At 73.6% G+C, this 56592-nt stretch carries 49 protein-coding genes; 29 read left to right on the forward strand and 20 right to left on the reverse strand.

The genetic code is table 11. The annotated features are described in order from the left end of the window. Positions 1-226: 226 nt before the first annotated feature. The 4 genes from ACZ7IF_RS23755 to ACZ7IF_RS23770 all read right to left on the reverse strand — a co-directional run bounded on the left by ACZ7IF_RS23755 (position 227) and on the right by ACZ7IF_RS23770 (position 3622). Positions 227-1123, reverse strand: a complete 897-nt coding sequence (locus ACZ7IF_RS23755; protein ID WP_470974563.1) for a 1-aminocyclopropane-1-carboxylate deaminase/D-cysteine desulfhydrase — start codon at positions 1121-1123, stop codon at positions 227-229. Between the two features lie 75 nt (positions 1124-1198). Then, positions 1199-1789 carry an N-acetylmuramoyl-L-alanine amidase gene (locus ACZ7IF_RS23760; RefSeq protein WP_470974567.1) on the reverse strand — a complete coding sequence of 197 codons (591 nt, stop codon included), beginning with the start codon at positions 1787-1789 and terminating at the stop codon, positions 1199-1201. Between the two features lie 91 nt (positions 1790-1880). Then, entirely contained in the window at positions 1881-3071 is a 1191-nt protein-coding gene (locus ACZ7IF_RS23765) for a globin domain-containing protein (RefSeq protein WP_470974570.1), read from the reverse strand. Positions 3072-3172: 101 nt separating this feature from the next. Further along, a complete protein-coding gene (locus ACZ7IF_RS23770; RefSeq protein WP_470974573.1) occupies positions 3173-3622 on the reverse strand; it encodes an RrF2 family transcriptional regulator in 450 nt (149 codons plus the stop codon). A gap of 225 nt (positions 3623-3847) precedes the next feature. Between ACZ7IF_RS23770 and ACZ7IF_RS23775 the strand changes: the two genes are divergently transcribed. The 4 genes from ACZ7IF_RS23775 (at position 3848) to ACZ7IF_RS23790 (ending at position 7728) form a co-directional block, all read left to right on the forward strand. Next, positions 3848-5257: a family 2B encapsulin nanocompartment shell protein gene (locus tag ACZ7IF_RS23775; RefSeq protein ID WP_470974575.1), complete on the forward strand. Its 1410-nt coding sequence runs from the start codon at positions 3848-3850 to the stop codon at positions 5255-5257. Then, positions 5245-6300: a family 2 encapsulin nanocompartment cargo protein polyprenyl transferase gene (locus tag ACZ7IF_RS23780; RefSeq protein WP_470974687.1), complete on the forward strand. Its 1056-nt coding sequence runs from the start codon at positions 5245-5247 to the stop codon at positions 6298-6300. The genes ACZ7IF_RS23775 and ACZ7IF_RS23780 overlap by 13 nt, the downstream gene beginning before the upstream one ends. Positions 6301-6448: 148 nt before the next feature. Continuing rightward, the gene (locus tag ACZ7IF_RS23785) at positions 6449-7042 is read left to right on the forward strand and encodes a GNAT family N-acetyltransferase (RefSeq protein ID WP_470974578.1); all 594 of its coding nucleotides are present in this window, start codon (positions 6449-6451) and stop codon (positions 7040-7042) included. Positions 7043-7143: 101 nt separating this feature from the next. Beyond that, positions 7144-7728 (forward strand): dihydrofolate reductase family protein, encoded by a 585-nt coding sequence (locus ACZ7IF_RS23790; protein WP_470974580.1) that lies wholly within the window; start codon positions 7144-7146, stop codon positions 7726-7728. 242 nt (positions 7729-7970) lie between these two features. Here ACZ7IF_RS23790 and snpA read toward each other — a convergent pair whose 3' ends face one another. Further along, on the reverse strand, positions 7971-8636 hold the full coding sequence (snpA, locus tag ACZ7IF_RS23795) for a snapalysin (protein WP_470974583.1): 666 nt from the start codon (positions 8634-8636) through the stop codon (positions 7971-7973). A 224-nt stretch (positions 8637-8860) separates the two neighbouring features. Here snpA and ACZ7IF_RS23800 point away from each other — a divergent pair, with 224 nt between their 5' ends. From ACZ7IF_RS23800 to ACZ7IF_RS23810, 3 genes are all read left to right on the forward strand, one after another. Then, positions 8861-9793 carry a LysR family transcriptional regulator gene (locus ACZ7IF_RS23800; RefSeq protein WP_470974586.1) on the forward strand — a complete coding sequence of 311 codons (933 nt, stop codon included), beginning with the start codon at positions 8861-8863 and terminating at the stop codon, positions 9791-9793. A 560-nt stretch (positions 9794-10353) separates the two neighbouring features. Next, the gene (locus ACZ7IF_RS23805; protein ID WP_470974589.1) at positions 10354-11268 is read left to right on the forward strand and encodes a DUF4097 family beta strand repeat-containing protein; all 915 of its coding nucleotides are present in this window, start codon (positions 10354-10356) and stop codon (positions 11266-11268) included. Between the two features lies 1 nt (position 11269). Then, positions 11270-12160 carry a PadR family transcriptional regulator gene (locus tag ACZ7IF_RS23810; protein WP_470974591.1) on the forward strand — a complete coding sequence of 297 codons (891 nt, stop codon included), beginning with the start codon at positions 11270-11272 and terminating at the stop codon, positions 12158-12160. Between the two features lie 46 nt (positions 12161-12206). On the opposite strand, the gene ACZ7IF_RS23815 is transcribed toward ACZ7IF_RS23810, so the two are convergent. The 4 genes from ACZ7IF_RS23815 to ACZ7IF_RS23830 all read right to left on the reverse strand — a co-directional run bounded on the left by ACZ7IF_RS23815 (position 12207) and on the right by ACZ7IF_RS23830 (position 15579). Next, positions 12207-12761 carry a Clp protease N-terminal domain-containing protein gene (locus ACZ7IF_RS23815; protein ID WP_470974594.1) on the reverse strand — a complete coding sequence of 185 codons (555 nt, stop codon included), beginning with the start codon at positions 12759-12761 and terminating at the stop codon, positions 12207-12209. After that, a complete protein-coding gene (locus tag ACZ7IF_RS23820) occupies positions 12761-12970 on the reverse strand; it encodes a helix-turn-helix domain-containing protein (protein ID WP_173315878.1) in 210 nt (69 codons plus the stop codon). The genes ACZ7IF_RS23815 and ACZ7IF_RS23820 overlap by 1 nt, the downstream gene beginning before the upstream one ends. A 51-nt stretch (positions 12971-13021) precedes the next feature. Further along, positions 13022-13984: a zinc-binding dehydrogenase gene (locus ACZ7IF_RS23825; protein WP_470974597.1), complete on the reverse strand. Its 963-nt coding sequence runs from the start codon at positions 13982-13984 to the stop codon at positions 13022-13024. Positions 13985-14376: 392 nt separating this feature from the next. Beyond that, on the reverse strand, positions 14377-15579 hold the full coding sequence (locus tag ACZ7IF_RS23830) for an NAD(P)-dependent malic enzyme (RefSeq protein ID WP_470974600.1): 1203 nt from the start codon (positions 15577-15579) through the stop codon (positions 14377-14379). Positions 15580-16105: 526 nt separating this feature from the next. On the opposite strand from ACZ7IF_RS23830, the gene ACZ7IF_RS23835 reads away from it, so the two are divergent. From ACZ7IF_RS23835 to ACZ7IF_RS23845, 3 genes are read left to right on the forward strand one after another with little or no spacing between them, the layout of a single operon-like run. Then, positions 16106-17056, forward strand: coding sequence for an ABC transporter substrate-binding protein (locus tag ACZ7IF_RS23835; protein WP_470974603.1), 951 nt, complete (start codon positions 16106-16108; stop codon positions 17054-17056). A gap of 30 nt (positions 17057-17086) precedes the next feature. Then, positions 17087-18034, forward strand: coding sequence for an amino acid ABC transporter permease (locus ACZ7IF_RS23840; RefSeq protein WP_470974606.1), 948 nt, complete (start codon positions 17087-17089; stop codon positions 18032-18034). Positions 18035-18045: 11 nt separating this feature from the next. Beyond that, a complete protein-coding gene (locus tag ACZ7IF_RS23845) occupies positions 18046-18798 on the forward strand; it encodes an amino acid ABC transporter ATP-binding protein (protein ID WP_470974690.1) in 753 nt (250 codons plus the stop codon). Positions 18799-18882: 84 nt separating this feature from the next. Here the strand turns inward: ACZ7IF_RS23845 and ACZ7IF_RS23850 are convergent, their stop codons facing one another. Further along, positions 18883-19653 (reverse strand): class I SAM-dependent methyltransferase, encoded by a 771-nt coding sequence (locus tag ACZ7IF_RS23850; RefSeq protein ID WP_470974609.1) that lies wholly within the window; start codon positions 19651-19653, stop codon positions 18883-18885. A gap of 90 nt (positions 19654-19743) precedes the next feature. Here ACZ7IF_RS23850 and ACZ7IF_RS23855 point away from each other — a divergent pair, with 90 nt between their 5' ends. Next, positions 19744-20373 (forward strand): CGNR zinc finger domain-containing protein, encoded by a 630-nt coding sequence (locus tag ACZ7IF_RS23855; protein ID WP_470974612.1) that lies wholly within the window; start codon positions 19744-19746, stop codon positions 20371-20373. Here the strand turns inward: ACZ7IF_RS23855 and sodX are convergent. Continuing rightward, positions 20277-20696 (reverse strand): nickel-type superoxide dismutase maturation protease, encoded by a 420-nt coding sequence (gene sodX, locus ACZ7IF_RS23860; protein WP_470974615.1) that lies wholly within the window; start codon positions 20694-20696, stop codon positions 20277-20279. The genes ACZ7IF_RS23855 and sodX overlap by 97 nt on opposite strands. 174 nt (positions 20697-20870) lie before the next feature. On the opposite strand from sodX, the gene sodN reads away from it, so the two are divergent. Continuing rightward, positions 20871-21266, forward strand: a complete 396-nt coding sequence (sodN, locus tag ACZ7IF_RS23865; RefSeq protein ID WP_007266490.1) for a superoxide dismutase, Ni — start codon at positions 20871-20873, stop codon at positions 21264-21266. Positions 21267-21351: 85 nt separating this feature from the next. On the opposite strand, the gene ACZ7IF_RS23870 is transcribed toward sodN, so the two are convergent. After that, positions 21352-21537: a DUF6104 family protein gene (locus ACZ7IF_RS23870; protein ID WP_007266501.1), complete on the reverse strand. Its 186-nt coding sequence runs from the start codon at positions 21535-21537 to the stop codon at positions 21352-21354. Between the two features lie 142 nt (positions 21538-21679). Here ACZ7IF_RS23870 and ACZ7IF_RS23875 point away from each other — a divergent pair, with 142 nt between their 5' ends. The 7 genes from ACZ7IF_RS23875 (at position 21680) to fxsT (ending at position 34243) form a co-directional block, all read left to right on the forward strand. Next, on the forward strand, positions 21680-23749 hold the full coding sequence (locus tag ACZ7IF_RS23875; protein ID WP_470974618.1) for a VMAP-C domain-containing protein: 2070 nt from the start codon (positions 21680-21682) through the stop codon (positions 23747-23749). An 88-nt stretch (positions 23750-23837) separates the two neighbouring features. Then, positions 23838-24863 (forward strand): AAA family ATPase, encoded by a 1026-nt coding sequence (locus tag ACZ7IF_RS23880; RefSeq protein WP_470974622.1) that lies wholly within the window; start codon positions 23838-23840, stop codon positions 24861-24863. A 6-nt stretch (positions 24864-24869) separates the two neighbouring features. Next, positions 24870-28175 carry an SAV_2336 N-terminal domain-related protein gene (locus tag ACZ7IF_RS23885; RefSeq protein WP_470974625.1) on the forward strand — a complete coding sequence of 1102 codons (3306 nt, stop codon included), beginning with the start codon at positions 24870-24872 and terminating at the stop codon, positions 28173-28175. Positions 28176-28242: 67 nt separating this feature from the next. Beyond that, on the forward strand, positions 28243-28452 hold the full coding sequence (fxsA, locus tag ACZ7IF_RS23890) for an FxSxx-COOH cyclophane-containing RiPP peptide (protein WP_401250206.1): 210 nt from the start codon (positions 28243-28245) through the stop codon (positions 28450-28452). Positions 28453-28549: 97 nt separating this feature from the next. Then, positions 28550-29818, forward strand: coding sequence for an FxsB family cyclophane-forming radical SAM/SPASM peptide maturase (locus ACZ7IF_RS23895; protein WP_470974629.1), 1269 nt, complete (start codon positions 28550-28552; stop codon positions 29816-29818). After that, positions 29815-31149, forward strand: coding sequence for an HEXXH motif domain-containing protein (locus tag ACZ7IF_RS23900; RefSeq protein WP_470974631.1), 1335 nt, complete (start codon positions 29815-29817; stop codon positions 31147-31149). The genes ACZ7IF_RS23895 and ACZ7IF_RS23900 overlap by 4 nt, the downstream gene beginning before the upstream one ends. An 88-nt stretch (positions 31150-31237) precedes the next feature. Beyond that, positions 31238-34243 carry an FxSxx-COOH system tetratricopeptide repeat protein gene (fxsT, locus tag ACZ7IF_RS23905; protein WP_470974634.1) on the forward strand — a complete coding sequence of 1002 codons (3006 nt, stop codon included), beginning with the start codon at positions 31238-31240 and terminating at the stop codon, positions 34241-34243. A 96-nt stretch (positions 34244-34339) separates the two neighbouring features. On the opposite strand, the gene ACZ7IF_RS23910 is transcribed toward fxsT, so the two are convergent. The 5 genes from ACZ7IF_RS23910 to ACZ7IF_RS23930 form a co-directional block, all read right to left on the reverse strand. After that, on the reverse strand, positions 34340-38206 hold the full coding sequence (locus ACZ7IF_RS23910) for a multifunctional oxoglutarate decarboxylase/oxoglutarate dehydrogenase thiamine pyrophosphate-binding subunit/dihydrolipoyllysine-residue succinyltransferase subunit (RefSeq protein WP_470974637.1): 3867 nt from the start codon (positions 38204-38206) through the stop codon (positions 34340-34342). Positions 38207-38464: 258 nt separating this feature from the next. Continuing rightward, on the reverse strand, positions 38465-39556 hold the full coding sequence (locus ACZ7IF_RS23915; protein ID WP_470974640.1) for a HAMP domain-containing sensor histidine kinase: 1092 nt from the start codon (positions 39554-39556) through the stop codon (positions 38465-38467). Continuing rightward, positions 39553-40293, reverse strand: coding sequence for a response regulator transcription factor (locus ACZ7IF_RS23920; RefSeq protein WP_470974642.1), 741 nt, complete (start codon positions 40291-40293; stop codon positions 39553-39555). The genes ACZ7IF_RS23915 and ACZ7IF_RS23920 overlap by 4 nt, the downstream gene beginning before the upstream one ends. 106 nt (positions 40294-40399) lie before the next feature. Beyond that, positions 40400-40966 (reverse strand): hypothetical protein, encoded by a 567-nt coding sequence (locus ACZ7IF_RS23925; RefSeq protein WP_470974646.1) that lies wholly within the window; start codon positions 40964-40966, stop codon positions 40400-40402. 21 nt (positions 40967-40987) lie between these two features. Further along, the gene (locus ACZ7IF_RS23930; RefSeq protein WP_470974648.1) at positions 40988-41212 is read right to left on the reverse strand and encodes a zinc ribbon domain-containing protein; all 225 of its coding nucleotides are present in this window, start codon (positions 41210-41212) and stop codon (positions 40988-40990) included. 128 nt (positions 41213-41340) lie between these two features. On the opposite strand from ACZ7IF_RS23930, the gene ACZ7IF_RS23935 reads away from it, so the two are divergent. The 3 genes from ACZ7IF_RS23935 (at position 41341) to ACZ7IF_RS23945 (ending at position 44534) form a co-directional block, all read left to right on the forward strand. Then, positions 41341-42639, forward strand: coding sequence for a glycosyltransferase family 39 protein (locus tag ACZ7IF_RS23935; RefSeq protein WP_470974650.1), 1299 nt, complete (start codon positions 41341-41343; stop codon positions 42637-42639). A gap of 201 nt (positions 42640-42840) precedes the next feature. Beyond that, the gene (locus ACZ7IF_RS23940) at positions 42841-43677 is read left to right on the forward strand and encodes a sulfurtransferase (RefSeq protein WP_470974653.1); all 837 of its coding nucleotides are present in this window, start codon (positions 42841-42843) and stop codon (positions 43675-43677) included. A gap of 80 nt (positions 43678-43757) precedes the next feature. After that, positions 43758-44534, forward strand: coding sequence for a DUF4097 family beta strand repeat-containing protein (locus tag ACZ7IF_RS23945; protein WP_470974655.1), 777 nt, complete (start codon positions 43758-43760; stop codon positions 44532-44534). Here ACZ7IF_RS23945 and ACZ7IF_RS23950 read toward each other — a convergent pair. Continuing rightward, positions 44531-44923 (reverse strand): RidA family protein, encoded by a 393-nt coding sequence (locus ACZ7IF_RS23950; protein ID WP_470974658.1) that lies wholly within the window; start codon positions 44921-44923, stop codon positions 44531-44533. The two genes, ACZ7IF_RS23945 and ACZ7IF_RS23950, sit on opposite strands and share 4 nt — an antisense overlap. Before the next feature lie 125 nt (positions 44924-45048). On the opposite strand from ACZ7IF_RS23950, the gene lon reads away from it, so the two are divergent. Together lon and ACZ7IF_RS23960 are read left to right on the forward strand one after the other, a co-directional pair. Further along, positions 45049-47445, forward strand: a complete 2397-nt coding sequence (lon, locus tag ACZ7IF_RS23955; protein WP_470974661.1) for an endopeptidase La — start codon at positions 45049-45051, stop codon at positions 47443-47445. Positions 47446-47582: 137 nt separating this feature from the next. After that, positions 47583-48023: a MarR family winged helix-turn-helix transcriptional regulator gene (locus ACZ7IF_RS23960; protein ID WP_050779716.1), complete on the forward strand. Its 441-nt coding sequence runs from the start codon at positions 47583-47585 to the stop codon at positions 48021-48023. A 16-nt stretch (positions 48024-48039) separates the two neighbouring features. On the opposite strand, the gene ACZ7IF_RS23965 is transcribed toward ACZ7IF_RS23960, so the two are convergent. Further along, positions 48040-48813, reverse strand: a complete 774-nt coding sequence (locus ACZ7IF_RS23965) for a hypothetical protein (RefSeq protein ID WP_470974663.1) — start codon at positions 48811-48813, stop codon at positions 48040-48042. Positions 48814-49192: 379 nt separating this feature from the next. Between ACZ7IF_RS23965 and ACZ7IF_RS23970 the strand changes: the two genes are divergently transcribed. Genes ACZ7IF_RS23970 through ACZ7IF_RS23990 form a run of 5 tightly spaced genes read left to right on the forward strand, consistent with a single transcriptional unit; the run spans position 49193 to position 55125 of the window. Beyond that, positions 49193-52318 carry a sensor histidine kinase gene (locus tag ACZ7IF_RS23970; RefSeq protein WP_470974665.1) on the forward strand — a complete coding sequence of 1042 codons (3126 nt, stop codon included), beginning with the start codon at positions 49193-49195 and terminating at the stop codon, positions 52316-52318. Beyond that, positions 52315-52791: a roadblock/LC7 domain-containing protein gene (locus ACZ7IF_RS23975; protein ID WP_362471593.1), complete on the forward strand. Its 477-nt coding sequence runs from the start codon at positions 52315-52317 to the stop codon at positions 52789-52791. Before ACZ7IF_RS23970 ends, ACZ7IF_RS23975 begins: the two co-directional genes overlap by 4 nt. Next, positions 52788-53171 carry a DUF742 domain-containing protein gene (locus ACZ7IF_RS23980; RefSeq protein WP_470974668.1) on the forward strand — a complete coding sequence of 128 codons (384 nt, stop codon included), beginning with the start codon at positions 52788-52790 and terminating at the stop codon, positions 53169-53171. The genes ACZ7IF_RS23975 and ACZ7IF_RS23980 overlap by 4 nt, the downstream gene beginning before the upstream one ends. Further along, the gene (locus tag ACZ7IF_RS23985; protein ID WP_470974671.1) at positions 53152-53799 is read left to right on the forward strand and encodes a GTP-binding protein; all 648 of its coding nucleotides are present in this window, start codon (positions 53152-53154) and stop codon (positions 53797-53799) included. Before ACZ7IF_RS23980 ends, ACZ7IF_RS23985 begins: the two co-directional genes overlap by 20 nt. A gap of 33 nt (positions 53800-53832) precedes the next feature. Further along, the gene (locus ACZ7IF_RS23990; protein WP_470974673.1) at positions 53833-55125 is read left to right on the forward strand and encodes a styrene monooxygenase/indole monooxygenase family protein; all 1293 of its coding nucleotides are present in this window, start codon (positions 53833-53835) and stop codon (positions 55123-55125) included. Here ACZ7IF_RS23990 and ACZ7IF_RS23995 read toward each other — a convergent pair. After that, complete coding sequence (locus ACZ7IF_RS23995; RefSeq protein WP_470974676.1) at positions 55044-56315, reverse strand: C40 family peptidase; 1272 nt, start codon at positions 56313-56315, stop codon at positions 55044-55046. The two genes, ACZ7IF_RS23990 and ACZ7IF_RS23995, sit on opposite strands and share 82 nt — an antisense overlap. Positions 56316-56592: the final 277 nt, after the last annotated feature.

Consider the following 56592-nt stretch of genomic DNA (forward strand, 5'->3'; position numbering starts at 1 on the left):
ACCCGTCCCCGCCCCCGGCCGGTGGGTCCAGTCCCGTTGGCATCCTTCAGCCTCGCCGGCGTTTGAGGCGCGGGTCCGGGCAGCGCCCGGGGAACGCCCCGCGCAGCGGCACCGCACCCCGCCCGGCCAGGGCAGCGGCCCCGCGCGGCAGGCCGGCGGACGGAGTCCGGCGCAGCGGGCTCGAAGCCCGGGAAGCGCCCCGGCGCTGAGCGGTGCGAGGGGCGCGTCAGGAAGGGCGGCCCGTGATGACGGCCGTGACGGTCGTGCCCCGGGGGAAGGCGCCGGCGGCGGTGAGGGCGTGCAGGGCCCAGAGGAGCTTCGCGACGTAGATCCGCTCCACCGGGAGCCCGTGCCGGGACTCGAAGTCGGCGGCGAAGGCGTCGAGCGCGGGCGGGACACGGGCGTAGCCCCCGTGGTCGAAGCCCTCCGCCAGGGTCCAGTTGTCGGCGGGGCCGCCGAAGGCCGTCGTCTGGAGGGAACGTATCTCCGGACCCAGGAAGCCCCCGGCGAGCACCGGTACGCCCAGCGCCCGCTGGCCCGGGGCCAGCCCCGCCGCGAGGCCGGCCAGGGTGCCGCCCGTACCGCAGGCCACCGCCACCACGTCGGACGCCCCGCGCAGCTCGCGGCCCAGTTCCGCGCAGCCCGTGACGGCGAGGGCGTTGCTGCCGCCCTCGGGGACCACGTACGCCCCCGCGGCCCCGGCGGCGGCCAGGAGGCGGTCCCGGGTGTCCGGGTCGGCCTTGCGGCGGTACTCGGAGCGGGCGGTGAAGTGCAGCCGCATGCCGTCGGCGGCGCAGCGGGCGAGGGAGTCGTTGAGGGGGCGCCCGGCCAGCTCGTCGCCCCGTACGATGCCGACCGTCTCCAGGCCGAGCAGCCGGCCGGCGGCCGCGGTGGCCCGGAGGTGGTTGGAGTAGGCGCCGCCGAAGGTGGCGAGCCGGCCGTGGCCCGCATCCAGCGCTGCCCGGAGGTTCGGCGCGAGCTTGCGCCATTTGTTGCCGGGCAGCTCCGGGTGGACCAGGTCGTCCCGCTTGAGGAGGAGCCGCACCCCGTGCGCGGCGAAGCGTTCGTCGGCCGCCTCGACGAGGGGGGACGGCGGGCGGGGGCGCAGTTCGGGGTGGGTCACCCGCCCATTGTCAGGGCAGGCGCGGGGTGGTGTGGGGGACGGCCCGCCCGGGCCGGGGCCGGTCAGCCGGTTCGCTCACTTGAGGCGTTCGGCGACGCGTTCGCGCAGCCAGTCCATGGTGAAGCCCCTGGGGTCGACCTTGCCGGGCTGCCATTCGCGGTGGCCGATGACCGAGCGCGCGCCCCAGCCGTGGACCCGGCAGACGGCGGCCGCCGCGCGGGCGATGGCGTCGAGCTGCGCGGGCGGCCAGGGGTCCTCGCCGTCGCCGAGGTTCTCGCACTCGAAGCCGTAGAAGTACCGGTTGCCGTCGGTGTCGGCGTGGTGGTCCGGTGGCAGCCGCTTCTCGGCGATCACGGCCGCCAGGACGTCGGAGTCGCCGGCGCCGGCGTGGTTGGTGCGGCCGTAGCCGACGAGGTGGACCCGGCCGTCCTTGGTGATGACGCCGTGGCAGAGGGGGCCGGGCAGGGCGGAGTCGCCGTCGCGGCAGAGCTCCACGGTGTACGCGGTGCCGTGCGTGACGGTGTGGTGGACCATCACCCCGTGCACCGGCCCCCAGGGGCCCTTGTGGTTGCGGTTGCGGGTGCGCCAGGCGCCCACCTCCACGACGGTCAGGCCCTCGGCGCACAGCGCCTGGATGAAGCGGTCAGCGGACATGGGTGCGGACACGGCCGCCTCCTTTCACCGTATGTGTTCGTTCGGTTACTTAACGGTGTAGTGGAGGCGGCCCTTCCGGGCTAGGGCGTCTTTCGGCCAGTCGTCAGGCCGAGGCCAGCCACAGGTCCGGGCCGAAGACCTCGTAGTGGATGCCGGAGGCCGGGACGCCCTTGGCGATCAGCTGGGCGCGCACCGACCGCATGAAGGGGAGCGGACCGCACAGGTACGCCCTGGTGCCGGGGGCTACCGGGACCGCGGTGAGGTCGACGAGGCCGGTGGAGTCGCCGGGCTCGGCCCCGGCCTCGTACCAGAAGCGGGCCGTGGCGTCGGCGAGCTTGTGGGTCAGGGCGCGGTGGTCCGCGCGCAGGGCGTGGTCGGCGGGGCTGCGGTCGGCGTGCAGCACGGTGACCTGGCCGGTGTGCCCGGTTTCGGCCAGGTGTTCCAGCATCGACAGCATCGGGGTGCAGCCGATGCCCGCCGAGGCGAGCAGCACGGGCGAGTCGGGGTCCTGGAGGACCAGGTCCCCGTACGGGGCCGAGACGCGCAGGGTGTCGCCGGTGCGGACCCGGGCGTGGAGGTGGTTCGACACCTCGCCGTCGGGGGTGGCGCCGCCGTGGACCCGCTTGACGGTGATCGCGCGGACCGGGGAGCCGGGGGAGGCGGAGAGGCTGTACTGGCGGATCTGGCGGGCGCCGTCGGGGAGTTCGGCCTGGACCGAGACGTACTGGCCGGGCCTGAAGCCGGGGGCGGGGGCGCCGTCGGCGGGGATCAGGTGGAAGGTGGTGCAGTCGGGCGTCTCCTCGATCCGCGCGGCCACCGTCCACACCCGCCAGACGTCCCCGGCGAGCACCTGCTGCTCGGCGTACAGCCGCTCCTCGATGGCGGTCAGGGCGTTCGCCATCAGCCAGTACACCTCGTCCCAGGCCTCGGCGACCCCGGGCGTCACGGCCTCGCCGAGGACCTCGGCGATGGCCTCGAAGAGGTGCCGGTGGACGACCGGGTACTGCTCGCGGGTGACGCCGAGGGAGGCGTGCTTGTGGGCGATGCGGTTCAGCATCACGTCGGGCCGGGTGTCCGGGTGCTCCACGAGGTGGGTGGCGAAGGCGGCGATCGAGCCGGCGAGGGCCTGCTTCTGGAGTCCGGCTTTCTGGTTGCCGCGGTTGAACAGGTCCCGGAGCAGGGCCGGGTGGGCCGCGAAGAGCTTCGAGTAGAACAGCTCCGTGATGTCCGTGATGGCGGCCCCGACGGCGGGCAGGGTGGCGCGTACGGTCGCGGTCGACTTCTCCGACAGCATGGCGGCTCCTCGCTTAATTGGTATCGCAGATTCGTATTAAAGGGCTCGGGGCGGCCCGCCGCCATACGGAGATCCGTTCGAGGGCGGGCCGGGGGGTGGGGTCAATCGGCCACTCGGCCGCCGCCGCTCGAAATGCCCAGCAGCAGGGGGCCCGTGGGAGCCGCCACCAGCTCGTTCACCGTGAGCGGGTCCAGCGCGGCGAAGAACGCCTCCTGGGCCCGGCGCAGCGCGCCGCGCAGGACGCAGGCCCCGCGCAGCGGGCACGGGGTGGCGCCGTCGCAGTCCACGACGTCGCCCGCGCCCTCCAGCTCGCGCACCACCCCGCCCACCGAGGCGGCGCGCCCGGCGGCGGTGAGCGCGAGCCCGCCGCCGCGGCCGCGCCGGGCCTCGACCAGTCCGAGATGCTGCAGCCTGGCGACCACCTTGGCGGTGTGGGTGTACGGGACCTCCATCGTCGCCGCCACCTCGCGGGTGGTGGGGAGGTCCGTGTCCTCGACGGCCAGGCGCATGAGCACGCGCAGCGCCAGGTCCGTGAATCGCGTCAGCCGCATGGCCCCAGCGTAGAAAACTGGCATCACAGATACAAATTAAGAGCGGCCGGGCGTGCGACATGGCCGAAACGGGTGAGGTTCGAGGGAGGAAATGTGAAGCCGTTGAACCTTTGAGCATGCCCCTGCCCCCGGGGACCAGTCCCACCCGTTTGTGTAGTGGCCCGGTCACACGGCGCGCTGGAAGGCTTCCGTCCCGCAGACCATGGAGTGACAGGAAGGACACACATGTCGGTCCAGGCAGGTTCCGAAGCCGAATCCCGGGCACCGCAGAGCAGTCTCGGGACCGCGGCCGCGCGGAACTTGGCAACCACCACCAAGTCCGCGCCGCAGATGCAGGAGATCACCTCGCGGTGGCTGCTGAAGACGCTCCCGTGGGTCCCGGTGCAGGGCGGTACCTACCGGGTCAACCGCCGCCTCAGCCACACCGTCGGCAACGGCGTCGTGGAGTTCGTCAAGACCGGCTCGCGGGTCCAGGTCATCCCGGCCGAGCTCGGCGAGCTGCCGCTGCTGCGCGACTACGAGGACGCGGAGGTCCTCACCGAACTCGCCGGCCGCTGCCGCCAGGTCGACTTCGAGGCCGGACAGGAGCTCACCTCCTTCGGCAGCCCCTCCGACCAGGTCTTCCTGCTCGCCCACGGCCGCGTCGAACAGATCGGCCCCGGCCCCTACGGCGAGGACGCGGTCCTGCGGACCGTCGCCGACGGCGCCTGCTTCGGCGAGGCCTCGCTCACCGACGAGGCGGCCATCTGGGAGTACACCGCCCGCGCCGCCACCCCCGGTACGGCCCTCGTGCTGTCACGCCGGGACTTCCTGCTCCTCGCCGACCGGGCCGACTCGCTGCGGGCGCACGTGGACCGCGTACGCAACCGGCCGGCGCGGCGCACCAACCCGTACGGCGAGGCCGCGATCGAGCTCTCCGCCGGCCACGTCGGCGAGGCCGTCCTCCCCCGCGCCTTCGCCGACTACGAACCGCGCCCGCGCGAGTACGAACTCTCCATTGCACAAACGGTCCTGCGCGTCCACACCCGCGTCGCCGACCTCTACAACCACCCGATGAACCAGACCGAGCAGCAGCTGCGGCTCACGGTCGAGGCGCTGCGCGAGCGCCAGGAGCACGAGATGCTCAACAACCCGGAGTTCGGCCTGCTCCACAACGCCGACTACGACCAGCGCATCCAGCCCCACGACGGCGCGCCCACCCCGGACGACTTCGACGCCCTGCTCGGCATGCGGCGCGACTCCAAACTGTTCCTGGCGCACCCCGAGGCCATCGCCGCCTTCGGCCGCGAGTGCAACAAGCGCGGGCTCTACCCGGAGACGGTCGACGTCGCCGGCACCCGGGTGACGGCCTGGCGGGGCGTGCCGATCTTCCCGTCCACCAAGATCCCGGTCAGCGGCACCCGTACGACCTCCATCCTGTGCATGCGCACCGGCGAGGAGGAGCAGGGCGTCATCGGCCTCCACCAGCCCGGCATCCCCGACGAGATCGAGCCGGGCATGTCCGTGCGCTTCATGGGGATCAACGACCAGGCGGTCATCTCCTACCTGGTCACCGCCTACTTCTCCGCCGCCGTCCTGGTGCCGGACGCGCTCGGCGTCCTGGAGAACGTCGAGATCGGCCGCTGGGACCGGTGACCGCCGACGCCGTCGTAGCGGGCGAGGGGCAGGAAGCGGCGGCCCTGCTGGAAGAGGCGAGGCGAGCGGTCGAGCCGGAACTGCGCCGGGCCGTCGAGGGCCTGCCCGGCGCGATGCGCCGGGTGGCGGCGTACCACTTCGGCTGGGAGCGCGAGGACGGCGGCCCGGCCGCGGGCGGCGCGGGCAAGGCCATCCGGCCCGCGCTCGTGCTCGCCTCGGCGCAGGCCCTGGGGGCTTCCGGGGAGGCCGTCCGGGGCGCCGTACGGGCGGCGGCGGCCGTGGAGCTCGCGCACAACTTCACGCTGCTGCACGACGACATCATCGACCGGGACGTCCGGCGCCGCGGGCGGCCCACCGCCTGGACCGTCTTCGGGACCCCGCACGCGATCCTCGCGGGCGACGCGATGATGGCACTCGCGCTGCGGCTGCTCGCCGAGGACCCGCACCCGGCCTCGGCGCGGGCCTCGGCCCGGCTCGCGGCCTGCGTCGTCGAGCTGTGCGAGGGGCAGCAGGCGGACTGCGCCTTCGAGGAGCGCACGCACGTCTCGCTCGACGAGTGCCTGACCATGGCGACGGCCAAGACCGGGGCGCTCCTGGGCTGCGCCTGCGCGCTGGGCGCGCTGTACGCGGGGGCCGGGGCGGAGGAGGTCGAGGCGATGGACGCCTTCGGACGGGAGGCCGGGCTGGCCTTCCAGCTGATCGACGACCTGATCGGCATCTGGGGCGACCCCGGGCACACCGGCAAGCCCGCCGGGGCCGATCTGCTCGCCCGCAAGAAGTCCCTCCCGGTCGTGGCCGCCCTCACCTCGGGCACCGGGGCCGGGGAGGAGCTGGCGCTCCTGTACGCGGGTCCGCTGAAGGAGGGCGACGTCTCCCGGGCCGCCCGGGCGGTGGAGCGGGCCGGGGGCCGCGACTGGGCGCAGGCCCATGCCGCCGACCGGATGGGCCGGGCGGTGCAGGAGCTGTCCCGGGCGGTGCCCGACCTCACGGCGGCGGGCGGGCTGCTGGCGCTCGCGGAGTTCGTGACGCGGCGCACCAAGTAGCGGCCGGCTCGTCCCGGTGTCGCGGAGCGGTCTGTTCCGGCGCTGCGGGGCGCCGGAACAGGCCTTTTCACGGGCGGGCGGCGGGAAGCGCGCGGGGCAACTCTAGGATCACTCGCGGTAGTTGACATGTGAGTGAAGGGTGTGACCCGTGGTGCTGGAGATACGTCAGGCGGATCAGTCGGACCGGGACGCGGTCGCGCGCCTGCTGGACGAGGCCTTCCGCAGCGACCCCGTGAGCAGCTGGGTCTTCCCGGACCCGGAGCACCGGGCCGCCGTGCACGGCAGGTTCCTCGGGGTCTTCGTGGACGTCGCGCTGGCCGAGGGCCGGATCGACTACGCGGCCGACGGCTCGGCGGCGGCGCTGTGGCTGCGCGTCCCGGCGGGGGAGCCGGAGGGCGAGGACGAGATCCCGGCGAAGATGCGGGCGGTCGCCGACCCGGACAACGAGCGGTGCGAGCTGGTCGGCCGGCTCACCGGGGAGGTGCACCCCACCGCCGAGGAGCACGAGTACCTGCTGATGATCGCGGTCGCGCCGGGCCGGCAGGGGGAGGGGCTGGGCACCGAGCTGATCCGGCCGGTGCTGGAGCGCTGCGACCGGGACGGGGTCCCGGCCTACCTGGAGGCGAGCAGCGAGCGGAGCAAGGGGCTGTACGAGCGGCTCGGCTGGGAGTTCACCGGTGAGGCGGTACGGCTGCCCGAGGGGCCGCTGATGTGGCCGATGTGGCGCAAGCCACGGGGGTGAACGCGTACTCCCGCGAATTGGGGGTTGGCAAAGCACTTCAGGTGAAGTACTTTCATTGACGTGCCCCGGAGCGGAGGCACTCCCGAACGGAAGAGAATCGCTTGCGCAAGCTCACGTACTTCATCGCCACCACCGTCGACGGCTTCATCGGAGCCCCGGACGGCGATGCCGATTTCATCTACAGCTACCTCGACGCGGAGTTCATCGGCCACCTGACCGCCGAATACCCGGAGACGCTCTCCACTCCGGGACGCAAGCAGTTCGGCGTCGAGGACGCCGCGCCCAAGCGCTTCGACGCGGTGATCATGGGTCGCAACACCTACGAGCCCGGCCTCAAGGCGGGCCTGGCCAGCCCCTACGGCCACATGCGCGAGCAGTACGTCGTCTCGCGCAGCCTCACCGTCTCCCCCGACCCGCAGGTGCGGCTGATCAGCGGCGACGTCGTGGCCAAGGTGCGCGAGATGAAGGCGCAGGACGGGCTCGGCATCTGGCTGTGCGGCGGCGCCGACCTCGCGGCCCAGCTGGCGGACGAGATCGACGAGTACATCGTCAAGACCTACCCGGTCGTCGTAGGGACCGGCATGCCGATGTCCCGCGCCGGATTCGGGGTGCGCCCCCTGGAGCTGACCGGCTGCACCGCCCTCGGCGGCGGCCAGGTCGTCACCTCGTACGACGTCAAGCGCTGACCGACCACGGCATAACGCGCGAAACCGGCCTACCGTGGAGGTATGGCCGGTGAACAGCAGCAGCACGAGCGCGGGACGGTCGCCCCGCGGGCCGGACACGAGCAGCAGACGTGTCCGGCCTGCGGGCGTGCCGTGGAGACGGTGCTCCGACGGCGCAAGTCCCTGGGGATCTTCGTTCCCGAGTGGAGTCCGGGTCCCTGCCGGAACCCGGACTGTGCCCGCTACGTCCCCGTGGGTCAGCCCTAGCCCTTGGCGTCCAGACCCGAGGCGACCAGGCCGTTGGCCCACAGCTGGTTGACGCGCGACCGCTCGGCGCTGTTCGGGGTGGCGTTCGTGCACGAGGTGCCCGGGCCGCCGCCCGACATCAGCTCGCTGCACGGACCCGAGTAGTGGTCCGGCAGGCCCAGCACGTGACCGGTCTCGTGCGCCGTCACGCGGGTGGAGTTGTACTGCTGGTTCTGCCGGTAGTCCAGGAAGATGTAGCCGCGGCCGTGGCCGTCCGTGCTCGCGTACGAGCCGCGGGAGTCGTTGCCCTCGTAGTACGAGAAGTTCCCGCCCGAGGACACCTCCTGGAGCTTCACGTTGGCGACCGAGCTGTTCCAGATCCGGGTGGAGCTGGCTATCTGGGTGCGGAAGCTCGGCGCGTTGCGGGTGTTGTAGGTGACGGTGACGGCGAGCGCGCCCGGGTTCGCGGCCCGCTGCTCGGCGACCGAACGCTTCACGGCCTCGAAGAAGGCCCGGTTGGCGGCCTCGTTCTCCTGTGAACGCTCGTACGCGGCGTAGCTCGCCGGGCTGCCGGCGGGCGCGGTGGTCGCGGCCCCGGCGGTGGGTACGACACCGCCCAGGGCGGCGGCGACACCGAGGCCGACGGCGGCGGTGGACAGCATGTTCCTACGGGAGTGGCGCATGTGGGGGGCTCCTACTCAGCAGGTGCGGTGGGGGGTGGATGGGTCGTCCGGTACCGGAGTCTGCGGGAGCCGATGGGGCCGGGGGATGATGTCAGAGGCCGATAGCGCGGAGCTATCGGGCAGGTTTCGGCGAGATTCACCTTGGTCAACTGGCGTGAGAATGGCGGGATTCGGGGGGCTATCGGCGGCTGGTGCGGTCCGCGGGGCCCGCCTACCCTCGGGTCATGGAGCTCGAGGTGAGGCACCTGCGCGCACTGTGCGCCATCGAGGACGCCGGCAGTCTGCACAAGGCAGCCCGGCAACTCGGCGTGAGCCAGCCCTCCCTGACGACGCAACTGCGCCGGATCGAACGGGCCCTGGACGGCGAGCTGTTCCTGCGCGAGCGGACCGGCTGCCGGCCGACCCCCTTCGGGCGCACGGTGCTGGGGCGGGCGCGGCCGCTGCTCGCGGAGATGGCCGCGCTGGTCGCCGAGGCGCGGGCGGCGGCGAACGGGCCGCGGCTGCGCATCGGTTCGACGGCCAGCCGGGCCCTGCCGGGCTGGCTGCGGCGGCTGCACCGGCGCGCACCGGAGAGGGAGACCTCGCTGGTGGTCGACGTCTCGGCGAACGCGCTGCTGCGGATGACGGCCGGCGGGCAGCTGGACGTGGCGTTCGTGCACGAGGTGGAGGGCAGCCCGCTGAGGGTGCCGGCCGGGCTGGAACTGCGGGTGCTGATGGAGCGCGAGCCGCAGTTCGTGTCCATGTCCCGGGACCATCCCGCCGCGCGGTCGCCGGTGGTGGCGTTAGAGGACCTGGCCGGGGACCGCTGGACGGTGGACCCCTCGGTCGACGGTGAATGGGACGGGCTGAGACGGGTCTTCGCGGGGGCGGGGGTCGACCCGCCCGTGCTGCACGCCGACTACCACACGGCGGCCTCGCTGATCGTGTCCGGCGAGGCGGTGGCGCCGTGCCAGCCGACGTCCGGGCCTCGGGACGACATGGCCATCCGGCCGCTGTCGGGGGACCCGCTGGCGGTGCGGCTGCTTCTCGCGACCCGGCCGGGGGAGCACGCGGAGGTCTTCGAGGACCTCCGCGACGCCTACCGCGAAGCCGCCCTCCGCACCCCGCCGTACCGCGCGTGGCTCCGCCGGAGCGGGAGCCCGCTGCTGGTGGCGTAGCCCTTGCCTTTGCCCTGGCCGGGCGGTTGCCGGTGAGGGGTGTTGCCCTGCCGGGCGGGGTGCGGGTGGGGTGTTGCCCGGGGCCGGGGTCGGGTGTGTTGCCCGGGTGTCGGCCGGGGTGGGGTGGCTGCGGGGGCCGGGGTCGGTGCCGGGGTGGCTGCGGGGGCCGGGGTCGGTGCCGGGGTGGGGTGCCGTCCGGGACGGGCTTCGATGTTCGGCGCCTGTTCCGGGTCCGGTTGTGGCGGGGTGCCTCGCGCCGAATTCATCTCGTTTTGGTCCCGGACGACACCCCACCCCGTCCCCGCCCCCGGCCGGTGGGTCCAGTCCCGTTGGCATCCTTCAGCCTCGCCGGCGTTTGAGGCGCGGGTCCGGGCAGCGCCCGGGGAACGGTGGAAGGGCGGGTAGGGGACCAGCTCCGCGCAGCGGCAACACCCACCGGCCCCGGCCGCGGGCGCCGACGGCGCGTCGAGGAGGAGTTGCTTGACTTCGGTCGGCCGCGATATATCGTGTCTATAGAAGACGCGATATGTTGCGTGCGTCAGCCTGAGGAGGAGCAGCACATGCCAGAGCAGATGACGTGGTCCGTCGCCGCACCGCAGAAGCTCACCTTCGAGCAGCCGGTCGACGACCTCCGCGTACGCGTCGTCGGCGGCACCGTCAACGTGGTCGCCGCAGAGGAGGGCCCGGCCCGGCTGGAGGTCGCCGAGGTCGACGGGCCGCCGCTGCACGTGGTCCAGGACGGCGGCACCCTCACGCTGTCCTACGAGGACCTCCCCTGGAACGGCTCCCAGGGCTTCCGGAAGTGGATCGAGGGCAAGCCGTGGAAGGCCTGGGCCGGCTCCTCCCCGGACGGCCGCAAGGCGTGGGAGCGCAGCGTCACCGTGACGCTCACCGTTCCCGCCGGCACCCGGGTGCAGCTGGCCACCGTCAGCGCGGCCGCCTTCGTGTCGGGCATCTCCGGCGGGACCGAGGTCAACGGGGTCTCGGGTGACGCGACGCTGGTCGGGCTCTCCGGGAGGGTGGAGGCGCGGACGGTGTCCGGCGGCGTCGAGGCGCAGTCCGTCACCGGTGAGTTCGGTTTCCACTCCGTCTCCGGCGGTCTGACGGTGGTCGACGGCGCGGCAGGCAGCGTACGGGCCGACTCGGTCAGCGGCGACATGCTCATCGACCTCGTCCCCGATCCGGACGCCGCCAAGCCGGTGGACATCTTCCTCAACTCCGTGTCCGGCCAGGTGGCCATCCGCCTCCCGCACCCCGCCGACGCCAAGGTCGAGGCCAACACCGCCACCGGCAGCGTCTCCAACGGCTTCGCGGACCTGAGGGTCACCGGTCAGTTCGGCGCCAAGCGGATCACCGGCACCCTCGGCACCGGAACCGGCACCCTGCGGGCCACCACCGTCTCCGGGGCGATCGCCCTGCTGAGCCGCCCGCAGGCCGCGGCCGCTCCCCTCCAGCTCGACAAGAAGGTGCTCTGACATGCCGCCCGTCTTCGCCCACGGCCGCCTCCGCCTCTACCTCCTCAAGCTGCTGGACGAGGCGCCCCGCCACGGGTACGAGGTGATCCGCCTGCTGGAGGAGCGCTTCCAGGGGCTGTACGCGCCCTCCGCGGGCACCGTGTACCCGCGGCTGGCCAAGCTGGAGGCCGAGGGGCTGGTCACGTACGCCACCGAGGGCGGGCGCAAGGTGTACTCGATCACCGAGGCGGGCCGTGCCGAGCTGGCCGACCGGGTCGGGGAGCTGGCGGACCTGGAGCTGGAGATCCGCGACTCCGTCTCCGAGCTGGCCGCCGAGATCCGGGACGACGTCCGCGGCGCGGCCGGTGACCTGCGCCGCGAGATGCGGGCGGCGGCCTCCGCGACGGCGACCCACTTCGAGGACGAGTCCTGGAAGGCCGCCAAGGAGGAGTTCCGCAAGGCGAAGCAGGAGTGGAAGGAGCAGGCCCGCCGGGCGAAGGACGAGAGCCGCCGGGCCCGCGAGGAGGCCCAGCAGGCCAGGCGCCAGGCCAAGGAGGCCCAGGAGCGGGCCCGCGAGGAGGTGCAGCGGATCGCCGCGCAGCTCCAGGAGCAGTTCGCCAAGTCCGGCGGGGTCCTGGGCAGCCTGGCCGGGGCCTGGCTGGGCGGCGGCGCCCCCGCCGACACGGGCCCCGCCGAGACGCCGAGCGCGCCCGGGCCCGCGGGCTCGGGATGGGCCGAGGACCTGACGCCCACCGCGGACCCGGCGCGGGACCTGGACCGGCTGCTGGACCGCTTCCGCGACGACGTGCGCGACGCGGCCCGCGACCACGGCGTGACCCCGGCGCAGCTCGCCGAGGCCCGCGCCCACCTGGCGGCGGCCGCCGCCCGCATCGCGGCGGGACTGAACGGCTAGGGGGTGTCCGGCGGATCAGGGCCGGGCCCGGGACGCCCGGCACCCCCTAGGCCGCGGCCTCAACCGTGGCGTACGTGACTCCGTGGTCCGCGAGGACCTCGGAGACCGGGCCGGGGTGCGAGATCAGCGCCAGGAGCAGGTGCGGGGTGCCGATGCGGCGGTCCTTGCGGCCCAGGGCGATGCGGAGGGACTGTTCCAGGGTCTTCTTCGCGCCCTGGGTGAAGCGGATGTGCCGGTTCTCGGGCTCCGGGCGGCCCAGAGCCTCGCGGAGCGAGGTGCCCAGGCCCCGCCTGCGGGGAGCGGGGGCCGCGAGGGCGCCCGCGCCGTGGGTCTCCTCGACCCGGGAGACGATCTCCGAGAGGTCGATGCCGAGGCCCGCGAGGGCCTCCTCGTCCGCCTTGGACATCCCGCCGCGGCGGCGGGCCGCCTCCAGGGCGGCGGCGACGGCGGGGCCGTCCACGCCGAGGCCGTCCAGGGCGCCCAGGTCCAGCAGGGACAGCAGCAGGTGTTCCTCGGTGACGGCGGCGGCGCCGGCCGCGCGGGCCTGGGTGACCGCGCCCGTCACCGTGTCATGGGCGTCCCGGGTGAAGCGTTCGAACATCACAGCCTCCCGTGCTTCTTGTGTACGGCCTGCCGGCTGACGCCCAGCTCGGCCGCGATCTCCTGCCAGGACCAGCCCTGCGCGCGGGCGCTGCGTACCTGCACGGCCTCCAGCTGCTCCAGCAGTCTGCGGAGGGCGGCCACGGCACGCAGGCCCACGCGCGGGTCCCGGTCCCCGGCCCGTGCGGCAAGGTCGGTCGCTTCGGTCATGGCTGTCAATTTAGGTTGACGCGGGAGGAGTGTCAACCCTGATTGACACCATCAGGTCGTGAGGACGATCTTGCCGAAGAGGTCTCCCGATTCGAGCTTCTCGAAGCCCTCGCGGGCACGGTCCAGGGGGAGGACCTGGTCGATGACGGGGCGGATGCCGGTGGCCGCGCAGAAGGACAGCAGGTCCTCCAGCTCGTCCTTGGTGCCCATCGTCGAGCCGACCACCTTCAGCTCCAGGAAGAAGATCCGGTGCAGCTCGCCCGACGGCGGGGTGCCGCCGCTGGTCGCGCCCGAGATCACCAGGGTGCCGCCGGGGCGCAGGCTCTTGACCGAGTGCGACCAGGTGGCGGCGCCCACCGTCTCGATGACCGCGTCCACGCGGTGCGGGAGCCGCGCGCCGGGCTCGTACGCCTCCACCGCGCCCAGCTCCACGGCCCGCTTCCGCTTGGCCTCGTCGCGGCTGGTGGCGAAGACGCGCAGGCCGGCGGCCTTGCCCAGGACGATCGCGGCGGTGGCGACCCCGCCGCCCGCGCCCTGGACGAGCACGGAGTCCCCGGGGCGGACCCCGGCGTTGGTGAAGAGCATCCGGTACGCCGTCAGCCAGGCCGTCGGGAGACAGGCGGCCTCCTCGAACGACAGCTCGGCGGGCTTGCGCAGCACGTTCCAGGCGGGGACGGTCACCTGCTCGGCGAAGGTGCCCTGGTAGCGCTCGGTCAGGATCGAGCGGGGCTCGTCCGGGCCGACTCCGTGGCCGCTCTGGCCGATCACGGAGTGCAGGACGACCTCGTTGCCGTCCTGGTCGGTCCCGGCGGCGTCGCAGCCGAGGATCATGGGCAGTTTGTCCTCGCCGAGGCCGACTCCGCGCAGTGACCACAGGTCGTGGTGGTTGAGCGAGGCGGCCTTGACGTTGACGGTCACCCAGCCGGGGCGGGTCTCGGGTGCCGGGCGTTCGCCCAGCTCAAGGCCGTTCAGCGGCTGGTCTCGGTCGATTCGGGCGGCATAGGCAGCGAACATGGCGCCAGACGCTACCGGTCGGTAGGCCGTCCTGACCAGGGGCGGGTGATCGCGGACCAGCCGGAGTGGAAGTACTGGTTCGATGCTCAACTACCAGCCGTACCAGGCGGTTTGCGCCTTGCATAGGACTAACCGGAACGTCAAGAGGAGTCCTGGAGAGGGGTAGGATTCAAGCCATGCGGCGCGCTCGTCATGAGCCTGTCATTCCCGTCGCATTCTCGCTTTGCGTTCCCGCGTTCTCTCGCGCGCCCGGCAAGGAGGGCGGAACGACCCCTCCCGGTTCGGGGGCGGGGAGGGTGCGTTCCTGCGGAGGGGACGACGCGCACGCGAAGAGGCCCGGCCGGATCGATCCGGCCGGGCCCCACCCGTGGCACTGTGACTCAGCGTGGCGCTCAGGCCAGGCGGGCCACCCCGTCGGCCTTCGCCGCGGCGGCGACCGCGGCCGTGACGGCCTCGGCGACGCGCTCGTCGAAGGGCGAGGGGATCACGTAGTCGGCGGCGAGCTCGTCACCCACGACGCCGGCGATGGCGTCGGCGGCGGCGATCTTCATGCCTTCGGTGATCCGGGTCGCGCGGACCTTCAGGGCACCCGCGAAGATGCCCGGGAACGCCAGCACGTTGTTGATCTGGTTCGGGAAGTCCGAGCGGCCGGTCGCCACGACGGCCGCGTACTTGTGCGCGACGTCGGGGTGGACCTCCGGGTTCGGGTTGGCCATGGCGAAGACGAAGGAGTTCTTCGCCATCGTGGCCACGGCCTCCTCGCCGACCGTGCCGCCGGAGACGCCGATGAAGACGTCCGCGCCCGCGAGGGCCTCCTCCAGCGTGCCGTTCAGGCCGGTCTTGTTGGTCAGGCCCGCGATCTCCGCCTTGACGTCCGTCAGGTCGGTGCGGTCCGAGGAGACCACGCCCTTGCGGTCGGTGACGCAGACGTCGCCGATGCCCGCGTCGACCAGGATCTTGGCGATGGCGATGCCCGCCGCGCCCGCGCCCGCGATCACGGCGCGCAGGTCGCCGAGGGTGCGACCGGTGAGCTTCGCGGCGTTGCGCAGGGCGGCCAGCGTCACGATGGCCGTGCCGTGCTGGTCGTCGTGGAAGATCGGGATGTCCAGCGCCTCCTGGAGGCGGCGCTCGATCTCGAAGCAGCGGGGGGCGGAGATGTCCTCCAGGTTCACCCCGCCGAAGGACGGCGCCAGACGGATGACCGTCTCGACGATCTCGTCCGTGTCCTTGGTCGCGAGCGCGATCGGGACCGCGTCCACGCCGCCGAACTGCTTGAAAAGAATCGCCTTGCCCTCCATCACGGGGAGGGAGGCCTCGGGACCGATGTCACCGAGTCCGAGCACGGCCGTACCGTCGGTGACGACGGCGACCACGTTCGACTTCCAGGTGTACTCGTTCACGAGCTCCGGCTGCTCGGCGATGGCGGTGCACACCTTCGCCACGCCGGGGGTGTACGCCAGGGACAGGTCGTCCTTGTCGTTCACCGGAACGGTGGCCTGGATGGCCATCTTGCCGCCCCGGTGCAGTGCGAACACCGCATCGGGGTTGTTGTCCGTCGCACTGTCGCTGCGAGGGTTGACGATCTCCGCTGCCACTTCGTGTGACCCCTTAAGTCCTTTGAATCGTTGAGGGTGGCCACTCCTGGTTAAGGGGTGGGCGGGCACCGCGTTCGTACTCCGCGTCGACGGTTGGACCGTCTCCGCGGAGGGGAGGTTCGTACGCGCGGGCGCGCCGCACGCGCGCCCTGAGCCCCGGATGAGGGGTGTAAGGATCTGTTCTACCCGAAGAACACTCGGCCAGACGAGTCGATTCCGGACTGATCGTAGGGTCCTTGCCCCGGTTTTGGCTAAAAGTCCAAATCTCTCTGTCCAGCAGGCGAGACGCACAGTAAATAGTGAGGTGAAAGCGCCAGGTCACGGGGGTTTGTGCGGCTCCGATGGGCCTTGCCCGCAGTCCTGTTGGGTAGTCGGGGGCGCCCGTTATCTGATTTTGACCTGACGGGCACCCTGAATGCGTCAGTCCGAATGGCAAGATGCCGTAATCACACAAGGTCGCGACACTCGATGGTGCGTGCCCGGCCTTCTCTCGGATGCTTTTCCACCCCTGTCGGAGGAACCGCTCATGACCGCAAGCACCACCCGTCGTACGACCGCCGCCCGGTCCCGGATCGCCGCGGTCGGCGCGATCGCGGTCGCCGGCGCCCTGATCCTCACCGGATGTGGCGACCAGACCGAGGGCAACGGCTCCTCGGACTCGGGCAAGACCGACAACAGCGCCCCGCTGTTCTCGAAGCTCCCGAAGAAGATCCAGGACGCGGGTGTCATCAAGGTCGGCTCCGACACGGCCTACGCGCCGATGGAGTTCGTCGACGGCGGCAAGATCGTCGGTGTCGACCCCGACATCGCCGAGGCGCTCGGCAAGCAGCTCGGCGTGAAGTTCCAGTTCACCTCCGGCACCTTCGACGGTCTGATGACCTCCCTCGAGACCGGCCGCCAGGACATCGCGATGTCCTCGATCACGGACAACAAGAGGCGCCAGGAAGGCCTCGACGAGAAGGGCCAGAAGATCGGCAAGGGCGTCGACTTCGTCGACTACTTCTCCTCCGGCGTCTCGCTCCTCGTCAAGAAGGGCAACCCGCAGAACATCAAGTCCCTCGACGACCTCTGCGGCAAGACGGTCGCCGTCCAGCGCGGCACCACGTACGAGGACACCTTCAAGGCCCAGGCCGAGAAGTGCGGCGACAAGAAGCTCACCATCGAGGCGTTCGACACCGACGCCGAGGCCCAGACCCGCGTCAAGGCCGGCGGCGCCGTCGCCGACCTGAACGACTTCCCGGTCACCGCCTACACGGCGAAGACCTCGGGCGGCGGCAACGACTTCGAGGTCGGCGGCCAGCAGGCCGACGTCGGCCTCTTCGGCATCGCGGTCTCCAAGGAGAACACGCAGCTGCGCGACGCCCTCAAGGAAGCCCTCGACGCCATCATCAAGGACGGCTCCTACGCCAAGGTCCTGGAGAAGTGGAACGTGAAGGACAGCGCCGTGCAGTCCGCCACGATCAACGCGGGCAAGTAAGACCGAGCGCTCCACTGAAGGGCAGTCATTGTGACTGACAAGATCGACAAGGGTCCGGCCGCAACTCCGGCCGGGCCTGGCGCCTCGGGCACCCCCTACGAGGCGATCAAGGCCATCCCCGTACGGCACTACGGCCGCTGGATCAGCGCCGTGGTCGTCGCCGTCGTCCTGGCGTGGCTCGTCTACGCCTTCTCCCAGGGCAAGATCATCTGGGGCACGGTCGGCGACAAGCTGTTCGACCCCGCGGTCCTCGGCGGCCTCGGCAACACCATCATCATCAGCATCTCGGCCATGGCGCTGGGCCTGGCGCTGGGCATCCTCTTCGCCGTGATGCGGCTGTCGAAGAACCCGGTCACGAGCTTCGTCTCCTGGCTCTACATCTGGTTCTTCCGCGGCACCCCGGTCTACGTGCAGCTGCTGGTCTGGTTCAGCCTCCCGCTGATCTTCCAGTACATCAACCTGGGCCCGATCTACAAGAACGAGACCGTCGACGTCATGACGCCGTTCATGGTCGCCCTGCTGGGCCTCGGCCTGAACGAGGGCGCCTACATGGCGGAGATCGTCCGTGCGGGCATCCAGTCCGTCGACGAGGGCCAGAGCGAGGCCTCGCACGCGCTCGGCATGACCCAGACGCAGACCATGCGCCGCGTCGTGCTGCCGCAGGCGATGCGCGTGATCATCCCGCCGACCGGCAACGAGTTCATCAACATGCTGAAGACCTCCTCCCTGGTCTCGGCGGTGCAGTACACCGAACTCCTGCGGGCCAGCTCCAACATCGGCAGCACCGCCGGCGCGGTCATCGAGATGTACTTCGTGGCCTCCATCTGGTACCTCGCGCTGACCAGCGTCTTCAGCGTCGGCCAGTACTACCTGGAGCGCCGCTACGCCCGCGGCTCGCTGCGCAGCCTGCCGCCCACCCCGTTCGAGCGGCTCAAGGCCAACCTGAACATGTTCCGCCGTACGGAGGTGGCGAAGTGACCGCCCAGCCGATGGTCAAGGCCGAAGGCGTCCACAAGTCGTACGGCGCCGCCCACATCCTGCGCGGGATCGACCTCGAGGTCGCCCCCCGCGAGGTCTTCTGCCTGGTCGGCCCGTCCGGCTCCGGCAAGTCCACCTTCCTGCGCTGCATCAACCACCTGGAGCGCATCAACGCCGGCCGGCTCTCGGTCGACGGCCAGCTGGTGGGCTACAAGCAGAAGGGCGACAAGCTCTACGAGCTGAAGGACAGCGAGGTCGCGGCCCAGCGCCGGGACATCGGCATGGTCTTCCAGCGCTTCAACCTCTTCCCGCACATGACCGCCATAGAGAACGTCATGGAAGCCCCGGTCATGGTCAAGGGCGAGAGCAAGGCCGTGGCCCGCGAGCGCGCGATCAAGCTCCTGGACCGCGTCGGCCTCGGCACCAAGGGCGGGAACTACCCGACCCAGCTCTCCGGCGGCCAGCAGCAGCGCGTGGCGATCGCCCGCGCGCTGGCCATGGAGCCGAAGCTGATGCTCTTCGACGAGCCCACCTCGGCCCTGGACCCGGAGCTGGTCGGCGACGTCCTCGACGTCATGCGTGACCTGGCCGAGTCGGGCATGACCATGATCGTGGTGACCCACGAGATGGGCTTCGCCCGCGAGGTCGGCGACAACCTCGTCTTCATGGACGGCGGCGTCGTGGTCGAGTCCGGCAACCCGCGCGACGTGCTGGGCAACCCGCAGCACGACCGGACGAAGGCGTTCCTGTCCAAGGTGCTCTGAGCGTCGAGGCGCTCTGAGCGCGGTGCGCCGGCGCAGGGGCGGTACGGGTTCCCGTACCGCCCCTGCGGCGTGTGCGCGAAGTTCCTACCGCAGACCTAGGACCAGGGCGTCCGAGGGGGAGCGCCAGACCGGGCGGGCCTCGGCGAAACCGGCCTCGCGCAGGGTGCGGGCGTGCCAGTCCTCGTCGGGGGTGTCGCCGTCGGCGTGCTCCCCGTAGATCTCGAACCGGGCCTTCACGGGCCCGGCGAGCACCGGGTCGGCGGCCGCGAGCGCCCACCACTCCCGCCAGTCCAGGACCCCCGCCGCCCGCGCCCGGTCCATCCCGGCGTGCCGGTGGGCGCGTTCGGCGGCGCCGATCCGCGGGCTGGCGGGGTCGGGCATGCGGTCGGCGTTCATGAAGACCCCGCCGGGGCGCACCAGCGGGGCGATCCGCCCGTACAGGACGGCCAGCTCGGTGCTCGGGAGCCAGTGCAGGGCGGTCGCGGTCAGCACGGCGTCGTACGAGTCGTACGGGAGCGCCGCGCGCCAGCCGGGGTCCTTGAGGTCGGCGGTGACGAAGGTGACCCGGTCGTCCCCGGCGAAGTGGCCCCGGGCGATCGTCAGCAGCGCGGGGTCGAGATCCAGCCCCGTACTCGTCGCCTCCGGGAACCGCCGCAGCAGCCGGTCCGTGATACTTCCCGTACCGCACGCGAGGTCCAGCACCCGGGGCGAGGGGCCCACGAAGGCCTCGACCATGTCCAGCATCACCCGGAACCGCTCCTCGCGGTCGGGCATGTACCACTCCTGCTGGCGGTCCCAGCTCTCCTGCCAGGCCCGCCAGTCCGTACCGAACGAGCCAGTCACGGCGTCCGCCATCCCGAACCCCTCCACACGTAATACCCTCGAAGCCAAGGCAGCCGTTACCCGGCTGCCGTAGACACTAATCCGCAGCCGTAAGGACTACAAGTGGAACTGGCCCATTACTCGGACTTCGCCGTGCGCCTGGTCAACACCGAGGAGCCGGCCCGCAACAAAGACGCCCTCACCTCCGTGGACGACGTCCGCGCCCTCTTCGGCGCCAGCGTGCAGATGGCCCGCCGGGTCACCGACACCGACGTCACCCGCTTCCGCAACGTCCGCGGCCGGCTGCGCGCCGTCTTCGAGGCCGCCGACGGCGGCGACCACGCCCTCGCCGTCGACCTCCTCAACTCCCTCCTCATGGAGTTCCCCGTCAGCCCCCAGGTCACCGGCCACGACACCATCCGCGAGGACGGCCGCCCGGACTGGCACATCCACCTCGCCGAGCACCCCTCCAACGCCTCCGCCGGCTACGCCGCCATGGCCGCCATGGGACTCGCCTTCGCCCTCACCGAGCACGGCCCCGACCGCCTGGGCCTGTGCCAGGCGCCGCCCTGCCGCAACGCCTACCTCGACACCTCCACCAACCGCTCCCGGCGCTACTGCTCCGACCGCTGCGCCACCCGCGCCAACGTCGCCGCCTACCGCGCCCGCAAGCGGCTGGAGGCCGAGGCGTCCGCACGCAGCGGCCGCACCGCCGACAGCGCCCAGGACAGCCGCGCCCTCAGCGAACGCTGACCCGCCGGGCGCGGCCGCAGCCGCAGGAAGGCCACCGCCAGCACCAGCTCCTCGGGGACCGCGCCGTAGTCGGTGCTGTCCCCGGTCTCGTTGAACGGGTTGTCCCCGAGCATCCACCAGCCGCCCGGCCGGCGCTCCGCCGCCCGCTTCACCACCAGCAGGTCCTGCTGGAGCGGATGCCGGAACACCACCACGTCACCCGGCCGGACCAGCGCCCCGTACCGGACCGCCAGCCGGTCCCCGTGCACCAGCGTCGGCACCATCGACGGCCCCGTCACCTCGGTGATCCCGACGCGCACCCGCGCCTGCCTGCTCCGCACCATCTCCGGCCTCCTCATCGCTCCCCGCATGCTGCCGTACGGCCCCGTACGTTCGCTCACCCCCGCTCGGCCGGGGCTGGACTTTTGTCCTAAGCCCATGGGGGCGCCCGCGATTTCCGGATTCTCAGCGAGTAATCTCCACCCTTGAGAAGACGATCACGAGGAGGACCCACTCCAATGCTTTCCCGCTTCTTCGCCCCCAAGGTGAAGGTCTCCGCCCACTGCGACCTGCCCTGCGGCGTGTACGACCCGGCCCAGGCCCGCATCGAGGCCGAGTCCGTCAAGGCCGTCCAGGAGAAGTACCAGGCCAACGAGGACGCGGACTTCCGCGCGCGCGCCATCACCATCAAGGAGCAGCGCGCCGAGCTCGCGAAGCACCACGTCTCGGTGCTGTGGAGCGACTACTTCAAGCCCCCGCACTTCGAGAAGTACCCGCAGCTCCACACCCTGGTCAACGACACCCTGAAGGCCCTCTCGGCCGCCAAGGCGTCGAACGACCCGGCGACCGGCGCCAAGGCCCTCGAGCTCATCGCCGAGATCGACCGCATCTTCTGGGAGACCAAGGCCGCCTGATCCAGGCCCTCCCCAGCGGCACACGACTGAGGGGCCCGACCGCACGCGGTCGGGCCCCTCAGTCGTGCGTACGCGCTGCTCGGACTTACTCGTCGTCCTCGTCCTCGTCGTCCAGCCGGGCCAGCCAGGTCGCCAGGCGTTCCACCGGGACCTCGAAGTCCGGGTTCAGGTCGACGAAGGTGCGGAGCTGCTCGGCGAGCCACTCGAAGGTGACCTCCTCCTCGCCGCGCCGCTTCTCCAGCTCCTCGATGCCGCGATCGGTGAAGTACAAGTCGGGCTCCGTGCCGTGTGGTGGTGATGGGGGTGTTTCCCGCCAGGATAATCCGCTTACCTCCGAGACCCTCCCGTCCGCCGGTCACCCGGCGCTACCTTGGACGCCCTTCACGGGGCGAGCGGGGGACGGGGGACCAGAGATGCCGGACGGGCGCACGGCCGGATCCGCGCGCGCCTTCGAGCTCCTGGAGCCCCTCGTCCGGGCCGCCACCGTACGCGTCCACGCGCCCCCGGACGGGTATGAGAGCCCTGGGACGGGGCCGACGTGGGGGAGCGGGTTCTTCATCGCCCCGGGCTGGGTCCTGACGTGCGCGCACGTGGTCGGCGAAGGGGGTGCTGCCGTGCGGCTGGCCGGGCGTGAGGTCGGCATCACCTTCTTCTCCGGCGGCTCCGGGGGCTTTGGTGGCGACGGCGCCACCGGGACCGTCACCGGGCGCGTGGAATGCGTACTGCCCGAACGGCTCGACGAGCGGCGGCCCGGCCGGCGTGCCCTGTGGGACCTGCCCGACCTGGCGCTCGTCCGCGTCCTCGCCCCCGTCACCCACGCCTGCGTCTGGCTCACCGACCGGGCCAGACCCCGCCTCGACGAAGCCGCCTACTTCGGCTGCACCGAGGAACTCGGCTACCGCGAGATCACCGGCCGCACCACCCGGCTGCGCGGCATCGCCGCGGGCGGAGCCGCGATCCGCCTCGGCGACGACGACGAGATCGAAGCCGGCATGTCCGGCGGGCCCGTGGTCGACCTCGCGCGCGGAGAGGTCGTCGGAGTGGTCAAGGCCCGCCGCAACGGAGCCGGCGGCGGCCTCGCCGTGTCCGTGGCCCAGCTGCGGACCCTGCCCATGGCGGCCACCGGCCAGACCGGCCTCTACCGCAGGGTCATGCAGGCCCACGACCTGTACCACTACGACCGGCACCTGAGCGACCTCGACAGCCGCAGGACCTGGACCGACGTGCACGACGAACTGCCCGCCGGCGACGGCGACCCCTACGGCGGCCGCGGCCGCCTCACCCCCGGCGAGCGCACCACCCTGTGCGGACTGCTCGCGGAACTGCCGCCGCCCGGTTCGTCGGAGGCCGTACGCGAACTCGCCGAGCAGGCGAGGGGCGAGGAGCCCGACACCACCCTGCCCGCCCCGCTCACCTGGCGCGACGGCCTCGGTCTGCTGCACGACCCGCCCGGCGCGGGCGGCGAGGCCGCCGCCATGCTCCGGTACGCGACCGGCGTGAGCGTCGCCGACTACCGCGAGCCGCCCGCCCCGGGCGCGGACGAGGAACTGTGGGACTGGGTACGGGCCACCGCCGAGCGGCTCTGGCGCCCCCTGCGCCGGGAACTGGGCGAGCGGCACGAGCGCGGCCTCGCCGAGCGGGAACGGCGCCGACGCGCCGCCGCCGGCCGGCAGGCGCACGGCCCCGCCCGGCGCCACGCCGGGCTGCCGCCGGGGCCCTCGGTACTGCTGGAGGCCTGGGCGCACGGCTGGGAGGACGTCTACGACTGGCGGGTGTCCGTCCTGGCCGGCCCGTCCCGCCCCGACCGGGTCACCCCCGTCGCCGCCGGCGTACGCGCCACCCTGGCGGCCCTGCCGGAGGCACTGCGAGCCCCGCTCGCCGAAGGGTTCCGGCGGTGCGACACGCACGAGGCGGCCGCGCTCCTCGAGGTCGCCGTCGCCCCCGAGCTGTTCGGGCTCGCGGTCGACGAGTGGACCGTGTCGGGCGGGACACCGGTCGGAGTGCAGCGGCCCGTGGTGTTCCGCTTCGGCGGCGGGGCCGTCTCGGCCGGGCGGTGGGCTCGGGTACAGGCGGGCCCGCTGCTGGACCAGCGGGCCGACTGCCTGCGCGGCCGGCCCCGCAGCCCCTCGCCGGGCTGGCTGGCGGGGCTGCTCGACAACACCGTCCCGGTGCTCTGCCGTGCGGCGGCCGCCGAACCGACCCTGGGCGCGCTGCACTCCGTACGCGAGGCCGGCTACGGGGTGGTGGTGTGCCGCAGGCCCCCGGCCGACCCGGGGGCGTCCTGCGCCCCCTTCCACCGGGGGCTGCGGGAGGAACTGGCCGAGGCGGGCCGGGGCGCGGTGCTGCCGCAGCGCCTCCAGGCCCTGCGGCAACGGGCGTACGGGGCGGACCCCGACGCCTACTGGGCGGCCGGGCTGGCCCTCGTATGGGACGACCCGGCACGGGCGCTGCCCGAGGACGAGCCGCTGCGGGGGGACCTGTGAGGCGGCCCCCCTCGACGGCCCGGCGGGCGGCGACGGCCGGGGGAACCGGAGCGGGGTACGGGTGCGGGACCTGCGGGAGGGAGCGGGCGTGAACGAGGAATGGCTCATCTACCGGGGCGTGGGCGAACCCCACGACGGGATCGAGGCCCTGCCCGAACCGCCGCCCTGGCGGGACTTCGACGGCGGCCCCGCCGTCGAACCGGGCGGGCCCGCCGCGGCCGCCGACGGGAACGTGGCCCGCCGCCTCGGCGCCCACCGGCAGGCCGCCGAGCTGCACCGGCCCGAGCCGGAGGAGCTGGAGGCCGTCAACGCCGCCCTCTACCTGCGCCGGCCCCTCCTGGTGACCGGCTACCCCGGCACCGGCAAGTCCACCCTCGCGCACGCCGTCGCCCACGAGCTGAAGCTCGGCCGGGTGCTGCGCTGGCCCGTCGTGTCGCGGACCGTGCTCCAGGAGGGCCTCTACCGCTACGACGCCCTCGCCCGGCTCCAGGACGTACAGATCGCCGCCGGAGCGGGCGGAGCGGGCGGAGCGGGGCCGGCCGGCGCACCCGGCATCGGCAGGTACATCCGGCTCGGCCCCCTCGGCACCGCGCTGCTGCCCACCGAACGCCCCCGGGTACTGCTCGTCGACGAGCTCGACAAGAGCGACATCGACCTGCCCAACGACCTGCTGAACGTCCTGGAGGAAGGCGAGTTCACCCTCCCCGAACTCGAACGCGTCGCCGACTCCGAACCCGAGGTGCAGGTGCTCACCGACGACGGGGCCAAGGTCACCGTCCGCGACGGCCGCGTCCGCTGCCGCGCCTTCCCCTTCATCATCCTCACCAGCAACGGCGAACGGGACTTCCCCGCCGCACTGCTGCGCCGCTGCATCCAGCTCAAGCTCGGCCAGCCCGGCGAGAAACGCCTCGCCACCATGGTCCGCGCCCACCTGGGCGAGGAGGCCGCCCAGCTCGGCGCCGACCTGATCCGGGAGTTCCTCACCCGCTCCCGCTCCGAACTGGTCGCCGCCGACCAGCTGCTCAACGCCATCTACCTCACCCACTACGCCGCCCCGCCGAGCCGGGACGACCTCGCCGACCTGCTCATCCAGCGCCTCGACCGCCCGAGGTGAGCCGCGGTGCCCCAGGAACCCGCCCACCCCGACGGGGCCGCGGCCGCGGACATCCGCGCCCTCGCCGGGCTGCTGCGCGCCGCCGGGCTCGACCCGTCCGCCGAGGAGCTGGCCGACGCGCTCTGGCTGGCCGCGCGGGCCGGCGGCACGGCGGCCCGGCCCGCCGGAGCCGTCCCGGAGCCCGGCTCCGCCACGCCCGCAGAACCGGCCGGCCCGCCCGGGCCCGGGAGCACCGCCGAGCCGCCCCCGGAGCCGGCGCCGGAGGAACCGGACCCCGAGGACCCGGTCAGCCTCTACCCCGCCGGGGACCCCCAGGCCCCCGACACCGGGGCGGCCGCCGAGATCCCCGTCGCGGGCGGGGTGCCCGTACGCGTGCCCGGGGCGGCGGCGCTGCCCCGGATCCTGGAGATCCAGCGGGCCCTGCGCGCCCTCCAGCGGCACCGGCCCCCCGGCCGCCCCACCCGTACCGTCCTCGACGAGACCGCCACCGCCGAGGCCAGCGCCCGCGCCCTCGGACTGGTCATCCCGGTGTTCCGGCCGGAGAGCCGGCGCGAGGCGACCGTACGGCTCGTCATGGACGCCTCGCCCTCCATGGCGGTCTGGCGGGAGATGTTCGAGGAACTCCGGTCCGTGTGCGAGCGCCTCGGCGCCTTCCGGGACGTCCAGGCCCACCACCTGCACCGGCTCCCGGACGGCACCGCCGCCGTCGGCCGCGGCCCCGCACCCGGCCCGGGACTGCGCACCGGCGACCAGCTGCGCGACCCCACCGGGCGGGCCCTGACCATCGTGGTCTCCGACTGCGCCGGGCCGCTGTGGCGGGAGGGCGAGGCACAGCGGCTGCTGCACCGCTGGGCCGAGTGCGCGCCCTGCGCCGTCGTACAGCCCCTGCCGCAGCGGCTGTGGAGCCGCAGCTGGCTGCCGACCGAGCGCGGGGTGCTGGAACGGGCCGGCGGGGGCGGGGGAGCGGGCGGCGGGCCGGGGCTGCGGTTCCGGCCGGAACGGCCGCCCCGGCCCGGGCGGCCCACCGGAGGGCTCACCGTGCCCGTGCTGCCGCCGAACGCCATCGCCCTCGGGGCGTGGGCCCGGCTCGTCGCCGGACTCGGCACCGGGCCCGTCCCCGCCGAGGTGGGCCGCGTCCTCGCCCGCCACCCCGCCGCCCCCGTACCGCTGCCGCCCACCGCCCGGCCGCCGCGCGAACTCGTGCGCCGGTTCCGCTCCTCCGCCGCGCCCGGCGCCGTCCGGCTCGCCGTCTACCTGGCGGCGGCGCCGCTGACCCTGCCCGTGATGCGGCTGGTCCAGCGCACGATGCTGCCCGACTCGGAACCCTCCGACCTGGCCGAGGTCCTGCTCAGCGGACTGCTGCGGCGCAGCGGGGAACCGGCCGGACAGTGGTACGAGTTCGTACCCGGCGTGCAGGAGGTGCTGCTCGGGCCGCTGGGGCGGGACGAGGCCGCGCTGGTGCTCAAGCACTGCTCCGAGTACGTACTGGCCCACTTCGGCCGCGGCGTGCGCAACTTCCCCGCGCTGGCCGTCGCGCAGCTCACCGGGGAGCCCGCGGCCGAGCCGGACACCGCGCCGGCGCCCGGCCCGGACGCCGGATGGGACGGCGGCCGGGTGCCGCCGGGGCAGCTCCCGCAAGCCTTCGCGCAGGTCTCCGCGAAGGTCGTGCGCCGCTACCTGCCGGGCCCGCCCGAGGAGGCCCCGGCACCCCCCGCCCCGCCGGTCCCGGTCCCCGTCGCCGACCCGCCGCCCGGCCGCGGCTGGGCGGTCCGCGCCGCCCGGGAGCGGCTCGCCGCGGGGACGTCCGACGCCGACGCACGGCCCCTGTACGAGTCCGCCGCGCTGCTGCGCCGGGCCGTGGCCGCCCCGCCCGGCCCGGACGACCCCCCGGAGGAGGCCGAGACCGAACTCGCCGGGGTACTGCTGCGGCTGTGGGCCGTCCAGCGGGACCCCGAACTCCTCGACGAGGCCGAGCGGGCCGTCACCGGGCTGCACACCGCCGCCGGCCGGGCGGCGCTGGGCCGGGTGCTGTACGAGCGGGCGGTGGCGGCCGGCGCGGCGCCGGAGCTGCTGGCCGCCGCCGACCGGGAGTTCGCCGCCGCGGCCGCCGACCCCGCCCTGCACCGGGACTGCGCCGTACTGCGGGCCCGGACCCTGCTCCGGCTGAGCGCGCTGCGCGACGACGCGGGGCCGCTGCACGAGGCACGGGCCGCCCTGGAGCCGATCGCCTCCGGCGCGGGGGCGGCGGACCCCGAACTCCTCCTGACGCTGGGCCGCGTCCTGGTGGCCCTCCTCCCGCGCACCCCGGACCCGGCGGAACGCACCGCCCTGGCGGAGGCGGCGGCGGCCACCCTGACCACGGCCCTGACGACCCTCCTCGCCCCGCCCCCGGCCCCCGACGCCGCCGCCCCGGACGCCCCGGACCCCGCCGCCGGCCCCGCCCCCGACCCCGGACTCGCCGCGCGGGTGCGGGTCGAGCTGGGCGGGGCGCTGCGGTACCTGCCCGCCCGGCTGGAGGAGGCGGCCGCACGGCTGGCGCCGGCCCTGGAGGAGGCGGCCGGGGATTCCGGACTGCGGCTGGCCGCCCTGCTGTGCCTGGCCCGCGTGCACCGGGCCCGGTACGCGCGCGACGCGGACCCGGCGGCCCTGGAGGAGGCGGCCGAGGCGTACGGCCGGGCCCGGCGGCTCATCCCCCGGGACGGCGAGGCCTTCGGGGAGCTGCTGCCCGAGTGGGGCGACGTACTCCTGGAGCGGGCCCGGGCCGCCGACGGGCGGCGCTTCGCGTCCACCGCCGTACGGGTGCTGCGCGAGAGCCGCGCGGCCGTGCCCCAGTCCGACCCCGGGGCGGCGTACCGGCTGCTGCGGCTGGCCGCCGGGCTGCGGCTGCGGCACGCCTACGAAGGGGACCTGGTCGACCTGAGGGAGGCCGAGTACCTGCTGGAGCTGGCCGTGCGGCAGGGCCACGGCCCGCTGGAGCGGGCCCGCGCCTGGCGGGAGCACGGCGACGTGCAGCAGGAGATCCACGCCCACACCCGCACCGCCGACCGCCTCGACCGCGCGGCGGACTCCTACCGGCGGGCCTGGCGCGCCGCCCTGGAGGCCGACCGGGACGAGGGGGCCGACCCGGCGCTGCCGCTCGCCGCCCGGGTCCAGGAACTGCGCGGGGAGGTCCTGGAACGCCTCGCCCGCCCCCGCGCCGCCCTGGACGCCTACCGGGCCGCCCTGGAGCTCTGGCAGCGCCTGGGCGACCCCGACGGCGAACGGGCCCGGGCCGTCCGGGCCCGCGTACGGGCCCTGGAGGCGGGCACCTGAGCCGTTTCCCCCCGCCGGGCGCAGGGAAAGGGCAGTGGACCACACACGACAAGGGGACGGGCAGCCCATGGTGACCGGACGTCAGGAAGCGGCAGCACCACCACCGGCCCGCCCGTGCCCCGGGCCGCGGCCCGGGCTCCCGGACCTCACCGGAATCGACCTGGCAGCGCTGCGCGGGATCGACCACCCCGTGCTCGCCGAGGTCATCGACGGCCTGGTCGACCGGGTCACGCACCCGGCCGAAATCCTCAACGCGTTCGACTCCGGCGTCGCCTGACGGCCGCCGCCCCGCGCCGGAGTTGACCACTTTCCGCCGTTAGCCGGGCCCCCGCGGAGGGCAGGGATGGACCGTCCGCAGGGGAGAGGTACAGGCGATGAGCCAAGCGATCACGAGCGGTCCCGTGCTGCCCGCGCACCGGACCCTCGCAGGTCACGCCCGCCACGCCCGCTGGCCGTACGCCCGGCTCGACGTCCCCGGCCTGCGTGCCGCGGGCCACCGCCCCCAGCCGATCCGGCAGTTCGTCCTCAAGACGCACAGCCGCTGCAACCTCGCCTGCACCTACTGCTACGTGTACGAGATGGCCGACCACAGCTGGCGCACCCGCCCCGCCACCATGGCCCCCGCCACCGCCCTGCGCGCCGCCGAGCGGATCGCCGAGCACGCCGCCGCCCACGAACTGCCCCGCGTGGACCTCGTCCTGCACGGCGGCGAACCCCTCCTCGCCGCGCCCGCCGCGCTCACCGCCCCCGTGGAGGCGGTACGGGCCGCCGTGGCCCGGCACGCGCCCCGCACCCGCGTCACCGCCGCCGTGCAGACCAACGGCACCCTGCTCACCGCCGGCCGGATCGCCGCCCTGGCCGCCGCCGGGATCCGGGTCGGCGTCAGCCTCGACGGCGGCCTGCCCGCCCACAACCGGCGCCGCGTCGACCACACGGGCCGGCCCGGCTTCGCCGCCGCCGCGCGCGGGCTGCGGCTGCTCGCCCGCCACCCCGAGAGCTACGCCGGGGTGCTGTGCGTGGTGGACATCGCCCAGGACCCGGTGGAGACGTACGAGTCCCTGCTCGCCTTCGCCCCGCCCAGCGTCGGCCTGCTGCTGCCCCTGGCCAACTGGAGCACCCCGCCGCCCGGCCGGACCGGGCACGGGACCCCGTACGGCGACTGGCTCCTCGCCGTCTTCGAACGCTGGTGGCACGACGGGGCGCGGCGCACCAGGATCCGGATCTTCGAGGAGGTCATCGCGCTGCTGCTCGGCCTGCCCGCCGCCACCGAGACCCTGGGCCTGGCGCCCGTCACCACCGCCGTCGTCGAGACCGACGGCAGCATCGAACAGGCCGATTCGCTGAAGTCCGCCTACGAGGGGGCCGCCGCGACCGGCATGACCCTGGAGCACCACAGCTTCGACGACCTGCTCGACCACCCCGGCTTCGCCGCCCGCCAGCTCGGCCGGGACGCCCTCGCCGACGGCTGCCGCGCCTGCGAACTCGTCGAAGTGTGCGGCGGCGGGCACTACCCGCACCGCTACCGGGCCGGGGACGGCTTCCGACAGCCGTCCGTGTACTGCGCCGACCTCCAGGCCGTCATCCGGCACATCGCCCGCGCCCTGCACGAGGCCGCCACCACCGCCGGGCGGGCCGCCTCATGACCCACGGCACCGACACCGGCCTCCCCGCCCAGCGGACCGGCGCCGGGGCACCCGCAGCCCCCGCCACGCCCGGGACACCGGGGCAGGACCTCGCCCGGTTCGCCGTCAGCTCCCACACCCTGCGCGCCCTCGCCTCCACCGAACCCTCCGACGAGGGCACCCGCCTCGTGCACGACGTACGCCGCTCCAAGCGGCTGCTCCTGCTGCGCGCCGTACTGGACGCCGCACCTGGCGCCGAGACCGCCGAGCACTGGGCGCTGCTGGAGGAAGCCGAACGCCAGGACCCCGCGGCCGTGCACGACGTACTGCACTACCCCGCCACCGGCGTCTGGGCCGAGGAGACCCTGCGCCGCCTGCACGCCCCGCAGGGACCCCCGCCCGACCTCGGCCACCTCGGGGCGCTCGCCGTCGCCGCCGCGCTGCGCGCCGGAATCGGCTTCAAGGCCACCCTGCGCCCCGTCAACGGCCGCCTCGTCCTGCCCACCCTCGGCCTGATCCGCCCCCACGGCCCCGGCCGGCTCGCCCTGACCGAACGCTCCTGGGACACCGCCGACGTCCTCCCGCTGCACGCCCTGCCCGGCGCCGCCCGCACCTCCCTCGACGACCTCGACCCCTACCGGGTCCCGCCCGCCGGCCCCGCCACCGGCCCGGCCGCCGTCCGCCCGGCCCGCCGCCTCACCCCCAAGGGGCACAAGCGCTGGGACATCCAGTGGTCCGGCGCGCACACCCTGCTGGGCCGCTACGACTCCGCGCGCGCCGAGGAGATCGGCCTGCTGCTGCGCTCCGTGGTCCCGCTGGCCGGCGGCTCCCGCTCCAGCGGCGCCACCCTGCCCGCCGCCGCGGGCTCCGTCCTGGCCCGCGCGCAGGCCCCGCCCGCCCTCGCCGCGACCCTGGTCCACGAGGTGCAGCACGGCAAACTCGCCGCCCTCGCCGACGTCCTCACCCTGCACACCGCCGACCGCACCCCCCGCCACTGGGCCCCCTGGCGCGCCGACCCGCGCCCGCTGGAGGGGCTGCTGCACGGGACCTACGCCCACCTCGCCCTCGCCGGGTACTGGCAGCACGCCGCCCTCTACGGGGCCCGCGGCGCCTGGGCCCAGCACGCCCGGATCCGCGCCCAGGTCGCCGCCGTCCTGCCCGCCCTGCGCGCGCACCCCGCACTGACCGTCACCGGACGGGAGTTCGTCGACGGCATGGCCGCCGCCGAGCGGGCCATGGACGCCACCCCGCCGCCCGGCGACCAGCACGCCGCAGCCCGCCGCACCCTGGAACGCGAACGCCGCGCCTGGTGCGAGGCACACCCCGAACTCGCCCCGTTCGTACGGGTATGACGCCCCGTCCGCTGCGGTACCTTTCAAGCCAGCCCCTCCGCACCGCCCCGCACCCCGTCCACCGCACGGACCCCAGGGAGACGGCCGCATGCCCGGTACCGCCATGCGTCACGACCGCGACGGAGCCGCCCCCGCGCAGCGCTTCGTCATCAGCTTCGCGGGCTTCAACCGCCCCTGGGCGGTGTGGATCGCCCACCGGCTGGAGGAACACGGACACCGCGTCGTCCTCCAGCGCTGGGACCCGCAGAGCAGCCCCGGCGGGCTCACCGAGGCCCTCGACGACCTGGCCCGGGCGGGCGGCAGGATCCTCGTCGTCCTCAGCGAGCGCTACTTCTCGGCCGGCACCCACACCGACGAGGAGTGGAACACCGCCCTGCGCACCGTCACCGCCTCCCACCCCGACCGGTTCGCCGCCGTCTGCCTCACCGACGCCCCACTGCCCAGCGCCGTCGCCGCCCTGGAGAAGACCGACCTGTGGGGCCTGGACGCCTACGAGGCCGAATTCCGCGTGCTGCGCCGGCTGGAGCTGCCCACCGACCGCATCGGCACCGAGAGCGGCCGCCGCGGCCCCCGCTTCCCCAACGACCCGCCCGAGGTCTGGGGCCGCGTCCCGCGCCGCAACCCCCGCTTCACCGGCCGCAACGACGTCATCGGCCGGCTCCGCGCCGCCCTCACCGAGTCACCGCCCGGAGCCTCCACCGTCACCCTGCTCGGCCTCTCCGGCGTCGGCAAGACACAGGTCGCCACCGAGTACGCCTACCGCTTCGCCTCCGAGTACGACGTGGTGTGGTGGGTGCCCGCCGAGGACCGGCCCACCCTGCGCGAACGCCTCGCCGACCTGGCCCCCGCCCTCGGCCTGCCGCGCGGCGCCGGCAGCTACGGCGAGCAGATCCGGGCCGTACTGGAGGCACTGCGGCGCGGGTCCCCGTACCACCGCTGGCTGATGGTCTTCGACGGCTGCGACAACCCCGACGACCTCACCGACCTGCTGCCCTCCGGCGCCGGCGACGTCATCATCACCTCCCGCAACCGCGAATGGGCCGCCCGGCACACCAGCCTCGTCGAGGTCCCCCTCTACGCCCGCCCCGAGTCCGTCACCTTCATCCGCCGCCGGGCCCGCCGGCTCACCGGCGACGAGGCCGACCAGCTCGCCGATGCCCTGGAGGACTACCCGCTCGCCCTCGACCAGACCGCCGGCTGGCTCGCCGACTCCCCGCTCGGCGTCGGCGAGTACCTCACCCTGCTCCAGCACCGCCTCGATTCCCACGAGGCCGTCACCCTCTCCGACGACTACCCGCTGCCCTTCCCGACCGCGCTGGCGATACTCCTCAACAACGTCCGGGAGAACTTCCCCGACGCCCTCGCCCTGCTGCGGCTGTTCGTCTTCTTCGCCCCCGGCCGGGTCCCGCTGCGCCTGCTGCGCGAATTCCCCGCCGACGGCGTCCCCGAACACCTCGCCGGGATCCTCAACGACCAGATCCGCTGGAACGCGGCCCTCAACAAGCTCGTCCAGTTCTCCGTGGTCCGCCTGGAGTACTCCGACCTCTCCGTCGAGGAGGGCGGCGGCCTGGAGACCGTCCAGCTCCACCGCATGGTCCACAACATCGTCCGCGAGAACCTCGCCGAAGACGAGTCCGACCGGCTCTCACGGGCCGTCCGCCAGGTCCTCGCCGCCGCCGACCCCGGCCGACCCACCGACTCCCGGCTGTGGCCCCGCTACGCCGAACTCATCCCGCACCTGGACCACGCCGGGGTCCTCACCAGCAGCAACCCCCGCATCCAGAACTTCCTGCTGCACTGCCTGCGCTACCTGATCCTCGCCGGCGAGTACCGCACCTGCCTGCGGCTGTCCGAACAGACCGACGGCGTCTGGCGGGCCATGCTCGGCGACGACCACGACCAGGTCCGCGAGCTCAGCTACCACTACGGCGGCGCCCTGCGCATGCTCGGCCACTTCCGGCAGGCCGAGACCCTCGCCCGCTCCGTCGCCGACCGGCTCCTCGCCGAACGCGGGGACCGCGACCTGGAAACCCTGCGCGCCACCAGCACCTACGCCGGAGTCCTGCTCAGCACCGCCAAGTTCGACGAGGCCCGCGAACTGCTGGAACACGCCTTCGCCACCTACCGCGAACTCCTCGGCGAGGACGACTCCACCACCCTCGGCGCCCAGAACAACGTGGCCGTCGCCCTGCGCCTCCTCGGCCGCTACCAGGAGGCCTACGACACCGACCTCGACACCCTGCGCCGCCGCGAGCGGGTGCTGCGGGTCCGGCACATCGCCACCCTCTCCTCCGGCATCGGCTGCGCCATGGGCCTGCGCCTGATGGGCCGCTACCGCGAGGCCCTGGCCCGCCAGGAACAGGGCCTCAAACTCCACGTCCAGGTCCTCGGCGCCAACCACCCGCAGACCCTGCGCGCCGAACACAACCTCGGCCAGTGCCTGCGCCGCACCGGCGACATCCCCGGCGCCGGATCCCGGCTGCGCAGCGTCCTGGAACGCTCCACCCGGGTCTTCGGCGCAGAGTTCCCCTGGACCCTGATGGTCGCCTCCGACTACGCCACCTACCTGCGCGAGTACGGGGACATCGAGGAGGCCCGCCGGATCTCCGAGGAGGTCGTACGCGGCTACCAGTCGCAGCTCGGCCTCGCCCACCCCTACAGCATCGGCACCGTCGGCAACCTCGCCCTGGTGCTGCGCGCCCAGGGCGAGCGCACGGAAGCCCTGAACCTCGCGGAACAGGCCCTGGTCGGCATGCGCGGCGCCCTCGGCGACCACCACCCCTGGACCCTGGGCTGCGCCCTCAACGCCACCGGCCACCGCAACATCACCGGCCGCCTGGAAGCGGCGCTGGACCTCAGCCGGGAGACCCTGCGCGGAGCCGAACGGGTCCTGGGCCCCGACCACCCGATGGCCCTCAGCGCCCAGATCGCCCTGGCGGCGGACCTGCGGTCGGTACGCGAGGACGCGGAGGCCTCGAAGCACGAGGACGCCGGCCTCAAGGCCCTCACCCGCACCCTCGGCCCCCAACACGTCCACACCGTCTCGGCCCGCCAGCAAACCCGCCCCTACTGGGACTTCGAACCCCAGCCCTAGCCCTGGCGACAACCCCGGCAGCGGAGGGAAAGCCGGAAGGCCCGGCCCCCCACCTGGGGGCCGGGCCTTCCTTCTCCGTGCGGGTCGCGTCAGCGACTACGCCTCGAAGACCTCGTTCATCAGCAGCTGCTGCTCCGCCTGGTGACGCTTGGCGGAACCCACCGCCGGCGAAGAACCGTGCGGACGCGAGACGCGCCGCAGGCGCTCGCCCGCCGGGATGTCCGCGCCGACCGCCAGGTCGAGGTGGTCGATCAGGTTCAGCGCGATGAACGGCCACGCACCCTGGTTCGCCGGCTCCTCCTGCGCCCAGATGTACTTCGCCGCGTTCGGGAACTTGGCGATCTCCGCCTGCAGCTCCGCACCCGGCAGCGGGTACAGACGCTCGATGCGGATGATCGCGGTGTCCGTGATGCCGCGCTTCTCCCGCTCGGCCTCCAGGTCGTAGTAGACCTTGCCCGCGCAGAAGACGACCTTGCGGACCGCGTTCGGGTCCACCGCGGTGTCGCCGATGACCGGACGGAACGAACCGGTCGTGAACTCCTCCGCCTTCGACGCCGCGGCCTTCAGACGCAGCATCGACTTCGGGGTGAAGACGACCAGCGGCTTGTGGTGCGGGTTGTGGACCTGCCAGCGCAGCAGGTGGAAGTAGTTCGACGGCAGGGTCGGCATCGCGACCGTCATGTTGTCCTGCGCGCACATCTGCAGGAAGCGCTCCGGGCGGGCGGACGAGTGGTCCGGGCCCTGGCCCTCGTAGCCGTGCGGGAGCAGCAGCGTGACGCCGGAGGTCTGGCCCCACTTCTGCTCGGCCGAGGAGATGAACTCGTCGACGACGGTCTGCGCGCCGTTGACGAAGTCACCGAACTGGGCCTCCCACAGCACCAGCGCGTCCGGACGGGCCAGCGAGTAGCCGTACTCGAAGCCCATGGCCGCGTACTCGGAGAGCAGCGAGTCGTAGACGTTGTAGCGGGCCTGGTCGTCCGACAGGTACAGCAGCGGCGTGTAGTCCTCGCCGGTCTCCCGGTCGATGAGGACCGCGTGGCGCTGGCCGAACGTGCCGCGGCGGGAGTCCTGGCCGGACAGCCGGACCGGGGTGCCCTCCATCAGCAGCGAACCGAAGGCCAGGGTCTCGCCCATGCCCCAGTCGATGGTGCCGTCGTCGATCATCGCCGCGCGGCGCTGCAGCTGCGGCAGCAGACGCGGGTGGACGGTGACGCCCTCGGGGATGTTGACCTGGGACTCGGCGATCCGCTTGACGACGTCCTGGGAGATCGCCGTGTTCACGGCGACCGGGAAGTCGGCCTGCGGGGCCGGGGCCGGCGCGGCGACCGCGGGCTGCGCGGCGGCCTCGCGGACCTCCGCGAAGACCTTCTCCAGCTGGCCCTGGAAGTCCTGGAGCGCCTGCTCGGCCTCTTCCAGGGTGATGTCACCGCGACCGATGAGGGACTCGGTGTACAGCTTGCGCACCGAGCGCTTCTTGTCGATCAGGTCGTACATCAGCGGCTGCGTGAACGCCGGGTTGTCGGACTCGTTGTGGCCGCGGCGGCGGTAGCAGATGAGGTCGATGACCACGTCCTTGTTGAACGCCTGGCGGAACTCGAAGGCGAGCCGCGCGACGCGGACCACGGCCTCCGGGTCGTCACCGTTCACGTGGAAGATCGGCGCCTCGATCATGCGGGCCACGTCGGTCGCGTACATCGAGGAACGCGAGGACTCAGGGGCGGCGGTGAAGCCGACCTGGTTGTTGATCACGACGTGGACGGTGCCGCCGGTGCGGTAGCCGCGCAGCTGCGACATGTTCAGCGTCTCGGCGACCACACCCTGGCCGGCGAACGCCGCGTCGCCGTGCAGGGCCAGCGGCAGGACGGTGAAGTCCGTGCCGCCCTTGTTGATGACGTCCTGCTTGGCGCGGGCGACGCCCTCCAGGACCGGGTCCACCGCCTCCAGGTGGGAGGGGTTGGCGACGAGCGAGACCTTGATCTGCTCCCCGTCCAGGCCGGTGAAGGTGCCCTCGGCGCCCAGGTGGTACTTGACGTCGCCGGAGCCGTGCATGGACTTCGGGTCGAGGTTGCCCTCGAACTCGCGGAAGATCTGCGCGTACGACTTGCCGACGATGTTCGCCAGGACGTTCAGGCGGCCGCGGTGGGCCATGCCGATGACGACCTCTTCGAGGCGGGCCTCGGCGGCCGAGTCGATGACGGCGTCGAGCAGCGGGATGACGGACTCGCCGCCCTCCAGGGAGAAGCGCTTCTGGCCGACGTACTTCGTCTGCAGGAAGGTCTCGAAGGCCTCCGCCGCGTTCAGGCGGCGCAGGATGCGCAGCTGCTCCTCGCGCTCCGGCTTGGTGTGCGGGCGCTCGATGCGGTCCTGGATCCAGCGGCGCTGCTTCGGGTCCTGGATGTGCATGAACTCGACGCCGGTGGTGCGGCAGTACGAGTCGCGCAGCACGCCGAGGATGTCGCGGAGCTTCATCATCGACTTGCCGGAGAAGCCGCCGACCGCGAACTCGCGCTCCAGGTCCCACAGGGTGAGGCCGTGCTCGGTGATGTCGAGGTCGGGGTGCTTGCGCTGCTTGTACTCCAGCGGGTCGGTGTCGGCCATGACGTGGCCGCGGACCCGGTAGGAGTGGATCAGCTCGAAGACGCGGGCGGCCTTCGTGACGTCGTCGTCGTGCGAGGCGTCGATGTCGCGGTTCCAGCGGACCGGCTCGTACGGGATGCGCAGCGACTCGAAGACGTCGTCGTAGAACTTGTCCTCGCCGAGGAGGAGGTTCGCGACGATGCGCAGGAACTCGCCGGAGGCCGCGCCCTGGATGACCCGGTGGTCGTAGGTCGAGGTCAGGGTCATGACCTTGGAGATGCCCAGCTTGTTCAGGGTGTCCTGCGAGGTGCCCTGGAACTCGGCGGGGTAGTCCATGGAGCCGACGCCCATGATGACCGACTGTCCGGGCATCAGGCGGGGCACGGAGTGGACGGTGCCCAGGCCGCCGGGGTTGGTCAGCGAGACGGTGACGCCGGTGAAGTCGTCCATCGTCAGCTTGCCGACGCGGGCGCGGCGCACGATGTCCTCGTAGGCCTGCCAGAACTCGAAGAAGTTGAGGGTCTCGGCCTTCTTGATGCCGGCGACGACGAGCTGACGGTCGCCGTTGGGCTTCACGAGGTCGATCGCGAGGCCGAAGTTCACGTGCTCCGGCTTGACCAGGGTCGGCTTGCCGTCCTTCTCCGCGAAGGAGTGGTTCATGGACGGCATGGCCTTGATGGCCTGCACCATCGCGTAGCCGATGAGGTGGGTGAAGGAGATCTTCCCACCGCGGGCGCGCTTGAGGTGGTTGTTGATGACGATGCGGTTGTCGAACAGCAGCTTCACCGGGACGGCGCGGACGGACGTGGCCGTCGGCACTTCCAGCGAGGCGTTCATGTTCTTGGCCACTGCGGCGGCGGGGCCGCGGAGCGTCACCAGCTCGGGGCCGGCGGGGGCCCCGGTGGCGGGCGCGGCCTTCTGAGCCGGGGTGGTGGCGGCCGGAGCCTGAGGGGCGGGCGCGGCCGGTGCGGCGGCCGGGGCCTGGGAGGTGACAGTCACAGCAGGGGCACCAGAGGGGGTGGCAGGAGCAGGGGCAGGAGCTGACACAGGTGTGGGCGCGGCGGCGGGCGCGGCGGACGCCGCCCCCGTGGCGGCGTCGACGGCCTGGGGGACCCCGGCGGTGGCGGTGGCGGCCTGTGCGGAGGCGCCGTCCGTCGTCGGGGTCTTGATGGCTTCATCGGCCTTCACCGGAGCGGCAGCGCCCCCCGGCTTGTAGTCGGCGAAGAAGTCCCACCAGGCCCGGTCGACCGAATTCGGGTCCTGGAGGTACTGCTGATAGATCTCGTCGACGAGCCACTCATTCGCGCCGAAGCCTGAGGCGGGGTTCTTCCCGGCCTCTGCTGCGTCGGTCGTGGTGCTCGGGTTACTGGGGGACTGTGGCGACACGGCGGCAACCGCCCTCTTCCGCTTCACAAGGTATGGACAGCGGGGATAAAGGCTACGCCTCCCAGGGCGTGTGATGCAGGCCGGGCGGGACTTCCGTCGTGCAGGTCACACCGAACGGCGGGTTTCACCCATCGGAATGGCGGGAAACAAGCGTGGTTCGGGTAGGGGGCAGCCAGGTTGCGACCCCCTAGGCCTCGCACCCCTGACGACCCCGGGCACGTGTGGCCGAGATCATGTCCTTCCCACTCGAACCCTACGTCAAGACGGCACCTGTGAGCTGCCCGGAAGGGTGACAAGGATTCGGCAACCCCGTGACGATTCGGCCACGCCGATGTGGCCCCCGTGCAGGCCCACGGCCCAGCGGGCGATGGCCAGCCCCAGACCGGTGCCCCCGTCGCCGGCCGAGTCCCCGCCGCCCGCGGAACCCCGGTTGAACCGCTCGAAAACCCGGTGCCGCTCCGCCTCCGGGATCCCCGGACCCTCGTCCACGACCTCCAGGGCCAGGCTCCCCGGCGCCTCTGCGGCCCGGGCGCGGACCGTGACCCGGCCGTGCGCGGGACTGTGCTTCACCGCGTTGTCGATCAGGTTCGCCACCACCTGGTGCAGCCGCTCCGCATCCGCGTACGCGGTCAGCTCCGGAGGATGCACGTCCAGGTGAAGATGCACGTCATTACGGGTGTGCCCACCCGAACCGGAAGAAAGCCCCGGCCGCCCCGCGGCCGCCAGCCCCGACTCCTTCAGCACCCCCGACAGGTACGGCCACACCTCGAAGCGGCGCGCCTTCAGCGGCACCACCCCGTTGTCCACCCGCGACAGGTCCAGCAGGGTGTCCACCAGCCGGCCCAGCCGCTCGGCCTGCTTCAGCATGGTCCGCATGGTCTCCGGATCGGCCTCCGAGACCCCGTCCACCACGTTCTCCAGCACCGCCCGCAACGCCGCGATCGGAGTGCGGAGCTCGTGCGAGACGTTCGCGACCAGCTCTCGACGGTGTCTGTCCTCGGCCTCCAGATCGTCGGCCATCCTGTTGATCGTCGAAGCCAGATCGCCCAGCTCGTCGCGGCGCCCGGCACCCCGCACGCGGCGCGTGTAGTCCCCGTGGGAGATCGCCCGCGCCACCGTCGTCATCTCGTCCAGCGGCGCCGTCAGACCGTGCGCCACGAACTGGGTGATCAGCATCGAGGCGATCACCGAGAAGACCGTGATGAACCGCAGCTCCGTGGCCGTGCGCAGGGCCACCAGCAGCAGCCCCGTGGTGATGAACACCGAGACCACGACGAGCGTGCCCAGCTTCGTTTTGATCGAGAACGGCGAGTAGGGCCGCAGACCCGGCCCGCGCGGCGGGCCGCTCACGCCTGCGCCGGGGTCTCCAGGGCGTACCCGACGCCGTGGACGGTACGGATCCGGTCCGCGCCGATCTTCCGCCGCAGGGCCTTGATGTGGCTGTCGACCGTACGGGTCCCCGACGCGTCGGCCCAGTCCCACACCTCCGCCAGCAGCTGCTCCCGCGAGAGCACCGCGCGCGGCGTCCCCGCCAGGCACACCAGCAGGTCGAACTCGGTCGGCGTCAGGTGCACGTCCTCCGCCTGCACCCGCACCCTGCGCTGCGCGTGGTCGATCTCCAGGTCGCCCAGACGCAGCGTCGCCCCGCGCGGAGCCGTCGCGGCCATCGTGGCCCGCTCCACCCGGCGCAGCAGTACGTGGACCCGGGCTGCCAGCTCGCGCATCGAGAACGGCTTCGTCATGTAGTCGTCGGCCCCGACCCCGAGACCGACCAGCATGTCGGTCTCGTCGTCCCGGGCCGTGAGCATCAGCACCGGGACCGGCCGCTGCGCCTGGACCCGGCGGCAGACCTCCAGCCCGTCGAAGCCGGGCAGCATGACGTCCAGCACCAGCAGCTCGGGCTGCCAGCTCTCGGCGGCCGCGACCGCGGCAGGCCCGTCGTACGCCGTCTGTACCTGGAACCCCTCGGCCCGCAGCCGGGCCGCGATGGCGTCGGCGATGGTGCGGTCGTCCTCGACCACGAGCACGCGCCGCTGGGCACCTGGGGTGGCCGCGGCGACGCTGTGGGTGGTGTGTGTCTGTTCCATGTCCCGCCCCTGAAGATCCCGCGTGATGGGGTGCAGCGTAGAGGAGGCACCGGCCTGCGGCTATGCGGGGTTCGGACAGGAGCCGGGGTCATCCGGAATCAGAGATTCATCCCGTCGCGTCGAATCCGGGCAGCGCGTCCAGCACCTTGCGGAGCCCCGGAGCCAGCTCCGTCTGGTCAGCGGCGACCTCGAAACCGCCGTGCACGAAGGCGTACGTGAACCCGTCGTAGACCGGCGGATCCGCCGTCGCCACCCGGGGCAGGTGCGCGAAGTCCGCCTCCCGCAGCGCGGTGCGCAGGACCTCCAGCCGGGGCGGCTCCAGCTTCCCGGAGCGCATGTCGCGGGCCTTGCCGTCGAGGAGGGTCCAGGAGCCGTCGCCCTTGACGAGGACGGTCCGGGTCTGGCCGGCGAAGCCCCCGCTACGGGTCACGCGGACGAGGGTCCGGGCGGCGGTCTCGGTTGCCGTCGCCGCCGGAGAGGGCGTGCCGGGTGCGGTCGCCCCGGGTGTGGGCGCGGGTGGGGTCGCGGACGCGGACGGGGTTGCCGTCGCCGTGGGCGCCGGCGCCGCCGTCGCCTCCCGGGGCCCGCCGGAACCGCCGCCGCAGCCGGCCAGGACCAGCACCGCGCCCAGCAGCACCACCGCCGCGGCCCCGGCCGCTCGGATCGCTTGCACACCCACCTCCGCAGGAACTGCTTACTTCCGACCGAACACCGAGTGTGACTCCTCCCCCTCGTGAATGAGGGGACTTTCCGCCATGCCGGTCCGGCTTCGCGGCGGACCGGCCCGGCCCGCCTGGCAGTGGAAGGTCGCCTGCGCGGGCCGGTTCTCCTTGGCAGTATGCCCACACTGCGGGCACCGCCTCGAGGTAACGCGGGGGTCCACGGCGATCATTTCCCGTCCGGCACGGATCGCTTTCACCCCCTGGCCGGAGCCAGGGGTACCCGGCGAAGATCAACGGATGGAGTCCCCGCTCCCGCAACCGAAGGCACCCGGAGGCCGCCATCCGCCGCATCACCCCCTGGCGCGCGCTGCCCCCGCTGACCGCCGTGCTCCTCGGGCTGTGGGGCCTGCCGCGCGGCGCGGGCGGCGGGAGCATGTGGCGCGACGAGTCCACCACCTGGCAGGTGGCGCACCGCCCCCTCGGCGGGCTGTGGGAACTGCTCGGGCAGGTCGACGCGGTGCACGGCCTCTACTACCTGCTGATGCACGGGGTCTTCGGCCTGTGGGACGGGGGCCTGTGGGCACTGCGGCTGCCGTCCGTGGCCGGCACGGCCCTCGCCGCCGCCGGGGTGGCAGCGGTGGGGCACCGGCTGGCGGGCGAGCGGGCCGCGCTGACCGCGGGCACCGCGTACGCCGTGCTGCCGCCGGTGCAGGCCTACGCGCAGGAAGGGCGCTCGTACGCGCTGGTCGCGGCAGCCGTCGCCTGGGCGACGTACCTGATGCTGCGCGAGCGGTGGGCGGCCTACGCGGTGGTGCTCCTGCTGGGCTGCTGGCTCCACGAGTTCGCCGTACTGGCCCTGCCGGCACACGCGTTCGCCGCGTGGCGGGCGCGGGGCTGGCGGTGGGCGGCCGGGGCCGTCCTCGCCGGGCTGCTGCCGCTGGCGCTGGTCAGCGCGGGGCAGGCGTCGGCGCAGCTGGGGTGGCTGGGGCGGCCGTCGTGGCAGGACTGGGCGGCGTACGGGGTGCTGGCGGCGGCGGTGGCCCTGCTGGCCCGGGGGGTTCCCAGCCGGGAGGCCGTACGGGTGGCCGTACCGCTGGCGCTGCTCCCGCCCGGGGTGCTGATGGCGGTGTCGCTGGTGCACCCCCTGTACGTCGACCGGTACGTCCTCTACGCCCTGGCGGGCCTCGCGGTGCTCGCGGGCGCGCGGGGGCCGCTGCCGCTGCCGTGGGTGCTGGTGGGAGTGCTGCTGGTGCCCCTCGCGGTGTGGTCGGTGTGGCTCCGGACCCCGGAGGCGCGCAAGGACGACGCCCTCGCCGTCGCCGCGGCGGTGCGGGAGCGGGCCCGGCCGGGGGACGCGGTGCTGTTCATGCCGTCGAGGCGGCGGGAGTGGCTGCTGTCGTCGCCCGGGGCGTACGGGTCCGTCCGCGACGTGGCCCTGTCCCGGAGCCCGGCCGCCTCCCGCACCCTCCAGGGCACGGAGCTGCCGCCGGACGCCGTCCGGGCGGCGGTCCTGGCCTCCCCGAGGGTGATCGCCCTGCTGGACCCGCCGGACCAGCCGCTGGACGGGTACCCGGGGGAGGCCGCGAAGCGCGAGGCGCTGGCGGAGGCGTTCGAGCGCTGCTCGGTGACACCGGTGCGCGGGGCCCGCGTGGCGGTGTACGCGCGGCCGGGCACGTGCGGCTGAGACGGGGTTCCGGCGGGGCGGGGAGTGGGTGGGGCGGGGTTTCGGCACCGGCTGTGAGGCGGGCCCGCTGGACTCCGTCGTCGTGTGTCCCGGGCGGCCTGTCCGTTCCTCCCGGCGGACCCCGCCCCCGCCCCCGCCCCGCGTGCGGATGGGTCAGGATGGGCCGCAGACCGTTTCCGACGCCGCCTCCGGAGGCCCCGCATGCCCGTACCCGAGATACCCGGCCCCCTGGTCGGCAGCGGCTGGCTCGCCGAACACCTCGGGGACGTCGTGGTGTTCGACGCCTCCGTCGGGGCCCACCGCCGGGCCCCCGTGAGGATCCCCACCGCGCGCCCCTTCGACCTCGACGGCGCCCTCTCCGACCACGCGGCGGCGTCCCCGCACACCATGCCCTCGCCGGAGGACTTCGCCGGGGCCCTGCGGGGGCTCGGGGTCGATGACGCCGATGCCGTGGTCGTGTACGACGGCGCCGGGATCTACTCCAGTGCCCGCGCCTGGTGGATGCTGCGCGCGATGGGCTTCGACCGGGTGGCCGTGCTGGACGGGGGCCTGCCCGCGTGGGCGGCCGCCGGGCTGCCCGTCGAGGCGCAGGCGGCGGCGTACGAGGGCCCGCGCGGCTCCTTCACCGCCCGGCCCCGCCCGGGGCTGCTGGTGGACGCCGACACCGTCGCCGCGGCCCTCGCCGATCCGGCGGCGGCCGTGTTCGACGCCCGGACCCGCGAGCGCTTCGCCGGCACCGCCCCCGAGCCCCGGCCCGGGCTGCGCGGCGGGCACATGCCGGGCGCGCTGAACCTGCCGTTCGGCGAACTCCGGGGACCGGACGGCCTGATGCGCCCGGCCGGGGAACTCCGCGAGGCCTTCGGGGCGTTGGCCGGGGAACGGGAGCGGCTCTACTTCAGCTGCGGTTCGGGCGTCACGGCCTGCGTGCTCGCGCTGGGGGCGACCCTGGCGGGGTACGGGGAGACCGCGGTGTACGACGGCTCGTGGAGCGAGTGGGGTCTGCCCTCGGAGCTGCGGCCGGTGGTGACGGGGTCCTGACGCGGGTGGGGCTAGCCCCACCCCGGGTTCGGATACCTGCACCAGCGCGGTCCCGCTCCCCGCTCGGCAGACTCTTCGGCATGGCACTCCACACCTTCTCCCGCACCGCCCTCGGCGTCACCGTCGCCGCCACCGCCGCGGCCCTGCTGCTGTCGGGCTGCTCCCTCGTGGACGAGGCCCGGCTGAAGACCGCCGAGGCCGACGCCACCGTCACCGAGGCCGTCACGGCTGTGGACCTGACGGGTCTTCGGCGGGGGTCGGTGGTGGTGACCCCGGGCAGCGGTCCCGGGGTCACCGTCCGCCGGATCCTGCACTACCGGGGCGACACCGCGCCCGTGCCGGGGCAGCGGGTCTCGGGCGGGGTGCTGGGCTTCACCGACGGCTGCCGCGGCGACGAGGACGGCTGCTGGGTGGACTACCGGCTGGAGGTGCCGGCCTCGGTGAGGCTCAAGGCCGGCAGCAGCAGCGGCGACATCACGGTCACCGGCGTGGCGTCCGCCGAGCTGGAATCCTCCTCCGGCGACGTCCGGGCCGAGCGGATCGCGGGCCCGCTGAAGGTCCGTACCTCCTCCGGGGACCTGAGGGCCGCCGACCTGTCCGGCCCGGAGTTCGAGTTCCGTACGAGCTCGGGGGACTCCACGGTCGGCTTCGCCAAGGCCCCGGCCTCCGTGTCCGTCACCACCAGCTCGGGCGACGTCACCCTGAGGGCGCCGCAGGCCCCGTACCGGGTGTCCGCGGACACCGCCTCGGGCGACCGGGACATCACCCTCGGGGACGCCCCCGACGCCCCTTCCCGCATCGCGGTCCGCACGGCCTCCGGCGACATCCGCCTCGCGGCCTCCCCGGACAGGACCTAGGCCGTCACCGCGTCGACCTCCACCTCCACCAGCCAGGCCGGGTCGATGAAGCGGGACACCTCGACGAAGGTCGTCACCGGGCGGATCGCGGCGAAGCGCTCGCCGTGGGCCCGTGCGGCCTCCTCCCAGGTGGTGATGTCGGTCAGCATGATCCGGGTCCGCACGACATCGGCGAGCGAGGCGCCGGCCTCCTCCAGGGCCCGCTGCGCGATGTCCAGGCAGCGCACGGTCTGCGCGTGGACGTCGCCCGGGCCGACGGTGGAGCCGTCGTCCCCGATCGGCGCCGTGCCGGCGACCGCCACGTAGGGCCCCGTGCGGACCGCGCGGGAGAAGCCGATGCAGGGTTCCAGCGGGGAGCCCGAGCTGACGGTCCGTCGTATGTCTGTCATGCCGTCATGGTGCTGCGAGGGGCCCGCCGGGGGTGTTCGCCCCCGGCGAACGGGCGTTGGGGAACATTGCCGGGCGCAGAAGCATTGAGTCGGCATAGCTCAACTTCACTGCCGGAGGGAAGATCATGGCTTCGACGTCCGTAACGCTCACCCTGCCCGTACTGCCGCTCGACGACGAGGTCGTGCTGCCCGGGATGGTCGTTCCCCTGGACCTGTCCGACGCCGAGGTGCGCGGAGCCGTCGAGGCGGCGCAGGCGGCGGTGGGCAGCGGGAAGCCCCGGGTGCTGCTCGTGCCGCGGGTCGACGGGAAGTACGCCGGGATCGGTGTGCTGGGGACCGTCGAGCAGGTCGGGCGGCTCTCCGACGGCGATCCCGGGGCGCTGATCCGCGGGCGCGGCCGCGTCCGGATCGGCGCCGGGACCACCGGACCCGGGGCGGCGCTCTGGGTCGAGGGGGAGACCGTCGACGAGAAGGTGCCCGACCCGCTGCCCGGGGCGGTCGCCGAGCTCGTCAAGGAGTACAAGGCCCTCGCCACCAGCTGGCTGAAGAAGCGCGGCGCCTGGCAGGTCGTGGACCGGGTGCAGCAGATCGAGGGGGTCTCCGCCCTCGCCGACAACTCCGGGTACTCGCCGTTCCTGAGCGTGGCCCAGAAGGTCGAACTGCTGGAGACCACCGACCCGGTCGCCCGGCTCCGGCTCGCCGTCAAGGCGCTCTCCGACCACCTCGCCGAACAGGACGTCGCCGAGTCCATCGCCAAGGACGTGCAGGACGGCGTCGAGAAGCAGCAGCGCGAGTTCCTGCTCCGCCGCCAGCTGGAAGCCGTCCGCAAGGAGCTGCGCGAGCTGGGCGGGGAGAAGGAGGGCGAGGAGTCCGACGACTACCGCGCCCGCGTCGAGGCCGCCGACCTGCCCGAGAAGGTACGGGAGGCCGCGCTCAAGGAGGTCGACAAGCTGGAGCGGGCCAGCGACCAGAGCCCCGAGGGCTCCTGGATCCGCACCTGGCTGGACACCGTGCTGGAACTGCCCTGGAACGAGCGCACCGAGGACGAGTACGACATCCAGGGCGCCCGGGCGGTGCTCGACGCCGAGCACGCCGGGCTGAACGACGTGAAGGACCGCATCACCGAGTACCTCGCCGTGCGCAAGCGGCGCGGCGAGCGGGGGATGGGCGTCGTCGGGGGCCGCCGAGGGGGTGCCGTGCTCGCGCTCGTGGGCCCGCCCGGTGTCGGCAAGACCTCGCTCGGCTCTAGCGTGGCCCACGCCATGGGGCGGAAGTTCGTGCGCGTCGCCCTCGGCGGCGTACGGGACGAGGCCGAGGTCCGCGGCCACCGGCGCACCTACGTCGGCGCCCTGCCCGGCCGCATCGTGCGGGCGATCAAGGAGGCCGGGTCGATGAACCCGGTCGTGCTCCTCGACGAGATCGACAAGGTCGGCTCCGACTTCCGGGGCGACCCGGCGGCCGCCCTGCTGGAGGTCCTGGACCCCGCGCAGAACCACACCTTCCGGGACCACTACCTGGAGGTGGAGCTGGACCTCAGCGACGTGGTCTTCCTCGCCACGGCCAACGTCCTGGAGGCCATCCCCGAAGCGCTCGCCGACCGCATGGAGCTGGTGCGCCTCGACGGCTACACCGAGGACGAGAAGGTCGTCATCGCCCGCGACCACCTGCTGCCCCGCCAGCTGGAGCGCGCCGGGCTGACCGCCGAGGAGGTGGCCCTGGAGGAGGGGGCGCTGCGCAAGCTCGCCGGGGAGTACACCCGCGAGGCCGGCGTGCGCACCCTGGAACGGTCCATCGCGCGGCTGCTGCGCAAGGTGGCCTCCCAGCACGAACTGGGCGAGCGCGAGTTCCCCTTCACCATCGGCGCGGGCGAGCTGCGCGGCCTGATCGGCCGGCCGCACCACGTCCCGGAGTCCGCGCAGGACCCCGCGGAGCGGCGTACCGCGGTCCCCGGCGTGGCCACCGGCCTCGCCGTGACCGGGGCCGGCGGTGACGTCCTGTTCGTCGAGGCCTCCCTCGCCGACCCGGAGACCGGCGCCGCCGGGCTCACCCTGACGGGCCAGCTGGGCGACGTCATGAAGGAGTCGGCGCAGATCGCCCTCAGCTTCCTGCGCTCGCACGGCGCGGAGCTGGAACTGCCGGTCGCCGACCTGAAGGACCGGGGCGTGCACATCCACTTCCCGGCGGGCGCCGTCCCCAAGGACGGACCGAGCGCGGGCATCACCATGACCACCGCGCTGGCGTCCCTGCTGTCCGGGCGCCAGGTGCGCACGGACGTGGCCATGACCGGCGAGGTCTCCCTCACCGGCCGGGTGCTCCCGATCGGCGGGGTCAAGCAGAAGCTGCTCGCCGCGCACCGGGCCGGGCTGACCACCGTGATCATCCCGAAGCGGAACGAGGCCGACCTGGACGACGTGCCGAGCGAGGTGCTGGAGGGGCTGGAGGTGCACCCGGTGACGGACGTGCGCCAGGTGCTGGAGCTCGCCCTCGCCCCGGCGGTGGCGTCCTTCACCAAGGCCGCCTGATCCGGAAGGCGCGCACGGTCCGCTGAGGGCCCGGGGACCCCGATCGGCGGGGCCCCGGGCCCTCGGCGCGCCCGCTGCGAAATACTGGTCCCGAACAGGGGTGTCACGGTGTGCCCCACCACGGATGGGAGCGGCGCGTGCACGGCAGCGAAGACCAGGAGTTCCTCGCCCTGGAGCGGGAGCTGTCCGTCTTCCTGCGGCGCGCCCGGGCCTCCTCGGGCGAGATGGCCCGCGCCCTGCATCCCGAGCTGGAGCCGGCCGCGTACGGGCTGCTGGTCCGGCTGGAGGCCGCCGGACGCCAGCGGGCCACCGAGCTGGCCGCCTACTTCGGCGTCGGCAAGGCCACCATGAGCCGGCAGCTGCGCGCCCTGGAGGTGCTCGGCCTGGTGGCCCGCGAGCCGGACCCCGCCGACGGCCGTGCCTTCCTCGTCGGCCTCACGGAAGAGGGCCGGGAGCGGTTCCTGCGCGTACGGGGAGCCCGGCGCGAGCAGTACATGCGCAAGCTGGCCGACTGGGACCGCGGCGAGGTCGCGGAACTGGCCAGACTGCTCAACCAGCTGAACTCCGGCGAGGAGTAGCGGCCGAGGGCGGGGCTCAGAGCTCCGCGTAGACCGCCGAGGCGTCGTCGTGCCGCTTGTACCGGGCCGGCGGGCGCAGCGGGTCCGACTCCACGGCCCGGACCCGCCCGATCAGCCCCCGCGCGCCCTCCTTGCGCAGCACGTCCAGGCAGGCCGCCCAGTCGCCCTCCCCGAACGTGTCCGTCCAGCGGCTCGCCCCGTCCGTGAGCGCGGCCACCGCCAGCACCTCCGCGCGCGGGGTGCGACCCGTGACGGCCCGGGCCGCCACGGCCGGGTCGGCGGCCGCCGTGAAGAAGCCCCCCTCGGCGTTGCGCAGCGCGTCGGTCGCCGCCACCGAGCCGCGCACCCCGTCCGGCACCCGGTCCAGCCGGTCGTCCAGCACCGGCGTGACCGCACCGCCGGGTCCGCGGAGCAGGAGCACGGAATCCGAGAGCACGAGGTGCTCCACGTACGACTCGTCCCAGCGGACCATGACCACCGTCGCCTGCGGGGTCCGCGCGTGAGAAAGGTCACACGTGTCGCGGTGTGCGTCGGCGGTGTCGGCGATCGCCCGGGCCAGGACCCCCTCCAGGGGCATGTCCCGCCGCGATCCGGACAGTTCGGTCAATCGGCCGCCGAGCCGGGTGGAGAACCAGGGCACTCCGTGCACGCATCCGTCGTCCCCGCGCGGCGGGGTGACCCCGTCCAGGACGATCACGACGCCGCCTCCCGACGCAGGTGCCGACGCCGACACCCAGTCCTGGTTGGGGTGTTCCGGGTTGCCGGGTTCGGAGGCCAGGTCGATGCGCATGCGGACATTCTGCCCGCCGGGGCCCCCTGGAGGCCGGAAGGTCCATACCAACGCCGCAAACCGCGGACCCGGCCGCCCGAACGGCCCGCCCGCCCGCTCCCCGCGAAATGTGGGCGGGCATATTGCCAAAGCCCGCCGCGTTCTTTCAACCGCCCGTCCATGCCGGGCCCCTGACACGCGGTGCCCGAGTTGGTCGGCCACTCCTCCGTGATGTTCACTCCTTCGAGTGGCCGGGTGGGCGATGTGCGGCTCTCCTCCCAACACACTGCGAAGGTCTGAGGCGGTACGAGGGGGCAGGGGGCGTTTACTTGTTGACCGGCCGTTACCTCGGCCACACGAGTAGACGAGCACGAGCACACGTACAGGATTGCGAGCACCGGTGTCTAAGAAGCGGTCTCGGAAGAACGGCACCGCCAGCGCCGACGGACCCGCCAACGCAGGACGGCGCGTACGCGTCCGCAGCAGGCTGGTGGTCGGAGTAGCAGTCGCCGGACTCACCGTCCTCGCGGCAGGCACCCCCGCCGTCGTTTCCGCCACGAGGGAACTGAACGACTCCCAGCGCCTGGTCACCCTGGCGGAACAGACGCAGCACGCCCTCACCCTCGCCCACCTCCTCGGCGACGAGCGCGACGCCGTCGTCGAGTACGCGGCCAAGGGCCGGCCCGGCAACGCCAAGGCGCCCGTCGACGAGCGCACCGCGCGCACCGACCGGCAGATCGCCGAGCTCCGGCCGGAGGCCGACGCGGAACTCGCCCGCGCCCTCGGCAGGGTCAAGGCCGTCCGCGCCGAAGCCGTCGACGGCAAGGGCACCGCCCTCGCCGCGCACCAGGCCTACGCGGGACTCCTCACCGAACTCCTCGCACCCGGCGACCGGCTCGCCGAACTCACCCCGCCCCGCGCCGAGGCCGCCCTCGCCGTCACCCGGCCCATGGCCCCCCTGGGCCAGGCCGTGGACCAGGCGTCGGCCACCCGCGGACTGCTGCTCGCCGCCCTGGCCGTCCCCCGCGCCGAGCAGCCCCCGAACTCCGCCGCCGCCGACGATCTCACCGGCGCCGCCCAGCGCTCCCGCGTACGCGAACAGGCGGCCCTCGACGACTTCGCGCGCGCCGCCCGGCCCGGCGTACGCCAGACCCTCGCCGCCACCGTCACCGGCCCCGAGGTCAAGGCCGCCGACGACCAGCTCAAGCGCCTCACCGAGCGGTCCACCCTGACCCCGGCCGAGCGCAAGGCCACCGACGCCGGCGCCCTCGCCACCACCCTCACCGCCCGCATCGACCGGATGCGCTCGGTGGAGTCCACCCTCGCCGGCGACCGCGCCACCGCCTTCACCAAGCTGCGCGACGACGACGTGACCCGGCTGGAGCTGATGGTCGCCGGACTCGGCGTCCTCTTCCTCTTCGTCATCGGCTTCTCCACCGCCGTCGCCCGCTCCCTCACCAGACCCCTGTCGGTGCTGCGGCGTGGCGCGGAACGGCTCGCGACCCCCGAGGGCTCGCAGGAGCCCGTCCGCTTCACCGGCCGCAACGACGAGTTCGCCGAGGTCGTGCGCCACCTCAACGCGGTCCGCGACCAGACCGTCGCCCTGCACACCAAGGTCGCCGGGCTCGACGCCGACCGCCGCCGCCTCATCGGCCGCAACGAAGCCCTCTCCGGCGGCCGCGAGGTCCTGGAGGAGGAACTCGCCAAGCTGCGCGCCGGGCTCGAAGAGCACCGCCGCATCATGTCGACGACCTCCGTCTCGCTCTCCCTGCGCACCCTCGGCCTCGTCGAGCGCCAGCTCGCGGTCATCGAGGAGCTGGAGTCCAAGGAAGGCGACCCGGACCGGCTCGCCACCCTCTTCAAGCTGGACCACCTGGCGACGGTCATGCGCCGCCACAACGAGAACCTGCTGGTCCTCGCCGGACAGGAGCACGGCCACGGCCAGAGCCTGCCCGTGCCCCTGGTCGACGTCATGCGGGCCGCCGTCAGCGAGATCGAGCGCTACGAGCGCGTCGACCTCGGGGCCATGCCCTCCTACACCCAGGTCGCCGGGCACGCCGCCGACGACATCTCCCACGTCCTCGCGGAACTCCTCGAGAACGCCACGACCTTCTCCCCGCCCGACGCCAAGGTGAAGGTGTCCGGCTGGCTGAACGACGCCGGCGACGTGGTCCTGTCCGTCGTGGACGAGGGCATCGGCGTCACCGAGGACCGCCTGGCCTCCCTCAACGCCCGCCTGTCCACCCCCGACGCCTACGACGAGGAACCCGAGGCCGAACACGGCCTGGGACTCGGCCTGTACGTCGCCGGACGCCTCGCTGCGCGCCACGGCGTCACCGCCGAGCTCCGCGCCGGTCGGCACGGCGGCCTGGAGGCCCTCGTCGTCGTCCCGGAGGCGCTGCTGCCGGACGCCCCGCCGACCTCCCCGGTGCACACCCTGGCCACGCCGGGCGCCCCCGCGTTCCAGCTGCCCGGTGTGATCGCCGAGGCCAACGAGAACACCCTGCCGCCGCGGCTGCGCCCGCCCGCGGCCGAGCAGGACGCGCAGCCGACGGCACCGGCGGAGCCCGCCGGGCCGGCCCCCGTGGACGCGGAGCCCGCCAAGGTGGTCACGCTCGCCGAGGCCTTCGACGCGGAGGCGGGTGAGGCGGACGCCGCCGACGCGGACGCCGCCGAGCAGGCCGCCATCGAGCACGGCGCCGCCGCGCAGGAGTCCTCCGAGGCCGGGTCCTTCGAGGCCGGGTCCGCCGAGGCCGAGGTCTACGAGTCCGACACCTTCGACGCCGGGTCCCTGGTGGCCGAGGCCTTCGGAGCCGGGGCCTTCGCCCGCGCCGGCGAAGCCGCCGCCCCCGGGGCCGGGCAGGACGCGCAGGCCGACGCCGAGGCGGAGCCCGCCAAGGTCGTCACCCTCGCCGAGGCCTTCGAGGACGCGCCGCCGCCCCCCGCCGACCAGGTCTTCACCGCGTCCGCCCCCGACGAGGCCCCTGCGGCCGAGGTGCCGGGCGGGGCCGCCCCCGAGCAGGAGCTCCTCGCGCGGGTCGTGGCCGAAGCCGACGCGGACGCCTTCACGGTGGCCGACCCCGCCCGGGCGGACGCCGCCGGGGGACCGGAGACCGCGCCCGGCGCACCCGTACAGGACGAAGGACACACCGGACCGGCGCACGACGCCGAACAGTCCAGCCACCGGCGGGCCGCCGACGCGGAGGACGGCTTCGTCCCCCGCCAGGGCAGCCACCCCGAGCCCATGGCCGAGCCCGCCACCCAGACCGTCACCGCCAAGGGCCTGCCCAAGCGGACCCCGCGCTCCGTGGCGGCCCCCGGCATCGGAAACCCCTCAGCGGCACGCCCCGAGCCGCGCCGGGTCGACGCCGAGGAACTGCGCCGCCGGCTCGGCGGGTTCTACCAGGGCGCCCAGGACGGGCGCCGGGTCGTCGCGGCGGAACTCGCCCAGGACCGCCAGGACCCGCAGGACCGGGGGCAGGGGCACACCGACCAGGGGGACACCGCACAGGAGGCACGCACATGACCGCGCCCAGTACGTACGGACTGAGCACCCAGGCCCGCAACCTGCAGTGGCTGCTGACCGACCTGGTCGAGGAGGTGCCCGGAGTCAACTCCGTGGCCGTCGTGTCCTCGGACGGGCTGCTGCTGCTCTCCTCCGAGCCGGCGGCGGAAGCCGCCCAGGGTGACCGCCCCAAGGGCCCCCGCGGTGCCTCGGCCGACCTCGCCACGATCGTGTCCGGACTCGGCAGCCTCACCACCGGTGCGGCCGCCCTCATGGAGTTCGGTACGGTCAAGCAGACGATGGTCGCCATGGAGAACGGCTCCGTCTTCGTCATGTCCATCAGCGACGGCTCCCTGCTCGGCGTGCACGCCACGCCCGACTGCGACATGAGCGTCGTCGCCTACCACATGGCCCTCTTCGTCGGCCGCGCCGGCCACGTCCTGACCCCCGAAGTCCGCAGCGAGCTGCGCCAGTCGATGGAGAAAAACCCGTGAGGAGTACGGCCTCCGACCGGCTGCCGATACGCGGCGCCGACCGCCGCCCCGCCCGCGTCCGCCCGTACTCCCTCACGGGCGGCCGCACCCGCTTCCCACAGGTGCTGCTGGTGGAGACCTTCGTCGCCACCCTCGACAGCGGCCCGGCCAAGTCGCCCGACCGCATGCCCGAGATGCGGGCCATAGTCGAGGTGTGCCGCCGGATGCGCACCATCGCCGAGATATCCGCACTGCTGAAGCTGCCGCTCGGCGTGGTCCGGGTCCTCGTCAGCGACCTCGCGGACCAGGGCCGGATACGCGTCTACGGCACGGGCCACGGCACCGGCCGGCCCGACCGCGCGCTGCTGGAAAGGGTGCTCAGTGGCCTCCGCCGTCTCTGACTTCGCCGCCGACGTCGCCCCCGACGTGACGGGCCTCGTGGACGACGAGCCCGTCCAGCCCTGGCAGTACGACCGCTCGCGCGCCCCCGTCGCCGTCAAGGTGCTCGTCGCCGGCGGCTTCGGCGTCGGCAAGACCACCTTCGTGTCCTCCGTCTCCGAGATCACCCCGCTGCGCACCGAAGCGGTGATGACCCAGGCCAGCGTCCCCACCGACGACCTGACCGGGACCCCGGACAAGAGCACGACCACCGTCGCGATGGACTTCGGGCGCATCACCCTCGACGACGACCTCGTGCTCTACGTGTACGGCACCCCCGGCCAGGAGCGGTTCTGGTTCATGTGGGACGACCTCGTGCGCGGGGCCATCGGCGGCCTGGTGCTCGCCGACACGCGCCGGCTGCGCGACTGCTTCCCCGCGCTCGACTACTTCGAGACCTGCGGGCTGCCGTACGCGGTCGCCGTGAACCACTTCGAGGGCTCGCGCTCCTACGACGTGGAGGACGTGCGGGAGGCGCTCACCATCCCGCCGCACGTCCCCGTCGTGATCATGGACGCGCGGCGCCGGGCCACGGTCGTGGAGTCCCTGCTGACCCTGGTCGGCCACGCACTGGACGCCACTCCCGAGTAGGCCCGTTCCCCCTCCCCCCGAATCGAGAACGTGATGCGCAAGATACTCGTCGTCGGGGCCGGCCAGTCCGGTCTCCAGCTCGCCCTCGGCCTCCAGGCGAAGGGGTACGAGATCACCCTCATGTCCAACCGGACCGCGGACGAGATCCGCACCGGACGGGTCATGTCCACACAGTGCATGTTCGACACGGCGCTCCAGCACGAGCGGGACCTCCAGCTGAACTTCTGGGAGAAGCAGGCCCCGAAGATCCAGGGCCTGGGCGTCTCCGTCGCCGCCCCCGACGGCTCCCGGGCCATCGACTGGCTCGGCCGCCTCAAGGGGTACGCGCAGTCCGTGGACCAGCGCGTGAAGATGGCGGGCTGGCTCGACACCTTCACCCAGCGCGGCGGACAGCTGGTCGTGCACGGCGCGTCCGTCGCCGACCTGGACTTCTTCTCCCGTACGTACGACCTCGTGCTCGTCGCCGCCGGCAAGGGCGAGCTGGTGTCGATGTTCGGGCGGGACGCGGCACGCTCCCCGTACGACACCCCGCAGCGCGCGCTGGCCGTCTCCTACGTCCACGGCCTCGGGCCGCGCCGCGAGCACCCGGACACCGAGGCCGTGCGCTGCAACCTGGTCCCGGGCGTCGGCGAGCTGTTCGTGATGCCGACCCTGACCACCTCGGGGCGCGCCGACATCCTGTTCTGGGAGGGCCTGCCGGGCGGGCCGCTGGACGTCTTCAAGGGCGTCAACGACCCCGCCGAGCACCTGGCGCTGACGCTGGAGCTCATGGAGAAGTACACCCCGTGGGAGTACGCGCGGGCGACGAAGGTCGAGCTGACGGACGCGGGCGGCACGCTCTCCGGCCGCTACGCGCCGGTCGTCCGCAACCCCATCGGACGGCTGCCCGGCGGCGGCCTCGTGCTGGGCGTCGCGGACGTGGTCGTGGCGAACGACCCGATCACCGGCCAGGGCTCGAACGCGGCGGCCAAGTGCGCGGCCTCCTACCTCTCCTCGATCCTCATGCACGGCGACAAGCCGTTCGACGAGGCGTGGATGAAGGCCACCTTCGACAAGTACTGGTTCACGACCGGCAAGCCGGTGACCCAGTGGACCAACGCCATGCTGGGCGTCCCGCCGGAGCACGTGCTGAACCTGATCGGCGCGGCCGGGCAGCTCCAGCCGGTGGCGAATCGATTCGCCAACGGCTTCGACAACCCGGCCGACTTCGACTCGTACTTCTACGACCCCGAGGACACGGCCGACTACCTCGCGGAGGTCGCTGCGTCGGTCTCCCCGTCGGGTTCCACGTCCGGCTCCCCGTCCGGCTCCTCCTCCGACGAGTAGCCCGCGTCATCCCCCGCCGTCGCGGCCTCCGGCAGCGGCGGCGGGGTGAACTCCGCCAGCGGCGTCCCCTCCGGATCCGGGCGGACCGCCCCGAGCAGCGGGTTCGCCGCGATCGGGGACACTTTCACCGTGGCCCCCGGGCGGGGCGCCTGGATCACCTTGCCGTCCCCGATGTACAGGGCCACGTGCGTGGCCTTCGGGAAGTAGACCACCAGATCGCCCGGGCGCAGCCGGTCCAGCGGCACCCGGGTCAGCCGAGCCCACTGCTCCTGGCTGGTCCGGGGGATGGACCGCCCGGCGTGCTCCCAGGCCTGCGAGGTCAGCCCCGAGCAGTCGAAGGAACCCGGGCCCTCGGCGCCCCACACGTACGGCTTGCCGATCTGCTCCGCCGCGTAACGGAGGGCGGCCCCGCCGGCCGCCGTCGGCGTCGTCGTACGGGCGGGCAGCCGGCCCGAGTCCACCAGCGTGCGCTGCGCCCCGGCGGTCACGGCCGCCTCGCGCGCCCCGAGCCCGGCGAGTTCCTCGGGGGTGAGCGCCGCCAGCAGCCGCTCGACCTCCTTGAGCCGGCCCGTCACCTCTGCCTGGGCTTGCTTCTGCCGCGCGGCGAGAGCCTCCTGATCGTCCAGGGCCTTGCGGGCCGCGCCGGCGAGCACCCCCGCCCGCTTCCGGTCCCGCTCCAGCCGCGCCACGACCCCGGCCCGCCGGGCGCCCTCGCGGGCGGCGAGCCGGCGCTGGTCGACGGCCTGCTGCGGATCGCCGGAGAGCAGCAACCGCAGGTACGGGGAGAGGGTGCCGCCGCGGGCCCCCTGGTACTGCTCCCGGGCGAGCCGCCCGGCGGTGGCCCGCTCGGAGTCGAGGGCGGAACGGGTGCGGCCGAGTTCGGTGTTGAGGCGTTCCTCGTCGGCCTGGCGGGCCTTGAGGGCGACGTCGGCGGCGTTGTAGACCTCGGTGGCCTCCTCGGCCTGCTGGTAGAGGCCCTGGAGCTGGGAGAGCAGCTCGCCGACCCCGCGGGCGGGTGCGGCGGGTGCGGCGGCGGGGGCGGCCCGGGCTTCGGGGAGGGTTTCGGCGAGGGCGCCTTCGGCGACGGCGGGTCCGGGGCGGGGGGTCGGCTCGGCGTGGACGCCGGCCGGGGGGCCCGCGGCGACGAAGACGGCGGCGAGGCAGACGATCCGCAGCAGTCGTTTTGTCATGTAATCACCTCCGCCGCCCGATGCTGCCACGGGCAGCCGGGCCGACTGGCGAGCCGCCGTGGTGGGTCGGGGGGCGTCACCCGGTTGGGGGGAGGGGGAGGGGGAGGGGGCTGGGGCTGGACGGGGGCGGGAGGGGGGCCGGGGTGGGGAGCGGGGTGCCGACTGGGCCGGATCAGGGCTGGTTTGGGGGTTTCCCGTCAGTCCCATCGTCCTTCCGTGTCGGGCCGGTCCCTCAAGGGCGCTCCCTTCGGTCGCGTCACTGCGTGATCGCCTTCGG

It is taken from the genome of Streptomyces sp. NPDC037421, from assembly GCF_055602105.1.

What these genes read in the sequence shown, in the direction of transcription:
- ACZ7IF_RS23895 (WP_470974629.1), top strand. Translation starts at nt 28,550, where the DNA reads ATGAGCCAAGCGATCACGAGCGGTCCCGTGCTGCCCGCGCACCGGACC.
- sodN (WP_007266490.1), top strand. Translation starts at nt 20,871, where the DNA reads ATGCTTTCCCGCTTCTTCGCCCCCAAGGTGAAGGTCTCCGCCCACTGC.
- ACZ7IF_RS23940 (WP_470974653.1), top strand. Translation starts at nt 42,841, where the DNA reads ATGCCCGTACCCGAGATACCCGGCCCCCTGGTCGGCAGCGGCTGGCTC.
- ACZ7IF_RS23995 (WP_470974676.1), bottom strand. Translation starts at nt 56,315, where the DNA reads ATGACAAAACGACTGCTGCGGATCGTCTGCCTCGCCGCCGTCTTCGTC.
- snpA (WP_470974583.1), bottom strand. Translation starts at nt 8,636, where the DNA reads ATGCGCCACTCCCGTAGGAACATGCTGTCCACCGCCGCCGTCGGCCTC.
- ACZ7IF_RS23975 (WP_362471593.1), top strand. Translation starts at nt 52,315, where the DNA reads ATGACCGCGCCCAGTACGTACGGACTGAGCACCCAGGCCCGCAACCTG.
- ACZ7IF_RS23945 (WP_470974655.1), top strand. Translation starts at nt 43,758, where the DNA reads ATGGCACTCCACACCTTCTCCCGCACCGCCCTCGGCGTCACCGTCGCC.
- ACZ7IF_RS23805 (WP_470974589.1), top strand. Translation starts at nt 10,354, where the DNA reads ATGCCAGAGCAGATGACGTGGTCCGTCGCCGCACCGCAGAAGCTCACC.
- ACZ7IF_RS23810 (WP_470974591.1), top strand. Translation starts at nt 11,270, where the DNA reads ATGCCGCCCGTCTTCGCCCACGGCCGCCTCCGCCTCTACCTCCTCAAG.
- fxsA (WP_401250206.1), top strand. Translation starts at nt 28,243, where the DNA reads ATGGTGACCGGACGTCAGGAAGCGGCAGCACCACCACCGGCCCGCCCG.
- ACZ7IF_RS23875 (WP_470974618.1), top strand. Translation starts at nt 21,680, where the DNA reads ATGCCGGACGGGCGCACGGCCGGATCCGCGCGCGCCTTCGAGCTCCTG.
- ACZ7IF_RS23820 (WP_173315878.1), bottom strand. Translation starts at nt 12,970, where the DNA reads ATGACCGAAGCGACCGACCTTGCCGCACGGGCCGGGGACCGGGACCCG.
- fxsT (WP_470974634.1), top strand. Translation starts at nt 31,238, where the DNA reads ATGCCCGGTACCGCCATGCGTCACGACCGCGACGGAGCCGCCCCCGCG.
- ACZ7IF_RS23845 (WP_470974690.1), top strand. Translation starts at nt 18,046, where the DNA reads ATGGTCAAGGCCGAAGGCGTCCACAAGTCGTACGGCGCCGCCCACATC.
- sodX (WP_470974615.1), bottom strand. Translation starts at nt 20,696, where the DNA reads ATGGTGCGGAGCAGGCAGGCGCGGGTGCGCGTCGGGATCACCGAGGTG.
- ACZ7IF_RS23835 (WP_470974603.1), top strand. Translation starts at nt 16,106, where the DNA reads ATGACCGCAAGCACCACCCGTCGTACGACCGCCGCCCGGTCCCGGATC.
- ACZ7IF_RS23765 (WP_470974570.1), bottom strand. Translation starts at nt 3,071, where the DNA reads ATGCTGTCGGAGAAGTCGACCGCGACCGTACGCGCCACCCTGCCCGCC.
- ACZ7IF_RS23850 (WP_470974609.1), bottom strand. Translation starts at nt 19,653, where the DNA reads ATGGCGGACGCCGTGACTGGCTCGTTCGGTACGGACTGGCGGGCCTGG.
- ACZ7IF_RS23775 (WP_470974575.1), top strand. Translation starts at nt 3,848, where the DNA reads ATGTCGGTCCAGGCAGGTTCCGAAGCCGAATCCCGGGCACCGCAGAGC.
- ACZ7IF_RS23900 (WP_470974631.1), top strand. Translation starts at nt 29,815, where the DNA reads ATGACCCACGGCACCGACACCGGCCTCCCCGCCCAGCGGACCGGCGCC.
- ACZ7IF_RS23800 (WP_470974586.1), top strand. Translation starts at nt 8,861, where the DNA reads ATGGAGCTCGAGGTGAGGCACCTGCGCGCACTGTGCGCCATCGAGGAC.
- ACZ7IF_RS23920 (WP_470974642.1), bottom strand. Translation starts at nt 40,293, where the DNA reads ATGGAACAGACACACACCACCCACAGCGTCGCCGCGGCCACCCCAGGT.
- ACZ7IF_RS23825 (WP_470974597.1), bottom strand. Translation starts at nt 13,984, where the DNA reads ATGTTCGCTGCCTATGCCGCCCGAATCGACCGAGACCAGCCGCTGAAC.
- ACZ7IF_RS23990 (WP_470974673.1), top strand. Translation starts at nt 53,833, where the DNA reads ATGCGCAAGATACTCGTCGTCGGGGCCGGCCAGTCCGGTCTCCAGCTC.
- ACZ7IF_RS23965 (WP_470974663.1), bottom strand. Translation starts at nt 48,813, where the DNA reads ATGCGCATCGACCTGGCCTCCGAACCCGGCAACCCGGAACACCCCAAC.
- ACZ7IF_RS23950 (WP_470974658.1), bottom strand. Translation starts at nt 44,923, where the DNA reads ATGACAGACATACGACGGACCGTCAGCTCGGGCTCCCCGCTGGAACCC.
- ACZ7IF_RS23815 (WP_470974594.1), bottom strand. Translation starts at nt 12,761, where the DNA reads ATGTTCGAACGCTTCACCCGGGACGCCCATGACACGGTGACGGGCGCG.
- lon (WP_470974661.1), top strand. Translation starts at nt 45,049, where the DNA reads ATGGCTTCGACGTCCGTAACGCTCACCCTGCCCGTACTGCCGCTCGAC.
- ACZ7IF_RS23770 (WP_470974573.1), bottom strand. Translation starts at nt 3,622, where the DNA reads ATGCGGCTGACGCGATTCACGGACCTGGCGCTGCGCGTGCTCATGCGC.